72 protein-coding genes and 3 tRNA genes (1 of these 75 only partly in view) are annotated in these 53355 nt (G+C 59.6%); 14 read left to right on the top strand and 61 right to left on the bottom strand.

Going from position 1 to position 53355, the window contains the following annotated elements; genetic code table 11:
* Positions 1-279 precede the first annotated feature (279 nt).
* On the top strand, positions 280-1545 hold the full coding sequence (locus tag C7402_RS43645; protein ID WP_116614942.1) for a tyrosine-type recombinase/integrase: 1266 nt from the start codon (positions 280-282) through the stop codon (positions 1543-1545).
* 386 nt (positions 1546-1931) lie between these two features.
* Here C7402_RS43645 and C7402_RS43650 read toward each other — a convergent pair whose 3' ends face one another.
* The 39 genes from C7402_RS43650 to C7402_RS43835 form a co-directional block, all read right to left on the bottom strand.
* Positions 1932-2651, bottom strand: coding sequence for a hypothetical protein (locus tag C7402_RS43650; protein ID WP_116614943.1), 720 nt, complete (start codon positions 2649-2651; stop codon positions 1932-1934).
* Entirely contained in the window at positions 2651-3121 is a 471-nt protein-coding gene (locus C7402_RS43655; RefSeq protein ID WP_116614944.1) for a hypothetical protein, read from the bottom strand. Before C7402_RS43655 ends, C7402_RS43650 begins: the two co-directional genes overlap by 1 nt.
* Positions 3122-3135: 14 nt before the next feature.
* A complete protein-coding gene (locus C7402_RS43660; protein WP_116614945.1) occupies positions 3136-3441 on the bottom strand; it encodes a hypothetical protein in 306 nt (101 codons plus the stop codon).
* Entirely contained in the window at positions 3441-3707 is a 267-nt protein-coding gene (locus tag C7402_RS43665) for a hypothetical protein (protein ID WP_116614946.1), read from the bottom strand. The genes C7402_RS43660 and C7402_RS43665 overlap by 1 nt, the downstream gene beginning before the upstream one ends.
* Before the next feature lie 101 nt (positions 3708-3808).
* Positions 3809-4105, bottom strand: a complete 297-nt coding sequence (locus C7402_RS43670) for a hypothetical protein (protein ID WP_116614947.1) — start codon at positions 4103-4105, stop codon at positions 3809-3811.
* Positions 4106-4145: 40 nt separating this feature from the next.
* Positions 4146-4502, bottom strand: a complete 357-nt coding sequence (locus C7402_RS43675) for an HNH endonuclease (protein WP_116614948.1) — start codon at positions 4500-4502, stop codon at positions 4146-4148.
* A gap of 34 nt (positions 4503-4536) precedes the next feature.
* Positions 4537-5934, bottom strand: a complete 1398-nt coding sequence (locus tag C7402_RS43680) for an SGNH/GDSL hydrolase family protein (RefSeq protein WP_133254659.1) — start codon at positions 5932-5934, stop codon at positions 4537-4539.
* Between the two features lie 56 nt (positions 5935-5990).
* Positions 5991-6401 carry a hypothetical protein gene (locus C7402_RS43685; protein WP_133254660.1) on the bottom strand — a complete coding sequence of 137 codons (411 nt, stop codon included), beginning with the start codon at positions 6399-6401 and terminating at the stop codon, positions 5991-5993.
* 2 nt (positions 6402-6403) lie between these two features.
* The gene (locus tag C7402_RS43690; RefSeq protein WP_244315091.1) at positions 6404-7030 is read right to left on the bottom strand and encodes a hypothetical protein; all 627 of its coding nucleotides are present in this window, start codon (positions 7028-7030) and stop codon (positions 6404-6406) included.
* 64 nt (positions 7031-7094) lie between these two features.
* Positions 7095-7475, bottom strand: coding sequence for a ubiquitination-like system serine protease family protein (locus C7402_RS43695; protein ID WP_116614951.1), 381 nt, complete (start codon positions 7473-7475; stop codon positions 7095-7097).
* On the bottom strand, positions 7472-7957 hold the full coding sequence (locus C7402_RS43700) for a glycoside hydrolase family 24 protein (protein ID WP_116614952.1): 486 nt from the start codon (positions 7955-7957) through the stop codon (positions 7472-7474). Before C7402_RS43700 ends, C7402_RS43695 begins: the two co-directional genes overlap by 4 nt.
* Entirely contained in the window at positions 7957-8334 is a 378-nt protein-coding gene (locus C7402_RS43705) for a hypothetical protein (RefSeq protein ID WP_116614953.1), read from the bottom strand. The genes C7402_RS43700 and C7402_RS43705 overlap by 1 nt, the downstream gene beginning before the upstream one ends.
* 97 nt (positions 8335-8431) lie before the next feature.
* Positions 8432-9988, bottom strand: coding sequence for a hypothetical protein (locus tag C7402_RS43710; protein WP_116614954.1), 1557 nt, complete (start codon positions 9986-9988; stop codon positions 8432-8434).
* Between the two features lie 60 nt (positions 9989-10048).
* Positions 10049-11692 (bottom strand): C1q-like domain-containing protein, encoded by a 1644-nt coding sequence (locus C7402_RS43715; protein ID WP_116614955.1) that lies wholly within the window; start codon positions 11690-11692, stop codon positions 10049-10051.
* 7 nt (positions 11693-11699) lie between these two features.
* On the bottom strand, positions 11700-11909 hold the full coding sequence (locus tag C7402_RS47540) for a hypothetical protein (protein WP_133254661.1): 210 nt from the start codon (positions 11907-11909) through the stop codon (positions 11700-11702).
* Between the two features lie 3 nt (positions 11910-11912).
* Positions 11913-12938: a gp53-like domain-containing protein gene (locus C7402_RS46650; RefSeq protein WP_133254662.1), complete on the bottom strand. Its 1026-nt coding sequence runs from the start codon at positions 12936-12938 to the stop codon at positions 11913-11915.
* 12 nt (positions 12939-12950) lie between these two features.
* Entirely contained in the window at positions 12951-13796 is an 846-nt protein-coding gene (locus C7402_RS43725) for a DUF2612 domain-containing protein (RefSeq protein ID WP_116614957.1), read from the bottom strand.
* A gap of 1 nt (position 13797) precedes the next feature.
* On the bottom strand, positions 13798-15234 hold the full coding sequence (locus tag C7402_RS43730) for a baseplate J/gp47 family protein (protein WP_116614958.1): 1437 nt from the start codon (positions 15232-15234) through the stop codon (positions 13798-13800).
* 56 nt (positions 15235-15290) lie between these two features.
* Positions 15291-15641 carry a contractile injection system sheath initiator gene (locus C7402_RS43735; RefSeq protein WP_116614959.1) on the bottom strand — a complete coding sequence of 117 codons (351 nt, stop codon included), beginning with the start codon at positions 15639-15641 and terminating at the stop codon, positions 15291-15293.
* Positions 15641-16399, bottom strand: a complete 759-nt coding sequence (locus C7402_RS43740; protein WP_244315092.1) for a Gp138 family membrane-puncturing spike protein — start codon at positions 16397-16399, stop codon at positions 15641-15643. The genes C7402_RS43735 and C7402_RS43740 overlap by 1 nt, the downstream gene beginning before the upstream one ends.
* Positions 16392-17252, bottom strand: coding sequence for a baseplate hub protein (locus C7402_RS43745; RefSeq protein WP_116614961.1), 861 nt, complete (start codon positions 17250-17252; stop codon positions 16392-16394). Before C7402_RS43745 ends, C7402_RS43740 begins: the two co-directional genes overlap by 8 nt.
* Complete coding sequence (locus C7402_RS43750; RefSeq protein WP_116614962.1) at positions 17252-17581, bottom strand: phage baseplate plug family protein; 330 nt, start codon at positions 17579-17581, stop codon at positions 17252-17254. Before C7402_RS43750 ends, C7402_RS43745 begins: the two co-directional genes overlap by 1 nt.
* An 11-nt stretch (positions 17582-17592) precedes the next feature.
* Positions 17593-18192 (bottom strand): phage baseplate protein, encoded by a 600-nt coding sequence (locus C7402_RS43755; protein WP_116614963.1) that lies wholly within the window; start codon positions 18190-18192, stop codon positions 17593-17595.
* Positions 18192-20033 (bottom strand): phage tail tip lysozyme, encoded by a 1842-nt coding sequence (locus C7402_RS43760; RefSeq protein ID WP_116614964.1) that lies wholly within the window; start codon positions 20031-20033, stop codon positions 18192-18194. Before C7402_RS43760 ends, C7402_RS43755 begins: the two co-directional genes overlap by 1 nt.
* A 2-nt stretch (positions 20034-20035) precedes the next feature.
* Positions 20036-20188 carry a transcription elongation factor GreA gene (locus C7402_RS43765; protein ID WP_244315093.1) on the bottom strand — a complete coding sequence of 51 codons (153 nt, stop codon included), beginning with the start codon at positions 20186-20188 and terminating at the stop codon, positions 20036-20038.
* A 29-nt stretch (positions 20189-20217) separates the two neighbouring features.
* On the bottom strand, positions 20218-20658 hold the full coding sequence (locus tag C7402_RS43770) for a hypothetical protein (protein WP_116614965.1): 441 nt from the start codon (positions 20656-20658) through the stop codon (positions 20218-20220).
* A complete protein-coding gene (locus C7402_RS43775) occupies positions 20658-21089 on the bottom strand; it encodes a phage tail fiber protein (protein WP_116614966.1) in 432 nt (143 codons plus the stop codon). Before C7402_RS43775 ends, C7402_RS43770 begins: the two co-directional genes overlap by 1 nt.
* Complete coding sequence (locus C7402_RS43780) at positions 21089-22594, bottom strand: DUF3383 domain-containing protein (protein ID WP_116614967.1); 1506 nt, start codon at positions 22592-22594, stop codon at positions 21089-21091. Before C7402_RS43780 ends, C7402_RS43775 begins: the two co-directional genes overlap by 1 nt.
* Before the next feature lie 89 nt (positions 22595-22683).
* Positions 22684-23406 (bottom strand): phage neck terminator protein, encoded by a 723-nt coding sequence (locus tag C7402_RS43785; RefSeq protein WP_116614968.1) that lies wholly within the window; start codon positions 23404-23406, stop codon positions 22684-22686.
* On the bottom strand, positions 23407-23790 hold the full coding sequence (locus C7402_RS43790) for a hypothetical protein (protein ID WP_116614969.1): 384 nt from the start codon (positions 23788-23790) through the stop codon (positions 23407-23409). It abuts the gene before it with no gap.
* Between the two features lies 1 nt (position 23791).
* On the bottom strand, positions 23792-24424 hold the full coding sequence (locus tag C7402_RS43795) for a hypothetical protein (RefSeq protein WP_116614970.1): 633 nt from the start codon (positions 24422-24424) through the stop codon (positions 23792-23794).
* Between the two features lie 8 nt (positions 24425-24432).
* Positions 24433-25011, bottom strand: a complete 579-nt coding sequence (locus C7402_RS43800) for a hypothetical protein (RefSeq protein ID WP_116614971.1) — start codon at positions 25009-25011, stop codon at positions 24433-24435.
* Positions 25011-25475, bottom strand: coding sequence for a DUF4054 domain-containing protein (locus C7402_RS43805; protein WP_116614972.1), 465 nt, complete (start codon positions 25473-25475; stop codon positions 25011-25013). The genes C7402_RS43800 and C7402_RS43805 overlap by 1 nt, the downstream gene beginning before the upstream one ends.
* Positions 25472-25957 (bottom strand): hypothetical protein, encoded by a 486-nt coding sequence (locus tag C7402_RS43810; RefSeq protein WP_116614973.1) that lies wholly within the window; start codon positions 25955-25957, stop codon positions 25472-25474. Before C7402_RS43810 ends, C7402_RS43805 begins: the two co-directional genes overlap by 4 nt.
* Positions 25958-26059: 102 nt before the next feature.
* The gene (locus tag C7402_RS43815; RefSeq protein ID WP_208949097.1) at positions 26060-27163 is read right to left on the bottom strand and encodes a hypothetical protein; all 1104 of its coding nucleotides are present in this window, start codon (positions 27161-27163) and stop codon (positions 26060-26062) included.
* A 66-nt stretch (positions 27164-27229) separates the two neighbouring features.
* Positions 27230-28144: a gp53 minor capsid family protein gene (locus C7402_RS43820; protein ID WP_116614974.1), complete on the bottom strand. Its 915-nt coding sequence runs from the start codon at positions 28142-28144 to the stop codon at positions 27230-27232.
* 39 nt (positions 28145-28183) lie between these two features.
* Positions 28184-30178, bottom strand: a complete 1995-nt coding sequence (locus tag C7402_RS43825; RefSeq protein ID WP_116614975.1) for a DUF2213 domain-containing protein — start codon at positions 30176-30178, stop codon at positions 28184-28186.
* A gap of 1 nt (position 30179) precedes the next feature.
* Complete coding sequence (locus C7402_RS43830) at positions 30180-30479, bottom strand: hypothetical protein (protein ID WP_116614976.1); 300 nt, start codon at positions 30477-30479, stop codon at positions 30180-30182.
* A 1-nt stretch (position 30480) separates the two neighbouring features.
* On the bottom strand, positions 30481-31335 hold the full coding sequence (locus tag C7402_RS43835; RefSeq protein WP_208949098.1) for a phage head morphogenesis protein: 855 nt from the start codon (positions 31333-31335) through the stop codon (positions 30481-30483).
* On the opposite strand from C7402_RS43835, the gene C7402_RS43840 reads away from it, so the two are divergent.
* Entirely contained in the window at positions 31334-31582 is a 249-nt protein-coding gene (locus tag C7402_RS43840) for a hypothetical protein (protein WP_116614977.1), read from the top strand. The two genes, C7402_RS43835 and C7402_RS43840, sit on opposite strands and share 2 nt — an antisense overlap.
* Here C7402_RS43840 and C7402_RS43845 read toward each other — a convergent pair.
* The 22 genes from C7402_RS43845 to C7402_RS43935 form a co-directional block, all read right to left on the bottom strand.
* Complete coding sequence (locus C7402_RS43845; RefSeq protein WP_116614978.1) at positions 31579-33171, bottom strand: DUF1073 domain-containing protein; 1593 nt, start codon at positions 33169-33171, stop codon at positions 31579-31581. The two genes, C7402_RS43840 and C7402_RS43845, sit on opposite strands and share 4 nt — an antisense overlap.
* Positions 33168-34751, bottom strand: a complete 1584-nt coding sequence (gene terL / locus C7402_RS43850; RefSeq protein WP_116615014.1) for a phage terminase large subunit — start codon at positions 34749-34751, stop codon at positions 33168-33170. Before terL ends, C7402_RS43845 begins: the two co-directional genes overlap by 4 nt.
* Positions 34690-35202, bottom strand: coding sequence for a DUF2280 domain-containing protein (locus tag C7402_RS43855; protein WP_116614979.1), 513 nt, complete (start codon positions 35200-35202; stop codon positions 34690-34692). Before C7402_RS43855 ends, terL begins: the two co-directional genes overlap by 62 nt.
* Positions 35203-35231: 29 nt before the next feature.
* The gene (locus tag C7402_RS43860) at positions 35232-35891 is read right to left on the bottom strand and encodes a putative metallopeptidase (RefSeq protein WP_116614980.1); all 660 of its coding nucleotides are present in this window, start codon (positions 35889-35891) and stop codon (positions 35232-35234) included.
* Between the two features lie 305 nt (positions 35892-36196).
* Positions 36197-36286: transfer RNA gene (locus C7402_RS43865), tRNA-Ser, on the bottom strand.
* Positions 36287-36292: 6 nt separating this feature from the next.
* Positions 36293-36382, bottom strand: a tRNA-Ser gene (locus C7402_RS47275).
* 8 nt (positions 36383-36390) lie between these two features.
* Positions 36391-36474: transfer RNA gene (locus C7402_RS47280), tRNA-Tyr, on the bottom strand.
* Between the two features lie 65 nt (positions 36475-36539).
* Positions 36540-36917, bottom strand: a complete 378-nt coding sequence (locus tag C7402_RS43870) for a hypothetical protein (RefSeq protein ID WP_116614981.1) — start codon at positions 36915-36917, stop codon at positions 36540-36542.
* Positions 36918-37446: 529 nt separating this feature from the next.
* A complete protein-coding gene (locus C7402_RS43875) occupies positions 37447-37635 on the bottom strand; it encodes a hypothetical protein (RefSeq protein WP_116614982.1) in 189 nt (62 codons plus the stop codon).
* 199 nt (positions 37636-37834) lie between these two features.
* Positions 37835-38425 carry a DNA-binding protein gene (locus C7402_RS43880; protein WP_116614983.1) on the bottom strand — a complete coding sequence of 197 codons (591 nt, stop codon included), beginning with the start codon at positions 38423-38425 and terminating at the stop codon, positions 37835-37837.
* Between the two features lie 12 nt (positions 38426-38437).
* Positions 38438-38656, bottom strand: coding sequence for a hypothetical protein (locus tag C7402_RS43885; RefSeq protein WP_116614984.1), 219 nt, complete (start codon positions 38654-38656; stop codon positions 38438-38440).
* Positions 38653-39129, bottom strand: coding sequence for an XF1762 family protein (locus C7402_RS43890; protein ID WP_116614985.1), 477 nt, complete (start codon positions 39127-39129; stop codon positions 38653-38655). The genes C7402_RS43885 and C7402_RS43890 overlap by 4 nt, the downstream gene beginning before the upstream one ends.
* Positions 39126-39323, bottom strand: coding sequence for a hypothetical protein (locus C7402_RS43895; RefSeq protein WP_116614986.1), 198 nt, complete (start codon positions 39321-39323; stop codon positions 39126-39128). Before C7402_RS43895 ends, C7402_RS43890 begins: the two co-directional genes overlap by 4 nt.
* Complete coding sequence (locus tag C7402_RS43900) at positions 39320-39892, bottom strand: recombination protein NinG (protein ID WP_116614987.1); 573 nt, start codon at positions 39890-39892, stop codon at positions 39320-39322. Before C7402_RS43900 ends, C7402_RS43895 begins: the two co-directional genes overlap by 4 nt.
* Positions 39889-40035, bottom strand: a complete 147-nt coding sequence (locus C7402_RS47285) for a hypothetical protein (protein ID WP_165842130.1) — start codon at positions 40033-40035, stop codon at positions 39889-39891. The genes C7402_RS43900 and C7402_RS47285 overlap by 4 nt, the downstream gene beginning before the upstream one ends.
* Positions 40032-40553 carry a DUF1367 family protein gene (locus C7402_RS43905; protein WP_116614988.1) on the bottom strand — a complete coding sequence of 174 codons (522 nt, stop codon included), beginning with the start codon at positions 40551-40553 and terminating at the stop codon, positions 40032-40034. The genes C7402_RS47285 and C7402_RS43905 overlap by 4 nt, the downstream gene beginning before the upstream one ends.
* On the bottom strand, positions 40550-41080 hold the full coding sequence (locus C7402_RS43910; RefSeq protein WP_133254664.1) for a hypothetical protein: 531 nt from the start codon (positions 41078-41080) through the stop codon (positions 40550-40552). Before C7402_RS43910 ends, C7402_RS43905 begins: the two co-directional genes overlap by 4 nt.
* 14 nt (positions 41081-41094) lie before the next feature.
* The gene (locus C7402_RS43915; protein ID WP_116614990.1) at positions 41095-41754 is read right to left on the bottom strand and encodes a DUF6475 domain-containing protein; all 660 of its coding nucleotides are present in this window, start codon (positions 41752-41754) and stop codon (positions 41095-41097) included.
* Entirely contained in the window at positions 41751-42611 is an 861-nt protein-coding gene (locus tag C7402_RS43920; protein WP_116614991.1) for a hypothetical protein, read from the bottom strand. The genes C7402_RS43915 and C7402_RS43920 overlap by 4 nt, the downstream gene beginning before the upstream one ends.
* A 13-nt stretch (positions 42612-42624) precedes the next feature.
* Positions 42625-45123, bottom strand: a complete 2499-nt coding sequence (locus C7402_RS43925) for a DNA methyltransferase (protein ID WP_116614992.1) — start codon at positions 45121-45123, stop codon at positions 42625-42627.
* Entirely contained in the window at positions 45120-45548 is a 429-nt protein-coding gene (locus C7402_RS43930; RefSeq protein ID WP_133254665.1) for a hypothetical protein, read from the bottom strand. Before C7402_RS43930 ends, C7402_RS43925 begins: the two co-directional genes overlap by 4 nt.
* Before the next feature lie 66 nt (positions 45549-45614).
* Positions 45615-45947, bottom strand: coding sequence for a transcriptional regulator (locus tag C7402_RS43935; protein ID WP_116614994.1), 333 nt, complete (start codon positions 45945-45947; stop codon positions 45615-45617).
* A gap of 92 nt (positions 45948-46039) precedes the next feature.
* On the opposite strand from C7402_RS43935, the gene C7402_RS43940 reads away from it, so the two are divergent.
* The 12 genes from C7402_RS43940 to C7402_RS43990 form a co-directional block, all read left to right on the top strand.
* Entirely contained in the window at positions 46040-46846 is an 807-nt protein-coding gene (locus tag C7402_RS43940; RefSeq protein WP_116614995.1) for a S24 family peptidase, read from the top strand.
* Positions 46847-47517: 671 nt separating this feature from the next.
* The gene (locus tag C7402_RS48125; protein ID WP_279635612.1) at positions 47518-47649 is read left to right on the top strand and encodes a hypothetical protein; all 132 of its coding nucleotides are present in this window, start codon (positions 47518-47520) and stop codon (positions 47647-47649) included.
* Positions 47646-47891: an acyl carrier protein gene (gene acpP, locus C7402_RS43945; RefSeq protein ID WP_116614996.1), complete on the top strand. Its 246-nt coding sequence runs from the start codon at positions 47646-47648 to the stop codon at positions 47889-47891. The genes C7402_RS48125 and acpP overlap by 4 nt, the downstream gene beginning before the upstream one ends.
* Before the next feature lie 48 nt (positions 47892-47939).
* Positions 47940-48314: a DUF1566 domain-containing protein gene (locus C7402_RS43950; protein WP_116614997.1), complete on the top strand. Its 375-nt coding sequence runs from the start codon at positions 47940-47942 to the stop codon at positions 48312-48314.
* 400 nt (positions 48315-48714) lie between these two features.
* Positions 48715-48924: a hypothetical protein gene (locus C7402_RS43955; RefSeq protein WP_116614998.1), complete on the top strand. Its 210-nt coding sequence runs from the start codon at positions 48715-48717 to the stop codon at positions 48922-48924.
* A 1-nt stretch (position 48925) separates the two neighbouring features.
* On the top strand, positions 48926-49177 hold the full coding sequence (locus C7402_RS43960) for a hypothetical protein (RefSeq protein ID WP_116614999.1): 252 nt from the start codon (positions 48926-48928) through the stop codon (positions 49175-49177).
* A gap of 242 nt (positions 49178-49419) precedes the next feature.
* Positions 49420-49605, top strand: coding sequence for a hypothetical protein (locus C7402_RS46660; protein ID WP_133254666.1), 186 nt, complete (start codon positions 49420-49422; stop codon positions 49603-49605).
* Positions 49606-49762: 157 nt separating this feature from the next.
* Positions 49763-50041: a KTSC domain-containing protein gene (locus tag C7402_RS43970; protein ID WP_116615001.1), complete on the top strand. Its 279-nt coding sequence runs from the start codon at positions 49763-49765 to the stop codon at positions 50039-50041.
* Positions 50038-51108, top strand: a complete 1071-nt coding sequence (locus C7402_RS43975; protein WP_116615002.1) for a hypothetical protein — start codon at positions 50038-50040, stop codon at positions 51106-51108. Before C7402_RS43970 ends, C7402_RS43975 begins: the two co-directional genes overlap by 4 nt.
* Complete coding sequence (locus tag C7402_RS43980) at positions 51101-52768, top strand: YqaJ viral recombinase family protein (protein ID WP_116615003.1); 1668 nt, start codon at positions 51101-51103, stop codon at positions 52766-52768. The genes C7402_RS43975 and C7402_RS43980 overlap by 8 nt, the downstream gene beginning before the upstream one ends.
* Positions 52769-52866: 98 nt before the next feature.
* Complete coding sequence (locus tag C7402_RS43985; protein WP_116615004.1) at positions 52867-53145, top strand: hypothetical protein; 279 nt, start codon at positions 52867-52869, stop codon at positions 53143-53145.
* Positions 53146-53156: 11 nt separating this feature from the next.
* Positions 53157-53355: the start of a 1-pyrroline-5-carboxylate dehydrogenase gene (locus C7402_RS43990; protein WP_116615005.1), read on the top strand. The gene runs 470 nt beyond the window's last position; 199 of the gene's 669 nt are visible here — the first part of the coding sequence; the start codon lies at positions 53157-53159; its stop codon lies beyond the right edge, outside the window.

Raw genomic sequence — 53355 nt, forward strand, 5'->3', positions numbered from 1 at the left:
GCCAGCATGGTAGCTACGGCCAGTTCTGGACACTAAGACCGGGCTGAAAGCCTTATCCCATAAGCCCTTCCTAGGCGATTTGTCTTAGGGTTCTCTTAAGCTCGAATGTGTTTTGGCGTGGATCGCGGTGTTCTTGAATTCGGAAATACACCCATGAAATCAAGGGGATATTGGAGTGAGGTGGATGCGAGTGTTTAGGCGTGTCGCACGTTTTGTTGGTAGCTAGACTGGTAGCTTTGGCGCGCGAATAATCAGGGCTCACACTTAAGCGCAACCATCATGCCCCGTCTTTATCACGCCCTCGATGATCTTCAGCTACGCCGCTGGCTTGCCGCCAAAGAGCCGATTTCTCGGGCGGATGGTGATGGCCTCACGTTCACGCTTTCGGAGTTTGGAACGGCTTCGTGGATTCTGCGGTATAGCCGCGGTGCGCGTCGACGCGAGGTGACCCTTGGCAATTATCCAGACATGGGCTTGGCTGAAGCTCGAAAGCGTGCGCGCGCGTTACGGGTCCAGATCGACGACGGCGAGGATCCGGCCGCGAGCAAGAAGGTCGAGAAAGCGCGGGTGCGCAAGGCAATGTCGGTCGATCAGCTATGCGATGACCTCATCGCGAAACGATTCCCTGATCTTTCCAAGAACAGCGTGGAGCTGTATGGGGCTTTGATCGATGGCGTGATCCGCCCGAAGTTGGGCTCTCTCGATGTGGAGCAGGTCACGCCGGCGGACATCGTCTACTTGATCGAGCACTGTGGGCGCCCGTGGTCCGTGTGCGATGTATTGATGATCGTGCTTCGCAATCTGTTTGGACATGCCGTATCGCGTCGCCAGATAAATTTCAACCCGGCCGTCGGGATCAAGCTGAAATCCGTGCTGGGTAACGCGCCTCCGCGGCGCAAACGGATCATGCTGTCAGAAATGGAACTTCAGACGTTGCTCGTCGATATCGACGGACTGCTGGGCAGGACGAACGGCCTGATGTTCCGGATCCTGCTTGCGACGTGCGTGAGGTCGATCGAACTGATTACGGCGGAGAAGGAGTTGATCGATCTGGAGCGGGGTTCGTGGCGCATCAGGACTGAATCCACGAAGACCCGTCAAGAATTCTTGGTCCCGCTCGCGCCTTCCGTCGTTGAGTGGTTTCACGAGCTCATCGCGCTGTCAGGAGATTCGAAGTGGCTGTGCCCCGCCAGGCAGCGGCGTAGCAAGAATGGACATGTCAGCAGGGTGGTGCTCCAGGGGGCGATCAGGAGCGCGTTCAAAAACAAGGGGCTCGAGATCCGCAAATTCACGCCGCACGACACGCGCTCGACGGCCAAGGGGCACCTGCGCAACATGGGCTTCTCGCGCGAGATCAGCGAGATCGCCTTGAACCACAAGATCCCCGGCATCGAGGGCGTCTATGACGTGCGCGAGGAGATCCCGGAGCGCCGCGCCGCGATGGAGGCGTGGGCCCAGTTCATCCTGGAGTGCAGCGGCGGCAAGTCGCCCGATCAGGGGAATTCGACGAATGTGGTCCAGTTCCGGCCACGCCGGGCGGCGTAGGATCTGCGGCGAATATGCGCTCTATTCGCCGCGTGTTTTGCGGTGAATAAATGGCTAGAATTACTGTATATCCATACAGTATTCGGGGCGCGAAATGTACGACGACAAGCCATGCCAGAAGTGCGAGTACTACGGCGGCGTTGCCTGGAAAGGGCCACATACCTTCTGTCTCCACCCGGGCGTCGGGCGCATGGTCCAGGCTCGCCCTGAAACGGGTTGCGCGTTCTATGAGCGGAAGAGGAAGAAGGTCGCGGATTGCCGGGCCGCGGTGGGAATGGATCGATAGGAATGGTTGACGCGCAGCCGGTATCGGCTGGCTAGAGAGGGGTACGGTAGCCCAGAATACAGGCTACCGGTTGTAATGCGAAATTACAGTGTGTAGTTTGTTAAATCACAGGAGTCGCTTCACCGGCGGCGATCTTCTCGCACCTCGCCTGAACGAGATCGATGTCGTGGTCTGCGAAGCTTCCGAGACCAGGCCATTGGCTCGCTGGGATCGTCGCAAAGCCCGAACTCTTGAGCCATATGTGATCCTGCTGCGGGCGCGCTTGCCAGAGCGGATCGATCCACGGCCAGGCAGCCCATGAGTCCCGGCCGTTCAAGACACACACCATCCCGGCGAGCTCGGCCGCATACGTCGCGTAGTACTTCGCGTTCGCGAACTTCGGCGCCTCAAAACTCCAGAGGACTCCGATCTGTGCAGCCGGGATGAAGAGCGGCGTCAGGTGCGTACGGGCCGCGCCGAGGCTGTGACCGCATACATTGAATACAGCCCCCGATGGCGCGACTGACAGTGCCCAGTTCCACACTTCCTGCATCCCCGAAATCACACCGTCAGTGACACAGCCGCCGTTGACTGGATGCGGCACGAGCGAGACGTCATCGAAGATGTCCGCCAGTTTCAGGCTCGACGCACGCGTGCCGCTGATGCTGAGATGCGTGCGGCCTGCGGTGTCGACGGACATGACCGCCTGATTGTTTGAGTCGCTGTAGATCGAATTCCAAACATCGCCTAGTGCTTCGAACGCCGCCTTGGATTGCACTGGGTCGATGATGTAGGCGGCGTTGGCCCGCTTCGCCGCCAAGGCAATCGCGGACCAATCCATCACTGGCTCGCTGCGACAGGTGTGGAAGCGGCAGCGGTGCCAGAAGCGGCAGTAGCCGTCGCGGCCGGCGCGAGGCTGATCGCCACATTGAACGCGAGCACGCCTGAATCGATTGCCGCATCAGCCGCGTTCTTCTTGTCCTGCGACAGCGACGAAGCATCGATGAACGTCTTGACGAGCGGCAGCGTCACGTTGACGACGTTTTGCAGATTCGCGGTCGTGATCGTCGCGCCGGCCGCGCAGACTTTGTCGACTGCGGGCTGGACCGTCTTGGTAAGCGTGTCGGCCGCGCCGCCAGTGAAAACACCATCTCCTTTCAGGATAGCGATTTCGCCATTGGCAGCGCCGCAGGCGATAGCAACCTGTTGAGGAAAGGTCAGCGTGGGGACGGTCGGCGCCGAACCGCTACAACCAGCGAGGAGAGCGACAGACGCGACGGCGCTTGCCGCGAGAGCAGCATAGAAACGCATGAAGATTCCTTGGATTAGGGTGCTACCTTGATGACGGCGGCAGCAGTGTTGGAGACCGCACCAGCAACTGCGGCCACGGCAGCGGTATTGGCTTGGATGGGCGCGGTTGCGCCGACACCGTTCTCAGCGAAGTCCAGCGTGTAGCCGTCAGCGGTTTTCTGGACGTGCACCGTTACGGTCGAGATGTCTTTGCTGTTCTCGATCGTGGCGGCGCAGCACAGAACCTGCTTGGAGGCTTCGTCATAGAACGGGCGAATGTCGTAGGACGCCTGCCCGGCACATCCGCTAAGGCATAGAGCAAGCAGGGCGGCGCGGATCATTAGTTGACGATGGTGGTGGGCGCGGCTGCCGGTGCGCTCGGTTGCGTGGGTGCCTGCGAGTTCGTGCGCGATGACACGGCGACGTGAACAGTGCCCAGTGCCGTGATGGCTGCGACGACGATGCCAAGCAGATCACTCAGTTTCGAGATGAACGCGTTGATATCGGTCTTGCCGTGGTAGGCAAACACGCCCCATACGGCCAACAGCGCAGCCGCGAGGATCACCAGCGCGACGTAGGCCAAGAGCTTTTGAGTGTTTCCGTTCATTGACTACCTCATAATTCGAACGTGGAAAGCAACGGGCACGTCGACGAGAACTTTCCTGCGTCGGCGGCACCACCAAGGAAACCAGCGCCGCGCCCAGACCATTACGCGTTCACCGTGACGGTGATCACGTCGGGCACGTCGACCAGTACGGGTGCCGACACGGTGAATGCGGCCGACGTAGCGGGATCGCCGAGTGCGTTGCCGGATGCGTCGACGGCTTGCGCGATGGCGGTGTAGGTGCCCGGAGCGACATCTGCGAACGAGGCAGAGTAGGGCGCTGCGCCAACGGTCTGCGGCGCGATGCTGCCGTCCGACAGGCTGAACTTGATGCCGGCCGGAACGGTACCGGCGGGGAAGACTTGCTGCTTGGTCGAAAGCGTAACGATGACGGTGGACATAAGTACTCCGGAAAAAGTTGAGAAGGCCCCGAAGGTCTAGCTAGCTGTCCGAAAGCGGACGCCGCTTTATCTTTTCGCTCCACTGCGATGCATCGGCGCGAACGGTGGTGTTGAAGCTCTTGAATGATCCGAGGTGTCCAATGAAAAGATGGCAGTTGACGCCATCCTTCTTGGCCTCGCAGAGCGTGATCAGGTTCTTCGGATCAAGTTCGAGATCCGGATGCAGATGAAAAGGGCGGATGTGATGAACTTCAAGGTTCTCGGACCCACCACAGACTTCGCAGACCGGATGCAATTGGAGGTGGTCGGAGCGGACCTTCGGCCAGTGAGTCGAGCGCGCAGCGCTGACCGGATGCTTGCCTTTGGCAGCATCGATGAGATGGCGAACGATGGGCATAAAAAAGCCCGCTTTGCGCGGGCATAGTGGAGAATCAGGGGACTACGATCACACCGGTCGGAGGTACGTCAGCGTAGCCAACGGGCGTTTGATGAATGCCATCACCCGTGTATCCAGGTGCTTTCCAGATACCGGTGTTGTGCGCCGTTTCAAATACACTTGAAACGTCATACACATTGTCAAAGATGCCGTTGACGTTGCGTAGGTAGTTGTTGAGTTGACGGCGCGATGGTTCAACAAGCGTACTGGCAAGCGTCTGATTCTGTACAGTCGCCCATCCGTCCGTAGACGTCGTTTCCCCCATCATCGTGGTCTGGTTGAACCACTTGCCAGGGAACTGCCCTCGAATCTCCTGCATCCAGTTGAGGATCTGTTGAGGCGTCGAACCGCCGTTGAACAGATCGTTCACGCCATAGTTCTGGAAAATATGGCTGCAATACGCCTGAGCGATGGCGCGGCGCTGGACCATTCCGCCATTCGAGACCGATGCGATGGTTTCGAGCCCGCGCGCCAGGTTCGTGTATGCGCGCGTAGGTCCAATTGAACGTGCCGTTTCTCCCACATCCATCGATGTCGCGAATGCGTCGTACCAGCCTTCGTTGCGGCTATCACCAAAGATTGCGATGGTCGGCACAGCGACACCCGTGGCCCATACCGCAACCGGCGCGGTGAAGGCGAAGCTATCCGTGCTCGTGAACGTGCCAGGAGAGCCGGTCAGATCGGTGATGCCGCTGGTCCCGTACTGGAAGCATGTTCCGTTCGCGGTGTTTGCTCCGATCAGCGTACTGAACGACGAAAGAGGCATCGTCGTGCCCGTCGTCGTGCTGTACTCGCGGATGTAGAACAGCGCTCCGGACGGAATCGTCGTGCTCAGGGTGATTTCGTCACTTTCGAGCGACGAAAAATCGTAGACCGTGCCAGTCGGCTGACCACCGAACGTGATGTTCCCAACAATCGCGCCGTTGTATTCGACGGTGCACTTGGTCGTTCGGTCTGCGCCGATCGGAAAGTCCCCGCCGTTCGCGTACCACTGCGGAATCGTCACGCCCATGTGCGAAATGCTCTGACGCGCAACGACCGGATACCGCGACATAAACACCGTCGCGTTCATCGTGGTCGATGGCGATTTGCCTCGGGTCGCCACGAGTCCCTTGTACGTCATTCCGGAAACCCACTTCGCAGCCGCGCCCGGAACGCCTTGCGAGCCTTGAGGGCCCTTGTATGAAGTGCCCGCTGGCCATGCGTTGTTAGCCTTCGGCCCATACATCACAGAGTTCGTGACGTCATTGGCGAAGTCGCCATTGACACCGAGCGTGCTCGACGGGGCGCCAGTGGTGGGCCAGACGGTATTGCCGTTTGTTCCATTCGCACCAGTCGCGCCCGCAGTGCCAGGAATGCCCTGAGGGCCGGGAATGCCAACAACAAGTGTCATGTGCGCCTCAAATAGAAAAGGCCGCCCGGAGGCGGCCTAGCAGCAAGCGTGAAATTTCAAACGTCGAGATTGAGATAGAGCTTTCCGCTGCACTCGCGTACAACTGCGCCAGCGGCGTTCGTGACCTTCAGCGTGTAAATGCCCATCTGGAAAGATGTGCCAGCGGTCGAAAGCGGCTGCGGCAAACCGTTAGCAGTGAAGGTGGATGTCTGAGATGCGGGCATATTCCAGGAGACCGAACCAGCCGCCGCATCGATTACGAGCGTTTCGGAAGCAGTAGAAAGCTGGAAAATGATGGTCGGCGACCCGAGATAGGCCACGGCCGTCATGACGGCAGAGCAACCGCTCAAGTTGACCGCATTTGCTGGATTGGTCGGGTTGCTCGAATTAACAGGGTCGTTCTGGTCGAAGATGGTGCATTGCCAATTCGCGCCCTGGTAGATGATGAAATCGAGAACGTCATCCACGATCACACCTCGTCGTGGTGGATGGCTTCGGTCGGCGAGAACTGATATCCCTCGACCTCGTACTTCTGAGCGATCCAGTCCGGGAAGGGAATCGTGTGAATGCCTGAATCGGCCATGGTGTGGAACCGCTTGCCTATCAGCAGCCCGTTCACGGTCATGTCATCGACGAACAGATACGGATCGACAGGAATCAAGTAGTGCGTATCTGGATGCAGCGGCGTCTCGGCTGCGATGGTCATCTGCTTTGCACCTTCGAAGAAGCGATTCCAATCGAATGCCTGTGCATGCGGGCCCCAATGACCTGCCTTGCAGTCGTTCGCGAATCGACTCCAGTCGGTGCAATCTGCGAAGCACCGCTCTATCGGATGGTGATGGGCCTCAAGTGGAGCGCCGAGCTCTTCAGCCGTCATGCCGGAGATGAAACAACGGCCGCCTTCACGCTCTATCAGTTGCTTTCGCGAGTGCTCGAAGAGTGCGGTCGCCTTGCGCTCTTCGTGTTGCGGGATATTGACCTCGACGGTCAGGGTCTCTTTCTCGGTGTGCGCCTTCGTGATCTTTTGCAGGCCTTCGCTCGCGCACTTGCTGCATGGCTCCTCGAGCCGCGTCCCATGGCTACAGCGGGTCGTCATTGCGACCTCCAGAAATGAAAAAACCCGGCGCGCGGCCGGGTAGGGGATTGATTCGAGAGCGGTCTTAGAGATCAGGCAGATCTACTGTCTTATTGGCGAGCTCGTGAGTGCTATCGCCGAGGAATATGATCTGGCCCGGCGCCGCGCCATTGCATCCGACGAATGAGTGGCACACGTGCTTCTTCGCCGGGACGTCATCGCCTTGCCACTCGTCCCACGTGCTGAGAACGCTGGGCGTGAACGAAGGCTTCTCCATGTCGCCGTTAAAGCCCCAGTGAGGCTTGCCAGCAACGTGAGGCGATTCCTCCGTTTCTCCCGGAGGCAACCAGTTCACCGGCAGGATGTGCGCACCCGAGCCGCGCGTGTTGACATCGCAACCGGGGCACGTCCAGTGGATGCCGTAGAAGCGACCTTGCGTGTCGCGGACGATCTTCGCTTTCCTCATGCGAGAGTGCCTCCGGCTGCGGTGTAGTAGCTCTGAAGCAGCGCGATCGCATTCTGGTGCTGGCCATAGTCATTGCCTGGGAGGCTGGCCCAGATGCGCGAGCACAACGCGACGGCATGCGCGAAATTGCCTGCGTCGATGAACAGCAGCGCATTGCATTCGCGGATCTGCTGCAGTGCGATCTTGTCTTGCGAGAGAGGGCCGAAGTCGGGCAGGTTGAGCATCTTGCTGTAGCTCCCCCAATACCGGTACAAGAGCTGGTAGCGCCCGGCCGCAGTGGAGTTGAGCGCTTGATTCAGAATGTCGGGGTGCGTCGCGTAGCTCGAGAACGTCAACGGGTGTGCGGGCGTTGAACCCACGAGCACGTTGTAGCCGTTCTGGGTTTCTGCGAGGAGGGCCGGCCCAATTTCCGAGTTGGCGATCGCATCGAGGAAGGCGCAGCGATTCGCGCCACCTGCCTGCGCGGGTGTGATCGTCGGCATCAGAGCACCGCCAGTACGAGCTTGAGCGTGTCAGCGAGCCACGTTGGAAAGTGGCCTTGCTCGTGGTAGGAAATAAGGGCAATCAGGACCAGCACGGCGATCAGAAAGCTGGCCGCCGGAACCAGAACCTTTCTCAGCAGGAATGTCCACGCCTCGGCCATCCGGCAAAAGAAGCGCACGGCCTTCACGCCGCCGTTCCACATCGAGACGACGTCTTCGGTTCCCTGTGCAACCTTGTCGAGCTTCCCGACTATCCCGACCATCGTTTCGTCCTGCTGCTTGAGGTGCGCCGTGATGCCGGACAGAGCATTCGCGATTTCGGCGAAACGCTCGTCGCCGCGCTGTAGGCGTTCATTGATCACGTCGATCTCGCTCATCAATTCCCCGGAAATGAAAAAGCCGCCTCGAGGGCGGCTTGCGGTAGGTATAGGCGTAAAAAAACCGCCCGAAGGCGGTCTCGTGGGAATCTGTTTTTTATCGAATCGATCCGATCAAGCAGAATTTCCCACGCGAATACAGATAGACGGATGTCGGCTCACTTCCTGCGCGCGAGTAAGCCCACCACCCTCGTTCGTTATCTTTCGTGAGACCAGCGCTCACAAGATCGGGTCTCCAAGCGCCGACAAGACCAAGCCCAACCGTTTTCCCAGCGCCATCGACGAGCACAACCTTCTCGCCGTCGCCAAGTGCCCAACCGGAGACAAACGCACCGTCGCGGTGGTCGACGATGCCGTGACAAAGCGAGTCATCGCGCATCGAAACATCGAAGCGGATTTTCTCGTTGAGCCATGGCTTGTTGAAGATGCCCACCCGATGCTGTTGCGCCCAATCGAAGTTGATGCCATACCAGTAATGATCCGGATAGAGCACGCGACCATCGATCGACGGCTGGTCATATCCCTGTACCGTTTCGAGAAGCGCCAGCCGGCGCAGCAGGAGATCATCACGCTGCCCGAAGGCTGCCATCTGGTATGGAGCGATCGAGGCTATGACTGCGACTGCCATAACGCCCGCTACGCTCTTTGATAGCGGGACGGCATATGCGATGATCATCGACCACAGAATGAGCGCTGCGATCGAATAGCGGCTCGCGGTTGCGGCGTCCGCTCCATCGGCAGCGCGGCCGTGCGCTGCAGCAAACGCGGAGAGCAGCAGAAACACCAGCACGCCTGCAAAACGCTCGTCTCCGTAAGTCGCTGATATCAGCATGAAGTAGTAGCCCGCAGCAATCGCGAATGCTCCTAGCAGACCGCAGGCGAGAAAGCTTCCGGTAAGCGGATAGATGGGCTGGCCGAAGAACATGCATACGAACACCAGCAGTTTCCACGCGTTCGTCGTCGGCGAGTTATGCGCCATGAAATCATAGTGGTAGAAGTAGGCACCCCATGTCACCGCGCCGACTGCGACGATATATGCAGCATGCTTAGGCTGGCGCCGTATGACGGCTTGCACGAGGAGCGCTGGGAATACGAGAATGCCGTTCGCCATGGAAAGGCTGGCAACGATGGCGGCAGCGAGCGCACCGACGACCGATCTACGGTAGAGCATGAAGGCCAGCAGCGCGAAGAAGTAGACAAAACCAATCTGGACGGCGAAGCTCCACGTCAACATCTCCTGCTGGACCCACGAAAACATCAACGCTGATGCAAGTAGCATCACGACGGGCCCTTTCCTATGCGAAATGAGCCATACGATCCCGGCCTGCAAGGCGATCTGGCATGCCACGATGAAGATGTGAAGTCCGCCGAACATCTTCCAGTCAACGAGCGCAACTAACTTGGTCGTGACGATGCGGTGGTCTACGTGCTGAAGCCAGATCTGCGAGAGGGGGGCCCCACCGATGGTACGGAAAAGGCCAATGTACCCGTCCCACTCGTCAAGGTAAGGGACTGACGAAAAATGGTGCACTATCCCATAGAGCGTGGTTCCGACGAACCACGTTGCCAGCGCAACCGAAACCACAACGACGATTGCGCGGGCAACGCTTTCTGATAGCCTGCCCAGCCCCGAGGCTGTTACGTTGCTTGACATTCTTGTTCTCCTTTTGACGGCAAGATACCAAAAGGAGAATCGGACGTCTATCGATCGAGCTTACGGGATCCGCGTGATAGAAAGCGTATTGACGTTTGCCGTAGTTGACAAAGCGATAGCGCTACCTGACGCCTGATAAGCCTGGACTGTAATGGTCTGGCCCGACGTCATTGCCAGGACGGCTGTTGCGCGCACGACTCGGATCAAGGACGTTGCGGTTTCAGCGAAGTACTGCCCGTTCGCCGCCACGCTGCCGTTGTTCAGGATCGTCACGCTGTACTGATTGCCCGCGCCGGTCGCGGCGGCTGCGAAGGCGATCTGCACTGAAACAAGATAGTAGCCGGTCGCAGGCGCCGTGAATGTGCCAGTCGATGCGTTGAAATTGGTGTTGACGCGATCGTAGGTTTTCGTCCATCCCGTGACCGTGGTCGCACTGTTGTTTGCGATCGACTGCCCGCCCGTATTGGTATAGAGCAGTGCGTCATTTGCACTGGCATTGAGCGTTGTGAACGAGCCGGTCGTCGCAGTGAGAGCACCCGTTGAGAATGTCCCAGAATTCGTCAGATTGCCGTTGTCGCACAAGCTCAAGAGTTGTGTAGTCAGCGCGGCATTCTCGATGTAATAGCAGTTGCTCAAGACGCCTATCGTCTTGCTGCCGCCAACGCCGTCGAACATCTGCATCGACACAACATCGCTGGTACTGATCGGCATGTCGAAGCCGGTAAAGCCGCCACCGCCGAACTGAAGCAGATGCTGCCATTTGCCAGTTCCGCCACTCGTGTCGATATTGCTGGCGTAGTAAGCAACTCCGGAGCCAGATCCAACTACCTTAGATGCGACGTAACCATATTGATGCGACGTGCGCGTGTCGACAACGCCAGCCTGCGTATCAACCTGCTGGGTCACTACGCCACTTGTGAATCCAGTGGTGTTACCTTCCCACGCTGCATTGAAGCCTGTGCCGTAGTTCCCGACATCGAACAGAGCGCCGGTCGTGTCAGAATTCGATCCCCCATTGCGGGAAACAAAATATGCACCGTCTACTTCCCCGGCCGTTGGGGACGCAGAGAAGTTCTGTTTGAGAACACTGAACGTCGCTGCAAAGTCGGCGTTCAGTGGTCCGATAGCGCCGGTGCCGATCGGATTGCTCGAGAAGCTGTAGGCGGTATGCCCGATCCCTGCATGCGAGGTGGAATCCGTGACGGTCAATCCACCGCCTGCGACGTACTCCGAGCCGGCCGTTTCGCCGAACAATGAGACCGGAAGGGCGACGCCAGAAAGAGGATTGATGCCGGCGCCGTAGTTGATCACATTGGCAGGGTACGCCGACGTGCAACCGAAGCCGGACGCGCTCGTCCACCCGAGATAGGAGCCTGCCGCGCTGCAACTTGGCATCACGATGGCGGTCGGGCTAGCCGCCGAGGACGTGGCATTTGCCAGAATCGAATTCGCTGCCTGTGTCGAGATGTCGCTTGGCGTAACCAGGCCGGTTGCCGTGAAAGATCCGGTGATCGCAGGATTAGCGATCGTCGGCGAGCCGGAAAGCACGACCGAGCCCGATCCCGTGGACGAAGTCGCACCAGTGCCGCCGTTGGCCGCGGTGAGCGGATTTTGCAACGTGAGGCTGCTGAATGTCGGGGCCGGGAACGTCTGGGCGAGCGCCATCATCGGCGCAAAGAGCGCCGTCAAGAGAAGTTTCTTCATTTGATCTTTACGAAATGGAAACTACGCCAGCGTTGTTCCAGAGGACGCCTTTTTCGGAAGGCTCGGCGGTAGAGAGTGCGGTCAGACCAGCCAGGATGAACGTGACAAACTCAGACAGGGGCATTGAGCATTTAGCGAACTGGCCGTTCTGTTCCTGTTGAATTGTTACGATCTCATTGCCCGTTAGAGGTTGGGGAAGACCATATAGTTGTTCCACTGATCAGTTTCCTATTGCTCGCCAATGAATCCCTTGTGATCCGCCGGAAGAGTTCACCAGCGTGGCCGTGAAGGTTTGATTCGAGGTAATGTCCGCTCCGAGAGCGTACGTTTGTCCAGAGGTCAAGGACGCACCCAGACAAGCCTGGATATTCCAGAAGCTGGTGAAAGCGATGGGCATCGTTATCACCGTTGATGCATTGCCGGGAATGGTGATGCTTCCCCATTGCTCGATGAAATAGCCGGTTGGGCTGTTCGGATCGGGAATCTTCTTCCAGCCGTTGGAAGCGAGAAGACTCGGGAATTGCGCAACGCTGACGCCGCCAACGAGATACCACGCCGATACGCCGTTACCAAGGAAGGGCGTAACAGTATTGGTTAGCAGAGCGTATGTTGATGTCACTCCCGGCCAGAAGTTATCTGAGCCAGCCCTTTGCAGGGTTACGCTGTTCGAACTCGTGTCGACGCGAACGAATATGAACGGAAGTGTGACGCTGTTCTCAGATGCAACGGCGGGCATCGTGATCGTGATATTGCCCGACGCCGCATTGACAACAACGAGCCCCGCGTTGGCTGCGGTCAGCGTGGTCGTGGACGTGACCGTTTCAACATTGGCGCCGAACGTTGGAACTGGCATCCACCCGGTAGCGCCAACGGCTGGGGCGACGGTGTTATTGTCGACTATCGACATAAACGCGGGACCGGCGGCGCTGGACTGAATGACCGAACCTGCCGGATATCCGCCGATCGCAGTCTGGAAGGTCGAGTCATATACGATCGGCCCACCCGCCTGTTGCCATTGGTTCCACTGCGTAATCGGCTTGAGGATGCCGTTGAAATCCTGACCGAATGGAGGAGCGCCGCCTGCTGCAACCGCAACGAAGCAGTTCGGAGGAAATCCATCGGTGAAACTCGCGGCGCCGTTAGTCACGCCAATCTGACTGGCAACTGGGACTGTTCTGATATATCCAGCGCCCGCCGAATTAGCCCACGGGATGGAAAACTTTCCGGGCACATTAGAGGCTTGCATAGATTTTCGTCGTTACGCGACGCAGACGACGCCGCCGTTATTCCAGAGGATCCCGCTGCCAACTCCAGGGTTGGAAAGCGGAAGATTTGAGCCGGTGATGTAGAGCAGTGAAGAAGGAGTGACGCTCGAGAAGTACACCGGTGGCGCGGCAGGATTCGGCGTCGTATGCCCTGCTACGCAGACAACGCTCCCATTGCTCCACAGCGCTCCGTTCGCAAGGCCACTCGGCGAGGTCGGGTAACCAATGATTCCGGCGCTAAGTGCAAGTACGCCGCCGTCGTTGTACAGCCCGAGCTGGACGATATTGACTTCGACGCCTGATGGACGCGGCAGCACTCCTGATTGCGCGACGATCGCGTACTGAACGGGGCTTAGCGTAAATTCGAACGTGTACGTCATGGTCATGTTCTGACCGTCCGTACACCAGCACTCTCCAGAATCTCCGAACAACGTCATCAAAATCTGGTTAATGCTCGGTATCGATCCGTTCGTAATGTTCGCGTACGCTTTCGCAAGGATGAGCTGGCGAAACGCGTCGTCAGTCAGGGCATAGTTGGTCGTTGTCGCGGTGCCTGAATAGAACGGCGCCTGATTAAACGGCGTTTCGACCAGCGGATCATTCGATTCCTGAAAGCCGAGCCATGCACCGACTGACACCTGAAGAACGCGACTTACTCCGACAATGCGCCCCCATACATCAAGTCCGTATCCAACAGCCGAATCGATGTTCCAGACGTTGTCGTAGAAAACATCAATATTCGCTCTTGGGTCTACGCAGGCATTGAAGCTATCGATCAGGGAAAGGATGGCCGGGCTGTTGCCGAACTGACTCAGTATGGTCTGCTCATAGTTCTGCATGTCACACCAGAGTCAGAATTACGTTCGCCGCGGAGAAGGTCGGCTCCTGATTGATATTCATCGTGACGTCGTTCTGGTTCGGCACGACGCCATACATCGTTTCGCTTGCCACAGTTTGAGCAATGCTCACCGTCCAGCTTGTTCCGCTGCCGGCTGTAATCTGCGTACCGGATGCAACGATGCCGGTCGTATCGGAGATGAACTGACCGATCGCAATAGCGCCTGATGCAACGCTTGAGACGGTCAACGTGTTGCCAGAGATAGAGCCTGTAAATTGGGTCGTCGGCACGTTGACGCATCCGATCTGGAGCGTGATGATCTGGGCCCACGATCCCAGCGACGCGATATTCGAGTAGAAGCGGCTCGCGAATATCTCCGAGCCGATGCGCGGGACAATCCCATCGTCCGCGCCAGAGAATGCTTCATCAATTGCGCCCTGGATCAGGGTCAGCGCATTGGAGGGAACCATTGCGCTGTTCTTCAGTGTGATCGCGAAGAAGATCGGGATATTGACGGCCGTCTGAAACTTGACGGTATAGCTTGGTGGCGTCGAATAGATCGGATTCGGATCGGTTACAGTTTCCGAAGTGTTCCCGTTGTACGCGCACCCGGGTGGCTTCTTCGTGAAAATGGCCTGGGCGACAGTGAGAGGCGTAAAGCTACCGGCCACACACACATACAGGCTGTTTGCGCCGAGCGTCACGCCACCAATGGTTTCAGGAGCAGACGAGTAGTTGTCGATAACATACGCGTCGACCACGCCGGACACCGCGAGGACGGTACCGAGAATCGCATCATTCGTATTGACAGCGTTGGCTGCAACACTTTGCTGACGACGCAGCTCGAACGCCGCTCGCGTTTCAACGTTTCGGCCGATCACCCCGGAAACGCAGGTGACCGTATCCCAGCCAGAGATCGCACGATAGATAGAAATCCCGTTACTCGCAGGGACTGCAATCGGGCCGGTAGAAACGCATGCGAACGGTAGAGTGATCGTGCCGCTGACGGGAATGGTTCCCTGCGTGGTGCAGGCGTACACGTTGCCGCTGGAGTCCTGAATCTGGGATCCAACCAGAATGACTACTCCCTGAAGACCGCCGCATGCGACTTGCAGCGTGGTCGGCTGCGCAGCTAGGCGCGTCAGGAAATAGATGCGACCGATGCCATCCTGCATACGGCCAGAAGCGTAGGCTGGATCGACTCCGTTCGCGAGATACAGGAACTGATCATTGGCGTCACCGATGATTGCAGTATCGGACGTCGCAAGCTGACCTTGCGGAGTCGTCAGGGCGAGAGTTCCATCGGAATTGGTCTGCGTAAGATTGCCGCCAAATGCGCTATTGATGTCAGCCATGCGGCCGGCAAGAATCGCACTCTCAGCAGGCGCGACAAAACCAGTTGGCCCGAAGGTCGGGCTCGGAACATTCGTGCTTGCCATGGAGCGGCCAAAAAAAAGGCCACCCGAAGGTGGCCTGGTTGTCTATGTACTCGCGGCTAGAAGTTGGCCGCACTCACAGTTCCAGTTGAATCCGTGATCTGCAACTGCCCGGTAATTTGCCGGTTAGTGAATCCGGTTATGAAGACTTGCGCTGACACAACGCCAGAGACGGTTTCCGCCGCGGCCGCCATCTGCGATTTGACGTATTGAAGCGTCGGAAGATGGCCAAGGATCTGTTGAAAGTAGGGAATGCCAATGGTCGTGTCGTACCAGCACTCGCCCAGGAAGGTGCGGACCGCAGTAGCCGCGTTTTGCGCCAATGCATACGGGTCTTCGCAGACGGCGATATTGCCCGACGCATCGACGGCCAGATCCCACGTCGACGGATTGAGGTACAGGCTGTTCATCAGGTTCCTGCAATAGGCGGACTAGTCGGCGATCCCGGTGACGAGGATGTGTGTTCGTGGTTGATCAGGCTGATTCCACCGGCTACAACGTCATTCGTCACATCCAATGGGCCGGCCATCGAGGCATTCCCACCGTGAGGGCCTTCGCCTTGCGTCATCTGTCCATCGACTTCGACCTCAGGTGCCGAATTCGTGATCTGCGTGCCCGCGGTCAAACCAATAGCCTCGGTGGCCTGCAACACGATGTTCGGGGCAGCCATGCTTATCTGGGTCGGAGACACAATCGAAATGCCGCTGGATGAGAATGCAACGTACTGGTTCGGCGTACCGTTGAGAATGCCCCCGAAATAGACTGCATCCGCCATCGAGAACATGCGCTTGCTGCCCGGGTTTGCCTGCGCCTTGGTTGCCTTCACGCTCGAGATGTCGCGATCGGCGAATCCGGCCCAGCCGATATCGCCCACCTGCGGATCCAGAATGATCGCATTCGCTCCGCCCTGAAGCCGGAAGTAAGGGACATTGAATATCTCGCCATGCGGCACGGCGTTGTCATACCCATCTTGCTGGTTGACCATCGGCTTAAGGCTCAAGAATCCGACGGGCGATACGCCGCCGGCATTCGTCACACTCATCACCTTGCATACCTGCATCGTGCGCACCCGCGCGAGGATCGACCAGACGAGGAAGGTGTTGGCGTTGTAGTCCGAGCCGTTGTCGGTCGCTTCCGCGGTGCCACGGTAACCAACCTGATCAACCACTGTATGGCACTCCAAGGATATGCGTGAACCACTGGCCATCCGGCATCTCGCTCTCGAGCGAGTGAGCTATCTGCGTCACGATCCACTTCCCGGTGGCTGCGGTTATCGAACTCTGCACCTGTATCACGCCACCGATCACGACGGCCGGATTGAACACGGTCGTCAGCATCAGACCATTGCTGCAGAAGGCCGGATACCCGATCAGTCCGGATTGCGGCGAAATGGTCGGGATGTCCGCATTCCGCGCACTGCCTTTCGGCCAGATCTGCAGGACACCGTTCTCGATCGTGTAGTTGATATTGGCGGCCTGCGCGCATTCGCGGATCTGCGCGAGCGCGGTGCCCGGGAAATAAGGATTCGAGAGCTGGACGGAAACACCGTTATTGACGAATCCGACTTCGGCCAGAAACGCCAGCTGCTGCATGATCGTTCCGACGTCCGCACTGCCCGGAAAGCTGGTTGCGCCCACGGGTTTGAGCGAAGCGGCAAGACCACCCACAGCGGCTATGTTCAGGGCTGAATCGGGCGTCTGGTTGAAGTCGCCCCATGCCTGCCAGATCGTGCCATCGTAGATTGTCGTGAGTGCCGATCCTTCATCGCCTGCAGCGATGAGCACCGAGTTCTGATACATCACCGCGGAGTTGACGGGACCGATGGCAGTCAGCTGGTTGATCATCGACGCCGGCAGGCCATAGATCAGCAACTGGACCTGAGGCATCGCGTCGCCGCCGAACTGCTGGATCTCTGCACGGGTGCGAAGCCCCGTTAGCGTGACGGTGTTCGCTCCTGTATCGCCGAACTGGCCGGTGCCCAGGCTGATCGTCAGCTCGATTTTCTTTCGGGTAAATGCCATCAGTCGGCGAGATCAGTCGTGGTGAGATAGCAGAACAGAAAGCGTGTGCCAAGACCGGGCGAAGAAGGATCGATGCCGGTGCTTGGCGGCGTGAACGTCCCTTGCTGATCGACAAACATCAGATCGCCGATGAAACCGAGATATGCGTCACGAACGATCAGGTTCATGTTCCGGCAGATCACGCCGGTAATGATGGGCGAATTGTTGACGTAGACGTCGCAATACAGGTTGCTGTCGAGCTTCTGGTACAGATTGATCTGTGTGTTTTGCCCCCCGATCTGAACCGTCAAGCTCTGCGAGTAGACGTCCTGGATAGGGATGATCTGCATTTTCAAACCACTCAAGTAAATAGGCCTGCTGCTGCGTCCTGCGCTGTCGTCGGCGTCTGCGGTTGAACGCTGCCGGTACTTACCGGATCCGCGCCGCTCGGAGCCGCAGTGTTCGAAAATGATGCAGTCGCTGTTACCCGCACCTCTTCGAGCATCAGATCGATCGAAAGCAGCCCCACGCCATTCGTGGACGTCCGGTTGATCCCGTCGCTGACGATATTCACGTTCTGGATCAGCGCGCCCTCAGGCATAACAATGTTGTAGAGGTCGAGGGATGCGGCGATCGCTGATATCTGAAGCAGGAAGCTTTGCCGATCTGTAACCGTGCCGCCTTTTGTGATTCGTATGCGCGTAATGCTGGGCAGCGCAACCTTGTTATACGACTCGAAAGAACCTTGCTCGACGGGATAGTTGGGGATCTTCCAGTCGCGCCGGAAATCGAGGCTGACCATGGAATCGGGCTGGATCGCGATTGTTCCATCCTGATTGAAGATCCCCCACTGAGGCCCGGCGAACATGTTGAGCACATTCACCGCATCGGCCGCGAGCAGGCCGACGGTATTTACTACGTTCGCGACCTGCCCCCACAGTGCTGGAACGCCATTTGCCATTACGTCAGTCCTGTGTTCGCCTGCGGCACCGTGAAGCTGTATTTGCCGACGGCCTTTCCGAATTCACGCGCGATGCCCTGCGCGTCGGTGGCTTGCGTATGGATCGTGATCGGGCCGTTGATGTTCGTCTCGGCCGTCGAGGTCATGGTCGAGACTCGGGATGCATACGAACCGCCTCGGACACCCGATGACTGACCTGCAATTTGCGCTGCGTTCGCCTGTCCGATCGATGAGTAAATATCCCGCGCGTACGCCTGCCGGCGAGCGATGTTCGCTTCAGCTGCTCCAGGGCGCTCATAGAACTGGGAGTGCAGATAGGCGGCCTGTTCCGGCGTCGTGGCGTTCCGGATTCGCATGTCTGCATCCCGCTCGCTGGTCTTCAGTTCCTGAAGCATGAAATCGACCTGCTCGCCGAATGTCGACTGCGCGAGAGAATGACCAAACTGCTGCTGAAACGCCGCTGCGCGGGAGCCGAGCCATTGCCCGATGCCGGCCGCACCGCTCTTGGGATTCACTGCCGCGGGATTCAGGCCTTGAGCTTCCTGCATCAGGCTGCCAACGATCCCTGCCGCTTGAGCATCGGTATAGCCGGCAGCCTTGAGCCGGGCCATCAAGTAGTTCGCTCGATCGGATGTGCTGCCTGAATCCGCAGCCCGACGCGCATCGCCACCGGCGTCTCCAGTCCATGTTTGTCCAGGCTGCGCACCATGCAGCTGCAGATACGCATCTTCTCCAGAGTTTAGCCCTTCGCTATGCAGCGCCAGACCTGCGATCCCCAGCAGTCTTGCCAGTACCGGCAGAGCGGCCACGCCAGCGGTGGAGATGCCGCCAAGAGCGCCGCCAACCTGAATCAACGCGGCAGCGAGCGACAGGAGTCCAGATGACATCGACAGCACTTTCAGCGCGGCCAAGGCGATCAGAACGTTCTTCCAGCCGCCCACCGAATCCGCGGCCTTGTCGGCCCACTGAACGAACTGCTGGATTGCCTTAACTGCATCGTTGACCCATTGGACGATGTCGCCGCGATGGTCAGCCACCCAATCGGCCATCTTCTGCAGCTTTTGCAGCCACAGTTCGAACGTGGGCATCAGCTCGAGCAACACCGTCGTTCCGACGTAGACCAGACGGTCCCGCAGGTCGAGCCACGCATTCTGCAACTTGAGTGCGGCCGCAGCCTGCTTCTCGGTGATGGCTGCATTCTTTTCCTGCGCCGAGACCAGTGCGAGGATGGCTTGCGGGCCTTGCTTGATGAAGTTGAACTCTTCATCGCTGATGCCCATCTGCTGGGCGACGAAGCGCGCGCGGCCTGGGTCGACCTTGAACAGATCCTGAACGATCTTCGCGCGGGCGAGCAGATAGCTGTTGCCGTCCTTCAGGTCGCTCGTTTTGCCACCGAAGCGCAGAAACCACTGGATCGACTCGCTGACCTGGCCGAGGCGGAACTTCGCAATCTGCTGCTGTGAATCCTGCAGGGCGCTGGTGATTCCCTCGGCACTCCCGCCGGCGCGCTCCGCCGCGCGCTGCCATGAAGACAGCTCACGCGTGCTCATCTGCAGGTTCTTGGCCATGTAGCCGAGGTTGACTGCGGATCCGATCGTGTGCTCCGTGAAATCCTTGATGCCCATGCCGGCGGTGAATACTGCCAGTAGAGCCAGAACTTCATTGCGAACCTTCTTGAAGGACTCCGCAGCCTGCTTGTTACGTGCTTCGAGTTCCTTCTGGGCCTTCGCTTCCTCTGCAGATAGTTGCTTGGTCGCTTGTGCAGCCTTGCTCTTCCCCGAGATGAACCCGGAAATGTCGAGCCCCAGCGTCACAACGAGCGCGTCGATCACGGATGCCACAATTATTCCTTTCGTTCACTCATGATGCGATCGTTGTGCCCGTCGACAACAATGATCTCCAGCAGGTCGTAGAGATCTTCTGCGCCGTAGACGGTCTGCAGTTCGTGTGGCGTCGCGTACTTCTTCGAAACGACGAGACCGATCGACCGCGGCACGTTGGGGTAGTCGATCAGATCGTCGTCGCTTACTCCGCCGCCGCGTCTTTTGATCGGGCGGCGCTCAGAAAAAAATCCAGATGCAGATCGAGCACGGCCTTCTTGAGTTGCAGCCGCGTCGAAACTTCCTCGATGTCGTCCTCGATCATCGGCCCGATGCCGCCATAACCTCGCTTGACGAGCGGTTGCTTCGGATCCGGGACGATCGCGATGCAATCCATCATCTCGTCGAAGAGCGGCCTGGCGAGTTCGTAAGGGACTTTCGACAGCGATTTGACGCCAATCGCCGCAATGCCAGCAAGACCAGCGGAGAGCAGATCCTCGGGCACTTCGACACCGCAGTTCATCATGACGAAGAGCGCGCGCGTCGCCCATGCTTCGCTCTGCGAGGCCGGGAGCTCGGTAATGTGAAACATCTTGCCCTTGTCCCGGCCTTCCGTCGTGATGACGATGGTTTTCTCTTTGCGCATTACGTCGGAGCTCCGAGGGTGACCTGCCAGTGGATCTCGAACTTCCGCGGCGCCAGGGTCTTTTTGGCGCCAGCCATCGGCGTGTAGTTCTTCAGTACACCCTTGTTGAGCGTGTAGAGCCGGCTGACCGACGGCTGACGCACGGTACCGAACATGAAGAAGGGCGTTTGCGCTGCTTCCTCCGCGGCGTAGATCGTCTCGAAGAAGGTGTTGCTCGCGCTATCGGCCTGGAGCGTGACGCTCATCACCTTGATCTGCGGGATGTAGCCAGCGGACAGATTGCCGTCCGCACCCATCACCACTTCCTTGGTGTCGATGGCGCCCATTTCGTACATGTCGTCGGCCGAGAACCCTGCCAATTGCTGCGGCACGGTGAACAGGTTCGTCACGCCGAGCATGAGGACGCTGTTTGCAGAAGTGATGTCGGACATTATTGGACCTCGACGCTGCTAACGTTGATGGATTGCACCGAGCCGCCTTGCGTGTACCAGAGCGTGATCGGCGGCGACGCGCGATTGCCGCGCGTTTGGGCAGTCGCGGGCTGAATCTGGAGGTAGTAGCCTTGTGACTGCAGCGTGCTGGCTATCGCGATCCCCGCGGCGTTGTTGACCTCGGCAATCTGTGCTGCCGACAGCGTGACCCCCGTATCGATCAGGCCAAAGTTGAGAGCCGCGTTGATCGGATCGAGCATTGCGGCCCGGATCAGTTCGTAGCCTGCGACCGTGTACGGGATCGACTTGACGCTCGTCAGCAACACCATCAGCGCAAGTTGCAGCGCTGCGTTTAGCCAGATCTGGCCGACGTACGCGTCCACCCATTCGAACGGGCCCGAGATCGATCCGTTCTCCAGAAACTGGAAAGCCTGGTTGGCGGTTGCGTACGCGCCGTAGAAGTTGTAGCCATTCGCAAGCAGATTGGCTCGCACGGTCGCGTTCGTGACCGTCGGAACGATCCCGGATTGCGATTTGAAGTCCAACGTCGCGAAGCCGTTCGTCTCGTCGAAGTCGATCGACGCGACGGCGCCCGAGGAGAACGCAGCGAGTCCGTACGGGATGCTCGGCACCCAGAGGGGCGACGTGCCCGAGATTCCGGCCGCGATGATCTTCTGGCCGAGCGACGAGGCAGCGTTGGTCGACTGCGTCGGGGTGATGTCCGTGTCCTCGCAGAAGTACGCGAACTCATCGTTCGTCGTGCCGGCCCATGCCGCGAACGCATACTTGAGCGCGTTGCCGCTGCCCGCGTCCGGATCGAAGTCCGAGAAGAACGTCGCCCAGTTCGTCGTCTGCGCGACGATTGCAGCCATATAGGCTGCGGGAGCCGCTGCGACTGCAGAGCCCTGCGAAAGCGTGGCGCCCGTCGCGGCCGTCAGAAGCAGACCGGCGGCGAGCGTGCCAGTCGCGTAGGTGATCGTTGCAGTCGCGCCAGTCGCCGTGCTCGTGAACACGAAGGCGCCCGAGACGCTGTCGTATGTGACGGCGAAAGGTGGCGACGTGAAGCCGGCCTGGATGATCGTAGCCGCATTCGAGAAGCTGGTCGCCGCCGAGAGATTGATGCTCGACGAAGTGAGCGGGGTGCCTGCGAAGGTGATCGTCAGCGTTCCGCTGAGTGCCTGGAGCTGCGTCAGAGTGAGGCCCGAAATATTGCCGCCGCGCAGATAGCCAGATACCGCCGAAAGGTTGTACTGCGAAAACAGCATCGCGCCCGGCAGGACGTTCGAGCCCGTGAAGCCATTGAAATAGATCGTGGCTTGCGCAGCCTGCACCGACGTCGGTCCGAAGAACGACGATACAGCTGCCGCTGACGGGAACGAGAGAACCTGACCGGTCGGAACGCGTTGGCTGCTGGTCAGGCACAGGCCAATCAGATCAAGAGCGCTCCCGCCGGCCGAAAGGACTGAAGGAACGACCTGTACGATTGCACTGGCGGGAATGGTCATTTTGACTCCGCAAATGAAAAAGCCGCCATGAAGGCGGCCCGGAAACGAAAAACCCGGCGCGCGGCCGGGTTAAATGGGATGGTGGTTAGCTACTCAGTGGGATAGCTGGCGTCTACGTCTATCAATGCGGCATTGAGCTGCGCGGCGTACTGCTGCGGCACGCTGACGATCGGGTTTGTCTGCATCACGACTTCCACCACCCAGCGCTCCTCGATTTGCTGGTTCTCGTTGAGGAAGGGCATCTGTCTCGCCTCGTCCGCATAGAGTGGTGCGACATCGAAGCCAGAGGATGAGAACGAATCCACCGCATATTCGTCACGGAATGCTGTGGTGATGATCGCTGCGTTATCACCTGAACCAGGCCCGTGCACGTCCAGCTGCACAGTGACCTTCGTCGCCTGGAGCATGTTCTTGCTGCCGGCCGCCATGGTCTCGCTCGCGACAGTCTGTGCAGGACTGACCGTGTAGGACCCGATGCCGCCCGTTCCGGTGCCGGTCGCGGTGATGGTGGTGGCCGCCGCTATACCGGCGCCAAACAACGTCGCTCCGACTGCAACCGTGCCGATATTCATCGCCGTCACGGTAAGCGTCGCCCCCGAGATTGAGCCTGTGAATGCGCAATCCTGCGAACTGTCGACGTTTGTCGCGAGGCGATCTCGCAGAATCGGCGTCATCGTGATGAAGTCAGGCCCGACCGGCTCCGGCACCCGGTTGTCCAGGCCGCGCACGATCTCCATCCCTGCGGGCATGATCGCGAGCAGGAATGACCTGAGAGCTGTGAGCGTTTGCGCTTCGGTAAGGGAGAGAGCCATTTAGCTGCCGTTCTGCAAAGTGACGCAAAACTTGCTCCACTGCGAAGTTGAACTCCAGTCCTCGAACTGGAAGACGAGCAGCCACACAGAGCCATCAGGCAGCGTGACCAGATCGCCGCCTTCCTGCTGGGATCGAACCACCGCATCCCATTCGCCGTTGGCATACATCGCGCGACGTTTGCCGCCGATATTCAGCCCATCAATCTGCACGAGATCGCGGTACTGAAGTGGCTGCATCTGAACCTGCATGGGAATCGCGTCGCCATATGCCGGAGCACGCGATCCGTCGCCGTTCGTCGTATAGCCCTGTGACGGCTGGATTGATGCCGTGATCCACGGATTCACAGCCGCCACAATAGGACCGGCGATGTTGTGCAGATTCATGTCAGTTGTTGAACGCTACGTCGAACAGCTGGCCGAGCACGTCATTGGCTGCACCGGTCGTCGTGCTGGCGCCCGTCACAGTGATGTTGATCACATTGGACTCGTTCGCCGTGAGAAGCACGGGTGCGGCGGTGCCGAGATGCGTGGTTCCGGAGATCGCCTGCTGATTGGTGGCGATCTGGGTATTCGAGCCAGCCGCACCATATTTGGATACTTGAGCGCTGATCGACCAGCCACCGCCGTTGGTCGTCTGAACGCCAGAGTCAGCCATCAGCGTGCCGCCGGCAACAGCCGATCCGACGGTTTGCGTGGTGGTGCCCCACCACAACTTGAAGCGCTTGTTGTTCGCGGTCGAACCGAGCGTCCCGGCTGCGACCACTGTCACTTGACGCCCAGCAACATCCAATGCGCTGGCCGGGAGGGCATACGTGAACAGCACGGTGTCGGTCGTGGCGGCGGCATTGCCTTGACCAGCGGCGACCACTTGAACGCTGGCGTTGCCGCCAGTGCGCACGAAGCCGGGCGTCGTCGCCGATCCGCCCTGCACCGCCTGCGAGGAAAGTTGATTGCCGGCAGTGTCGAACTGCATCGTCACGTCGCCAACCTGCGAACTGAAAACAGAGAGCTTTGTCATGGATATTCCTATTCGTTCACTTCAAAGTCGGCGCTGTTCAGCATGTGCGAACTGTCGACGAGGGGATCGTTGAAACCTTTCTTGCGAACCGTTGATTTCGCGTTTTCGGGCTCGGAGAACTCCCGGATGGAATCCTGTAGCTGATCGCGAACCATTGAGCCGAGACGCCCAAGCGCGACGGCTGAGTCGTAATCGGCTGCCTTGATGATCGTTCCGAGAGCCGGTCCCCACTCGCCCTTGTTCTGCTGGACCATGCCGCGGAAATAGGGGCGTGCCGGGATGGTGACGGTGTATGACTCGACGTGATGCACCGTCTGGAAGTTCGCTTCCGATTCCTTCACAAACCGGCCATTTTTCGCGAACTCGCCATTGCTCTTGACCTTGCGGTTCACGGTGACGTCATGCTCGGGAACGGTAACCGTGCCGCCGTATTCGTTGATCGCGGCCACCTGTGCGACCGGCATGCCGTTCGGATAGGTCGCTCCCTCGAGGAAGCCAACGCGCACGGTCTTGGCCTTGGCTGCTTCCTCGGCGATCTCGCGGAGCTTCGCTTCAAGCTTGTCGCCGCCCGAGATCGTGATGCCCATCAATATCTCCGTCGAAACAGATTGAATGGGTTGGAAACCGGCACGGGCCCGCGCGTGTAGAGCATCGTGCGGTATTTCATCGTAGCGGCCCAGAATGCCGCGCCGTACTTGGTCTGCTGGTACCACTGCACCGTGCCGGGTGGGTAGTCGTTCTGGGACTGAACCGATACGCTGCCTTCCGATGCTCCGGATATCCGTCCGACCAACGGAGACGACGGCTGGCCATTCAGCGGTGCGTTCAGCGCAGCGATATGCGCCGTCATCATGTTCAGGAGCAGTTCGCGTTCGCCGCCCGGGCTGGTATCCCGGATGAGGCTGGTCGGCGTGTTGTCGCAATACAGCTGCGCTTCATTGAAGTACAACTGTGCGAGCGCCTCATAGATCGACGTCGCCAGCTCTGGATAGCGCGCGCTCCAGTCGCCCCATGAGAACGTGACAACACCACCCGTGCACGGCGTGCTCATGATGGCCGACGCATGTCAGTGGACTCCTGCAATCCGCGAGGCAGGTTGCTCGGGTCCAGGCGTTCCATGTTCGACCTGATTTCGGCCTGATCGGCCGCCTTCGAGGTGACGCTGGCCGCTTCCGTATGCGCGAAGATCATCTTGTTCTTCACGTAGTCGGCGTTCTCGTTCTGCTCAAGCCATTCATCCCAGAATGCCTTCGGGATGCCATGCGTAATCGCATAGCCACCGACGATCTGCTGGTGCGGGCCTTTGTTTTGCGGCCATGAATTGCCCTGGATCATGAACGTGGGCGCACCGACCCGCTCGCGAAACTGCTTGAACGTGCGGAAGCCGCCGCCGAGAACCGGCTCGTTCTGCTCAACGAGATCGTAGAGCTTCAAGGTGATATCGAACGGCGACTTGCTCGCCACCGTCACGGTCGCGTTCGAGGGGACGTCGTTGTTCTTCTTGAGGCTGAGAGTGCTTTCTTGCGTTGCCATGTGACCGCCTATAAAGGTGACCGGTGAAAAAGGACCGCGCGCCGGGCCGGTACGGTCAGGCCGGCCGGGAGTGCGACTCCTGGCGCGCGGGGTACTGCTCGGTTAGAAACCGATCATTTGCGCCATTGCGAACGGCTGGCGCAGGATGAAGCCCGACGAGCCCTGGCTCATCTTCTGCTTCCACGAGCTTTCGGCAGGCACGACCTTGCCGGCGCGGAGCTTCATGTTGAAGCTGCAGTAGCCAGAGTCCTGGCCGCCTGCGTCCGGGCAGTAGAGCTGCATCATTTCGCCGAGCGCATTGCCTTGCGGGTTCTGCGCCGTGAGCGCGCCGTACTGGACAGCGCTCTTGATTTCCATGCCCGGGAAGTTCTTCTTCAGCAGATCCGCCACGTTCACGTTGAACGAGTTGGTTGCAGTGAGCGCGCCTTCGCGCGCCGGCGAGAGCGCCAGCGTGAACTTCGACTTCAGGTTGATACGGCCGGACGACTGGTTGATGAGCTGAATCACCAGCGATTGGATGTCGGCGAAGATCTCGTTCGCCGTGGCAGCCACGATGGTGCCGTTCATCCATGCAGTGCCACCCCATGCCTTGGGCGCCGGAGTCAGCGCCGCGTAGAGCGACGGATCGTTGAGCGCGCCATAGTTCTGGAGGCCGGCCACGCCACGGAAATACGTCAGGTTCTGGAACTTGTTCAGACCGTCGATCGCAGCTTCCTTCTGCTCAGCAACGAAGCCGATCTTCGCGAGGCCGGCGCGCTCGATTTCCAGGTCGCCGTATTCGCAGATCGTCTGATACAGGTACGGCTGACGTTCCGGAAAGTTCGTGTTGATGCCGGCACGTCCGTTGTTGTTGTAGTCACCATACGAGCTGACTTCGTACGTGCGTTCGACCACCGGGAAGATCAGCGTGGTGCTGGTCCACTCGCCTTTCTGCTTCTCGCCGAAGATCTCGGCCGCCTCGTTCGGCGCGGTCAGGACGCGCAGAATGTCCGGGTCCGTGTAGAACGTGAGGTAGGCCGGGATGCCGGAGTTCGGCACCGTGACGAGGGCGGGCTGGGCGTCCATCGCCATTTCGATGTTCTGCTTCCATTCCGGGCGGCAGAAGGCCTGCGCTTCTGGAAAGTCGATCCCCCACACGCGGCGGTGAAAATCCATCGCCGCGCGCTGTTCCTGGGGCGACATGTCATATGCCAGTTTTTTGGCCATGGTGAATTCCTTGTGCAATAAAAAAGCCGCCCGAAGGCGGCTTGTTGCAAGAGAGTGTCAGCGGGATCAGTACGGCACGACGGGCCACGTGGTGATCTTCACGAGCTCACCCGGGGCGCCCACCGAAGCTGCATTCCAGTTCGGCATCTGGACGCCAGCGGCGACCGTGATCGTTTCGGAGGCAACCGTCTGGCCGATGCCCACAACGTACGTGCCCGTACCGCCGGTGCCCGTCCCGAGGGCGATGATCGAGTTGCCCGTGGTGACACCGCTGCCCGAGATCCCATCGCCGACCGCGAGCGTGCCGGATGCGACAGCCGTCACCGTCATCAGGCCATACGAGCCCGTGATGGTCGTGCTCGCAACCGTCTGCGCGGCGCTCAGTTGATACGTGCCGACGCCGCCGGCCGTACCGGTGAGCTGCGAGAGGATCTGCGTGCCGGACGTGACGCCCGTGCCACTGATCGTTTCGCCGACATTCAGCTGGCCGGTGGTGACTGCGGTGACCGTCAGGGTGGTGCCCGAGATCGAGCCGGTCACAACGTCCTGCGCGATCGAACCGGTGACGCTCGCACCCGTCCAGTTCGAGCCGAACTGAACCTGGCCGGTCGAGTTGTTCACGTATGCGGCCTGACCCTTCGCCGAGGTCGACGAGCCGTCGTTGCGCGCCCAGAAGCCGCCTGCATTGAACAGCGTGATGGGGAAACCGGGCGACATGGTGAGCGTGTCGTCGGCGAGATAGGCGGTGATGATCGCTTGCTGGTCGCGGTGGACGAAGCCATCCGGCAGGCCGGAGCCGTAGTTGTTCACCGAGCGGCCATCGGCCGGGTTGACCCAGGCGAAGAAGCCGACGCTCACGCCGTTCGGACCGGCCACGAGCGCGCCCTGGCCAGCATTGACCGTGGCGCGCGGGTTGGAATCGCAGAAGTCACCGAGAACTGCCGGTGCCGCCTGCACATTGACTTGACGGGGGAATCCCATGAAATGCTCCTGAATGTGAGAAGAGGCTTGCCGGCTGCCTTACTTGTTGATGCGATCGGAGCCCGGGAACGCATCGAGCACGGCGTCCGACTGCATCGATGCGCTGTCCTGCGCGAAGCGCGGCTTGGGCTGCTCACCCGGCTTCGGCTGGGCCATCAGGATCGCGCGATAGGCGCTCGGGTGAACATCCTTGACGTCGACCTTGAGAATCTCGAGGGCTGCCTTGTAGACGCCTTCGGCGCTGTCCTGCGCGACGAGCTTGCCGACGTACGGCTTGACTTCTTCTTCGGCGGCTTGAATGCCGCGGAAGCGCGCGATCGTCGACTGCTCGGCATCCTTGCGAGCGCCCTTGACCGCCGCAGCGATCGCGGCGTCCATCGCCGACTTCGAGATCGGAGCGGGCTCGTTGCCCTTGCCGCCGGGATTGGCGTTCGCGGCGCCAGCAGTCTGATCCGGATTGTCCTGCGCAACGGCGGCCACGCCGCCCGTCGCATCGGGATTGTCCGTGGCTTGACCTGCGGTCGCTGCCGGAGCCGCCGTCAGCTTCGCCTTGATCGCGTCGAGGTCTTCGTCGCTGATCTTGCCGCGCAGCATGCCGAGGATTTCCTCGCACTTCGGATCGACCGTGTCCTGGCCGATATCGTCGTTGTCCGGGTTCTCGCCATCGAGCTTGTCGAGCAGCTCGACAACATCGGCGAGATCCGCATCCTTCGCGAGCAGCGGGCGGATGGCCGAAACGATGTTGGGCTTCTTCTCCAGCCAGTTCTTGCGCTTCACGCCGGCCAGGATCGTATCGAGATCAAGCGCCGCGTCTGCCGCCAACTTCGGCGTCAGGACAGCCAGCAGCGCACCTTTTGCCATGACGGCTTTCTTGCTGAGCTTGCTCACAGGTTTTGCTCCATGTGGTTGATTTGAGGAATCTCCGACCATTACATCCGGCCCGGCTCTTCCTCGGGGAACCAAGGCCACATGATTGAATTTGATATTGCGCATGACGCCGTCGTAGGCGACACCTTCGTAGGTGCCCGGCGTCATGTCGGCGTCGTAGTAATACGCGCTCGAGAGTTCCTGCTCGGAGCCATCCTCGATCTTGTTGATCGAGTCCTGCACCGAAATAACCATCGAGTTGTCAACGTACGGCGCATTGAAAACTGCGTCCGTGCCCGTGTACCCAACGACGTTCTTTTGCTTCGGATCGATCGGGCTTACCGGAACGTGCTCATTGAGCACGGGAATCAGATTGGCCGTCGCGATGCCTTTCTGCAGTTCCTCTGGATCCCGAAGCAGCATGTAGATGCGGTTCGGTTCGAGGCCAAGCGTTTCAGCGTCGGGGATCTCGCTGCCCTTGTATGGGCACACGTTCGCCTTGCTGATATGGGTCAGCTTGACGTGCAGACGCCCGTCGTGGTCGTAGCTGCGAACGCTGCCTTTATCGAAGGCGAGGCGATCGCGCGCCGCGAGGGCGCTTTCCATTGCCTTGTCCATCGCCATGTCATTGGCCGTCGTCACGCCACGCAAGGCGTTGACCACTTGACGGACGCCCGGGTGCAGCGGCTCGGGAGGATTGTCGAGCTTGGCCCACACGTATTTCGTGTGCTCGGACTTGTCGATTTTCGGCGTGAAGCTGCGCGTGATGTTCATGCGGTACGTCAGGAAGTCGACGGTACCGCCGCTGTCGTCCTCACTGGACGTGTCCGCGATCGGATCGAGTTCGCCGTAGGGAAGGGCGCCGATCTCCTCGAACGTCTCGCGTTTCGCCGTCATCTCGGGCGTTTCATCGTCGTCCGCTTTGCCGCCGGGAAGATCCCATTCGTTCGGATGGTTGGCATCCGGCGAGCGCAGCAGGAACAGGCATTCACCTTGCGGCGTGATGAGTGCGATGCCAGCGCCCTTGATGTTCTCGTCCTTGGCCGTGGATTTACCGGCTTTGCTGTAGGCGATCGCTTCCGCCTGCTTTCGCGGATGACCGGCCTTCACGAGCTCAGCGATGTTCCGGCTGATGACGTCCTGGCTCGAACCACTCTCAAGCGGCATATCAGCTACCCACAGCGATGTTCAGATTTCCCACGCCGGCGAGAGATATGCCGGCGATCCAGGTGTTCGCGCCGAGCGTCAACGCAACGGGAGGGGCAGGGAATGGTGGGACGGCGATCGACGTAGTTGTCGATGCCGCGACAGTGTTCGACGTGCCCAACTGAACAAACGCGAGATGTTCGCCGGGATTCGTCACCAGCGCTGCCGTAGGCGAGCCGGTCGACGGCAACTGCACATTGGCCGAGGTCGTGCCAATGGCCAGATTGATTGTGGCCGTTGGCGCGAAGGATGCGATGGTCATTTCAGTCTTCCATGCCAGGAATGATGGATTGCGCGGTGCACCGGCAGTTGGGTAACTGTCCCGGCCAGATGTACTCGCCGTCGATCAGGCAGCCCTTTGCAATGTCGTAGACCTTCCCCTTGCCGCCATCCGACTGGCTTGCCTCGACATGCGATTTGCGCGGCTGCTTGCCACCGTGCGAGTGGCACCAGCGCGCCTGCGTGATGCCGAGCTCCTGCTGCCGGGCGCGATTGATGACGGACGTCATCTTGTTCGCCTGATCGCGCGCGATGAACGAAGCGCGCCGGCTCGTCAACTGGTACCGGTGCGTCAGCTCCTGCGTGAGCGTCGCCAGATCGCGGCCGTCCTGCATCGAACGCATCACGAGGCCTTCGACCTCGGTCAGGTGCTGGGAAGCGATCGACTTGATGAGTCCAACGTTCTCGCCGATGGCTGCTTGCATCGCATTGTTGACGTCGTACGTCGTACGAAACTCGACCGTGAATCCGGCCTTTTTCAGGATGTCCTTCAACTGGACGTCCGTCGCGCCGGCCGCGCGGTCGACAAAGTACTTCGCCAAATCCTCGGCGCCCTTGTCGAAGGCCTTCAGCCAGCGCCGTGACATGCGGTGCATCGCACGACGCATTGCGTTGGCCGGGCTGCCGTCGCGGAATGCCTCCCAGCCAGCGTCCTGCGCGAGGCTTGGTGGTGGGTTGGCCCGGTACTGGGCCTGGACAAAGTACAGGAGGGACCTGTGCATCATCTCGACCCAGCGCTGGAGCTGCTTGTTATAGGCCGCCTCGACGCCCGCATTGGCTCTGACCGGCCGGAGTAGAATGTCCCTTCCGGTCGGCGAAACAAGTCTGGGAGCAGCCATGAAGCAGGATGTCGAAGTGGATTACGTCGGCTACGACCACGAGGAGCCGCAGCGTGTGGTCGTCTACGTTGGCGAAGACGATGAACTGTCGGCACGGTTCAACCTGTCCGACCTGCTTGACACCGAACTGGACATGTTCGGGTTGAAGACCGGCCTGATCGACAGCGCCGGCAAGCCGCGGTTCGACGCTATGCGCCTCGAGCTCGCGGAGATGATCCGGCGCATCGACGCGATCAGGTACGGCTAGGCCGTCATCCCTTCTTCCTCTTCCTCGCCGGTCGGCTCCTGCATCCCGCTCAGCTTCTCGGCATGTCGAAGCGGCCCCGTCTCAGGCTCCGGAACTTCTGGTAACGGTGCGTTCACGTCGAGACCGTGGTAGGGCGAATCCTCCTCGCCAGCCAGCCGTGTGCGCGATTCGTCCGGCATGATCACGCCGGCACCAATCGCGGTCGCGTCGGTTTCCATGTTGGTCTTGCGGATCGTCGCGCGCTGCTCTTCGCTCATCGTGCGCATCGGCACCCATTCGAAACCGATCTCAGGATCGACCTCTCCGAAAAGGGACAACTGGGCGACGTTCAGCACTTTCGAAACGAAGGGCGTGTAGATTTCCTGATTCGCGGAAAGGGTGTCCTGAAACACCTCGATCTCGCCATCCGACGTCGCGTTCAGGCCGCTCGGCGTGATACCTGTCAAGTAGACAAGGGGCAAGCCCGAAGGCGAGCACATCTGTTCCTGACTTTGCGCCTGCAACTTGTCCAAGCCGCCCAGCGGGGCCGATACGTTGGTGAACTCTTCGCCGGTCGAGCTATCCACGGCATTGATCCCGTGGTTATCGCGCCCGAGGTTGAACAGCTGCATCCGGTAGAAGAATTCCTCCGCGCCGCCCTTGGCCAGCAGCTTCGTCAAGTCAGTCTTCAGCGTCCAGACCGTGAAAGCGTGGATCAGGTCCGAGACGGATTGCCGCGTGCGCAGCCAGTTGTCAGCATACGGCTTGATCATCTGCGACAGCGAGAGGCCTGCGAACGCGTATGCAGGCTTCAGGATATCGGGCACCTTGCGCGAGACGATCGTCATCAGGCGCGAAGAGTGAATCTCGTTGCCCATGACGAACCAGCTCGTCGGCTTATAGAAAGTCGGATCGAGCGGATTGTCCGCGTTGTACCGGTTCGGATAGCTCCAGATCGGTTCAACGACCGTCAGGCGTTTGAGCGAATTGAGACCGATCTTTGCGGACGACTCGGTCAGCTCGGTTTTGAGCTCGGCCGTGTCGATCTGGTCGGACTCAGCGCCCATGTCGAGGAAGATCTGGGCGCGGCCGAACAACCCATCCTTCTCGATCGCTTCGCGAAATACTGCCTGCACGTTCAGCCGGCGAAACTCGGCTTCAAGGCGTTTGACCTTTTCGACCTTCTTCTCTTCGCCGATCGCCTTGATCTTGATCCACTTGCGGGTCATCTCCCGCGCGTAGACCTCTGCAGGGCGCCGGAACTCAGGGATCTGCGCCCACTCAGCGAGGATCGTGAAGCCAGGGAACGCATAGCCCTCATCGAAGGCGGCGTTGATATTACCCAGCGCATCGAACGCATTGTTCTCGCTGAAGCCCGCATCCATGGCGAGCTTCGCGCCGGTCGTACCAGCGGGAAGGACACCCTTGGGCGGCTCATACGCGCGGAAGTGCTCGGGGGTGAGAGGCTTCTTCTTCGTCTCAGGCTTGGCGCGAAGAGCCAGCACATGGTCGAGCGTCACGCGAAGCGATTCCGCAGCCTGCGCCGGCGTCCGAATGGTCGGCTGTTGACGCGCCGCCATCTGTGCCTTTTTGCGTTGCCTACGGTTCATCGAGTGCGTCCCATGCGGGCGAGTGTCTTTAGATCGTCAGCGGTCACGACCAGCGGCCGCGCGCCCATCAACATGTCGGAGATTGCGTCGACCATCGGATCGATCTGGTCGTCGTGTGCGTGTGTGTCGTCAGCAGTGAACGAATCGCACTCGGCGATGAAGTCATTCACGAAGGGAGCATCTGCGGGGATGCAGACGTTTCCGACGTCGATATGGCTAACCACATCCATGACGCGCGTCAGCTTGTCCTTCGTGCGCTCGATACCCTCAATCGGAATGCCGCCGTCTTCCGACAGATCCTGAATGAGGCCGGTGCCGCTCGCCTTGTCTTCGACGAGCATCTTTCGCAGTACTGGCGCATCCGGGTTGCCTGCACCGATTGCCTTGTGCTTGCTCCAGAAGTCTTTCGCACGCCGCTTCAACTCCGGCGCAGGCCATTTGCCGCGGATCAGGTCGATCAGATAGACGCGGTTGTCGACACCGAGCCCCCAGCACTCGAACACACTGTAATCATTGCGCTCTGCTGTTTTCTGCGCCGTGTCAGCGTAGATCTTCCGATACTGCAGGTTCGGGAGCGCGCCATAGCGCACGAACTTGCCGCTCTGGATAATGCCGCCGCCAAGCGGGGCAGGCCGCTGCATGTATTGGCCGCTGAAGACGAAGCGATCTGCCTTCTCCGACGCCAGCAGGTCCTTCAGCGGCTCCTTGTATGGCCAGTAGCTGAACCGGCCATCTTCGTCGCGCTCCGAGCTATCCACCATCGGGCGGATGTGTTCGGGCAACTGTTCGACGTACTCATCGGTAATCAGCGCGGGAATCTCGATGAATTCCCATTCGCCAGGCACCTTGCCAGCCTTGATGAAGCCCGTCGGGTCTTCCTCGGCCAGCCGCTGCATGATCACGATGATCGGCGTGTCCGGATTGGCCTTCCGGCTCTTTACCGTCGAGATCAGGCGGCGATTCGCCTTGTCGCGGTTCGCCTTGCTGTATGCGTCCTCGACCTTTAGCGGGTCATCAATCAGGATGGCGCCCTGCCACCCTTCCGTCATGTGGCCGGCACGGAAGCCTGTGATCTGGCCGCCGAGCGATGTCGCGTAGACGCCACCGGCCTTGTGGCCTTCGTGCAGGACGTTCCAGCGCTTCTTCGAGTCCGCGTCGTCGGCGATCTCTCGCGTCCAGAGCTCCTGGTACTGCTCGCAGCGCACAACCTCACGTGCCGTGTCGGAATTCAGAAGGGCGAGGTCATCTGAATACGAGATGTGCAGGAATCTGGCGCGCGCATTCAACGCGAGCCCGCGGGCGATCAGATTGATCACCACCTCTTCGGTCTTGGAGGAGCCGGGAGAGACGTTGATGACAACGTTCTTCAGCTCGCCGCGGATCACGCGCTCGACCGTATCCGCGATCAGCACATGGTGCCAGTTGACGCGGAAGTCCAGCCCGTTGCGGACCTTGAAGAAGTACTTCGTGAACTCAAGGTGATCGGCTTCGAGCCGCTCGCGCAGGCGCCGGCGCTTCTCAGCCCGGATTTGCTCCAGGCTCGCGCTTAGCGGCGATGCGCTCAAGGACATCGAGTTCATCATCGGTCAAATCGCTCAGATCGACCGGTCCGGCCGCAGTCTTGATGGGGCCGCCATCCTTGCCGGTGTGCTCCAGCTTCTGTTTGTTCGTGAACGCACCACCGGCTTCTTTCGCAGCCTGCTCGAGCAACTGCGCCATCAACGGCAGGTTGCCGCGATCTTCGGCCAGCATCGCAGCGCGATCGAGCTTGCGGAGACGAACCGCGCGGTGGGCAATCCCGATTCGCGACGTGTCGGTGAGAAAGTTCGCGCGGGTCGACTCAAAGATCGCCCGATATTTCTTCCCGAGCCGCTCTCCAGAACGCTTGGTCGGGTCGTATGCCTCGCATTGCTGCGGCGTCACCACGAGCCCGAATTCCGCAAGGATGTCTTTCGACACCTGAGACGGCGTATCGAAGCAGGCAAGCGCCTGCGTGATGCGGGTTTTCACGGTATCGGACAGAACAGCCATTTTTTGAAACCTTTCCAGGCACTATCCAACTAGGCAGCGCGCAACAGGCAAGTGCCGCATGCGTGCGCAATCGACACATGCCCGAGTTCAGCCGGGCGGCTCGCAGCAGCAACGAGCTTGGCCGTATCGCCAGCAGCTGCTCCCACGCCATAGCGCCGCACGATGCCGACGAACTCTTCGACGTCGTGGCCGCGAATGCCAAGCTTCGGGAGCCCGTCTTTCGTGAAAGCAGGCTCGCCGAACTCATGCCGCTGGCCCACGTGGTAGAGCTCATGCTCCACCAGTGCGCACCATTCGAGGTCGCTGCATTCAAGCGCGTAGCGCGCGTCGAGCGTGATCAGGAACTTCGGCACGCGGCCGAACCATTCGTAGAACTGCTGTTCCTGCCGGGCTTTCTGCCAGCCGCCGGCGCGGATCGCAACCTCTTCGCACTGGCCAACGACGCGGCGCATGTGCTTCGAGTTCTCGACGGCCGCCCACAGATAGGCGATGTCGGCGAAGAACAGGTGCTTGTGCTCCTCGTTGAACAGCGGGGCACCTACGGATAGAAACGACTCCTGTACCCACTCTGAAATGCCATCAGCAGGCGCGATCGGACGAAACAATCGCGATTCTCCGAAAAGCGTTTCCGGAGGCAACGGGCGCTTTGTCGCAAGAGTCACCGCGTTTTCGGGTTTCTTCTTGCGCATTCATTTCTCTCAGGGGCGCGGCGACTGAGGAGAATTCACTCTCTCAAGCTGCACAGCTTCACCGTGCCAATGTTCGTAGGCGGCACGCAGGGAAAAGCTCAGATACAGATGACTCTTTCCCGGACGATGGGGCGGGGCCGTAAGACGCCACCATTTGCCATCAAAGCGAGCGCGGGGCTTGTCCTCGGTTCTCACAGTCGATGCCATCACGCTTACCTGGAATATGTGCCGCCAACTGCGGCGGCAGCACCCGGCATTGCACCGAGACGCGGGAAGTGCAGCGACGACGCGCCGCGGTGGGACACTGGCGGAAGGTGTGCGGATCGAACGCACGCGGCGCGTGAGCACCGGCTACGGCTTAGCAAGCCGACCCATTGCCTCTCTGGCAACCTTCCAGGGTCTGGCGGAAGCGGGGTAGAGTCGAACTCCCAAGGCCTTGCGGCTCGCACGGTTTTCAAGACCGGTCCCGTCGCCAATCGGGTAGCGCTTCCAAACAAACTGGTGGATCGCCTAGGTATCGAACCTAGCCAGCCGAAGCAACTGCTTTACAGGCAGCCCCGCGTCCTTAGCGGAATACCGATCCAGAAAACAAAGTGCCCGGCTCGAGGCCGGGCGAATCCACAACTCTCATCGTGGAGGAGACACGGTTCAGGCCGCGAGCGGCCGCAGGTATTCGACGCTCATGACGTCGGCAATACCGGAATCTGAGTAGTGCGGATCGTGAACGAGCGCGCCGTTGCTGTAGATGACGGCGTGGAGCACACCGCGCGCGGAGCGGCCGCACGCCAGATAGAACTCGGGCAATTCGCCTACCGGATGCCCATTCGCGCGCACGCGCTCCAGCTTGTGAGCCTTTGCGAGCCACTCGTCGATGCGTGCGTACCATTCGCCGCGGCCGAACATGTCCTCGAACGGTGGAACCATCCAGAGCGGCAGGTCGAGCAGAGAGGCATAGCAGGCGGCGAGACAGTTCCCGTTGTGGATGCCGTCGGGCGAGTAGAGCTTCGTTTGCTTGACGGGTGTCATTCTCGATCCCTGGTATAACCTTCACCGAAGCGCGCAACCCGTTGGTTCGCACGGAACCCGCTCAGCCAGCCACGCCGGCAGTCTCGCGCTTGGGTGAAGGAGAGTGGACTAGAATCCAGTGACTAACGAAGAAGTAGCCTTGAACGCATTCACCTTTCGGAGAGGCGTCACCGTGGCACACCGTATCGTTGCAAATCCTGTCGCTTTTCTTACACATGGCATTTCGCCAGTGCTTATGGTCGTGTTGGTGTTCGCGCTTGGGTATGCATTGGTAGGCATTCCCGCCCACTTTGCGCGCGGTCCAGATTCGCGAGACATCTTGGGCACCATCGCAGGCCTCTTCGTCGCGCTTGCCTATCTGACACTTCTCTTCAGCGTCTAGGCGGATCCATCGTCATGCACGAGAGCTCGGATCTACATCCCCCACAGCGCTAGAGCCATACTGTCGAACCACCGCGACCATAGCCAGTGGGCACGCGCCCACTCGTTGAACCAGAGGGCGGCTAGGTGGTTGGGGTTCATGGCATGCCTATTGGCGCGTGGCGAATAGCGCCTCGGCGCCCTCAGCAGGTGTCAGACCAGCTTCGAAGTAACCAGCGAGGGATTCGCGCATCGCGCGGCTCGGGCGCCACGGCGGCGTGATATAGCCTGCAGCGAGCACCTCATCGAAGACGGCGAGCGACCACTCTTCGAGCTTGACGCAGTCGATGTCGCCCACGGTCAGTCCTGTCGCAGGATTTCGCGCAGTGCGATCACGCCGAGTACCACCACGCAGACAATGATGCCAATCACGATATGAGGGATCGGCATGGCAATACTCCAATGCAAAAAGCCCGCGCCGGTGAGGGCTGCGGGCTTTAGAGGCAACTTCGACGTGTATCGAATTCCATAGATTATTGTGGGTGTTTACCACAGTGTCAAGCATTTTCTGCTGACTTTAGGATTCCCAGGCCATCAAGGCGTCGCTCAATCGCTGCCCACGCCAATTCACTCACGCCGGCATCGCCAGTTTTCTTGTTGCCTTCGAGCCAACGACGCACCGCCGTGCTGTGGTTGCTCACCGTGTTCTCGTGCGCGTCGTATTCCTTGGCGATATCGCTCAGGCTGCACTTCACGCCAAAGACACGCTCGATAATTGCGCGGCGCACCCGGTAGTGCGAGAAGCCAGAACACTGGGCGGCGGACGCGGCCGTCAGCCACGAAATCGCGCTCACCCATTCGACGTTGGGTACCTTCCCTGCGCAGCAAGCCGAGCCGCAAGAGCAGGGCACGTCGTGCGGCGCCGCGCGCGCGACGAGCACCGAGAGATGCAGCTCGGACAACTCCCACATCTCGCGGCGAATAAGGCCGGCCTGGCCGGCGCCAGTCAGCCCGATCAATCCCATCCCGGAGCCTCCCGACGGGCCGCGCATCTGCTTGGCCATCAGACTCTCGCCGTATTGCTGCGACGAGAAGGAAAGCGCGAACCGCACTGCATCAAAGGCCGATTTGAATTCGATCTCGTTCATGTCACTCCTTGGTCACGCTTTGAATGTTTGGGATTGCTTTTCCACGTACGCCTTGCAGCGCCGCATTTCCTGAATTTCCGTCGAGGCCTTCTGCTTGCCGCGGCGGCATACGAACTTCCTGACGCCCATGTATTTCTGCACGATCAGCGAATCACAGCCGGCGCATGTCTCTGCCTGCTTTCTCTGGAGCACGAGCATCGGATCGTCGGCGTCGGGCCAGTTGGCGCTCATACCGCTTCCCAGAGCAGTTTCTGGCCGCGGAGCGCTGCATCCGTATCGATGCGCGGGCGCGCCGGCGTATTCCAGTTACTTCCACCACGCTCGCCAAGGAGCTTCCAGCCAGCTGCGCGGAGACTTGCGCCGCCTTCCGTCGGCAGCGTATATGTGATGAGACGTCGGTAGCCCATTGCCTTCACAGCACGCCATGCAGCGCCATAGAGCATCGAGCAGGCATTCCGCGTGCCGTCCGTGCAGCAGCGGTTCACCTCGAGCGTCAGGCCATCATCGTTCCCGCGTGCTACGGGGCGCCCGATAATGGCAACCCCACAGACCTGAGATGCTTGAGCAGCGATCGAATCGATCGAGAACACGTCCACCACCGAGATGCTGAACTTGTGCCCAACCACGGGCTCGTGATGTCGGTGATGCTGAGCAACGAACGCGTTGGCCTCGGCGAGCGAAATCGGGAAGATATCGAGGCTCACGCTTCTTCTTCTCCAGTAACGCCGAGGAATCGGTATTCAATGCAGCCGGGCTCTGGCATGTCGCTCGCCAGCCGCTCAACCTCGCGCGACGGCTTAGCACGCGGCATCGGGGGCGGCTCGCAGCGCGCATCAGGCAGCGGCTGATAGCCGCGAATCTCGCGCTGTGAGAACAGCCGCTTCAGCCAGCGAATCATGCAGCCTCCTTTCTGAGCCGCCGAACCTCGGCCCGATAGAACGTCTTCATCTCTACAATCTCCGGAACGGTGAGCTTTAGCGGGAGGTGCGGCCCTTCGAGACGCTCTACAGCTTCCAGTCCAATCTTCCTCACCAGGCCGACGCGGTACGCGATGAGATTTCCTGAGAGATGCACGTTGCAGGGCCCGCATTGCTTGTTCACGTTGAACGGATCGAAACGGCTTGCTGGATTCGAACCGACGGAACGGTAGTGCCCGGCATCCCATTGACCTCGCCACGACGCTGCTCGCCCGCACGAGATGCAAGGCAGACCAGCGTCGCGTTGACGTATCCATGCGTTGAACGCAGTCTGCAACTCGCGCAGATGCATGCCACGCGTCTTCGCCTTCTCCAGCGCTTCGCGGAGCGACTTGCGCTCATCGCGCTTTGCCCGGGCTGCCTTCTGCGCAGCTACCTTGCGCGCCCATTCGAGCGAGCATGGCACCGAACAGACCTTTGACAAGCTGCTGATAGGCGTGAAAGTGCGCGCGCATATGCGGCATTTCTTCGGCTTGAGCGTGCGATTCATCGCGCGAGCCATCCAAGCCAGAACGCTGCCCAAGGAGCTGCCATCGCGGCGAGCAGCACAACCCCGCGCGATCGCCTGCTGAGATACAGCGGAAAGACAGCGCCGAAGAGCGCGAGATTGACCGCCCAGATCAAGGTTTTCATTCGCCGAAACTCCCCAAGATGATTTCCATTGCCGCATCCGCCGCTTCGGGTGACAGCGCGGGCCAGAGATAGCGCGTGGCATGCTCGCTGCGCAGGAAATCGATTGCGTCTTCGTGGAACTGGCGCATCGTGCCTTCGTCGCACTTGCGGTAGCTGATCGAGCGCGGCACCGGAACGACGCCGCCACGCGGGCCGGCCATCCAGTCCACGAAGCCTGCGCCCAGCTTCAGCCACAGTCGGAATTGCTCGAATGTCTTGATGCGCTCCTGCGATCGGAATACCGTCGACTCAAGCACCATGTGGCGCTTGTGGAACCCACCGTGCCGCGGCGCCCATGTCTCGATGCTGAAGATCTCGCCGGCACCCGCGCGCGTGATCCATTGCCAGAAGCGACGCCACGACTTCTGGTCGTTCTCTCCGAGGCCGTCGATCATCTCGAAGAGCGCGAGGCGCAACGTCGCGCGCTGCTCCTCGCTGAGCTGCAGATCGGTACGCTTGACCAAGGTGATGTCCGTCATGCGGCCTCCCGCGACTGATGCCATTCGTCGACATCCATCGATTGCACGAACACGCGGCCCGTCTCACCACTGGGGACAACCACCATGCCAGCCGCAGCGGCGAATGGATTCGCTCGCTTGTTTCCGCCAGTCTTCGTGCCCTTCGGCAGGAATGGCTTCGGCACATCAGGCATTCCATTCGCGAGTGCCCATTGCGCCGCCCATTTGCCTTTGTTCGGAGGCGGCAACCAGCCCACGATACGAAGATCGGCGCGATACTCGAGCGTGATGTTCTGGGCGCCCCGATAGGTGAGCCCGAGGCGCGCACCAATCTCATGCGCAGTCAGGTGACTCTCCTTCTTGAGAAGCTTCAGAAGGCGATCGCGGCCCGGGCGGAATTTCACGACACCGGAACGCGGTCGGGCCAATCCTTCGCTCTGTGCCATCCGACGCACAGAGTGGGGCGTGTGCCGCGGGAAGAGCGCCATCAGCTCTGCGCAAGACCGAGCGGTTGCGTACTTCTCGCGCAGGAGCGTGATTTCTGGCATCAGCCAATCGTTTCTCATATCGCACCTTTCGCGAGGCGGAGTTTCGTGGGTTTCGGTCCAACTGGGCCGGCCGGCGGCAGTTGCATGACGCCGAGCAAAGGTTTGTTCGATCCGCCGGCGAGAACTGCTTGGGCCGCTTTCGCGTCGCCGATCAGGGTGGGGCGCTCGCTCGTGAAGCCAACCTTGTTGTTCGCAGCTTCGGCGATGCCGACCAGGAGCGGCAAGTATTCGGGGATCTCGCTGCGCATGCGAAAGCCGCGGTAGCGGTTGACGAACTCGTTGCGCACGAACGGCCATTCGTCCTCTTCCTTCGCGCCGAACTGCACCCAGCCGCCCATGTCGGTGATGACGCGGTGGATCACCGGATCGTCGAACGCGACGCTACGGTACGTACCCACCTCGCGCACCGCGCGATCCACCTTCGACCAAGCGACAAGCGCGGCATCCACCGTCGAACCCGCGAGCATCTTCACGACGTCGGCAGGCTTCGGCAGGAACTGCCCGCTGTCCGGGTTCACGCAGTGGCGATTGAGAGCATCGGCGACAGCCGTGAAGTCGTAGGCGAGCATGGCTTCCCACCACACACGCCCAGCGAACTCCGAAAAATCGCTTTTGTAAAACGCGTAGACGTCGGCGATAAGGCCGAAAAATGCGGGTTTGTCCGAAACGTTCACGACCCCTCCTGAGCGAGGCGCTGGGCGATCTCGCGGTTCTTGGCTTCGAGCTGCTGCTGCTTGTTCGGACGCGTGCGCTCACCGGCAAGCGTCTGGCACGTGGCTTTCAGGAACGACGGGGCATCACCAGGGCGGGCGACAACGGCGGAGCGCACAGCTTCGATCACGATATGGTCGCCATAGTCCTTCACGAGCTTTCCAACGAAGCTGCCGCACTGCGGAGCCGGCATGCCACCCTGCATCAGGAGCGATTTGCCAGCGGACCAGAGCTCGTCTTTCGTCATCTGCTCAGCGGACTTCGCAGGGGACGGATTTCCAGACGCGTCAGCGTCAGTACCGTTAGGTACTGAATAACTGGTACTGGTACTGGTACTGGTGTCGTCACTCACGCTGGATTCCCCTGTATGTCCCACGTCTGTCCCGTGGGACATTCCTGGGACTACTACGTCTTTCCCAGTCTTTTCCGCCTCCTTCCGTTTTCTCCATTCGGCCTTCCGGTTCCGGTCCTTGTCACGAGACGCGAGCATTTCGGCGACTCGGCGCGTGATCGTGTCGTGATAGAGGCGTCCATCTTCGGCCTTCCAAAAGCCACGCAGCAGGACGCTTCGATTCTTGGCGAACAGGGCCGGCTCCATACCGATGCGAACTGCGATGAGTTCGTTGTCATCTGGAAGAGAACCGCATGGGGTTTGCTTCCATGCAGTTACCCAAATCATGAAAAGCCACGGCCGCAATTTCCCGGGCGTCAACACCCACGTGTCAGACTGTTCGATTTGCTCGGTATCGAGCTCAAATCTCCAGCCCTTCGATCGGATGTCAGCCGCATACGGCACGGGCCGAACGGTGACTTCAGTCATTACCGGAACTCCGTCATGCAGCCTCAACGGCATCGAACAGCGAAGGCATGGAGTACTCGCGCTCCGCAGCGCGGAGGTAGTGCACCTGATCCATGAAATACGTCGGGTTGAGTTCCGAGCCACCCCCGCGACGTCCCTTCAGGATCGCGCGATAGGGGACCGTGCCGAGGCCGCAGAATGGGTCATAGACCATTTCGTCCGGGTTGCTGTAGCGCTCGATCAGCCGATCAACGATGTCAAACTGCAGCGGGCAAACGTGCTTTTCGACAGCGCGCTTTGCCTGCTCGCCATTGAGCGTGAGCATTCGCGTGACGTCGTGCCAGATCTCGGGGTGGTGGGAGCCGGGCGCCAGACTCATGAATGTCGATGGCAGACGCCCTTGCGCAAGCAGTTCCTCGCCGATCTTGACGTGGAACTCGTAGTCGTAGACGTTCGCGAGCGAGTACTTCGTGAAGAGGCTGGCCAGCTGGTCTGGCCCGAGCGCGGCAAGTTCTTCGGCTGTCAAGAGGCGATCGCCGCTCGAGCGCCAGAACGCGTGGGCGTCAACCTGCCAGCGTGCGAGGCTGTAATCGGTCTTTGCCTTGCGGATCGGCAGATCGGCGTAGCCCTTCGAGCGGTCCGTCTGCGGCTTGTGGAAAAGAAGCACGTATTCCGGCGAACCGACTCCCATCTTCGAGCCGTCCTTGCACATTTCGGTGTAGCCGAGGCGGTAGGTCTGGTTGTTCTCGCGAACAACGTCAGTGTTGACCGTGACCATCCCCATATAGTCGAAGCCGTGCTTGCGCGCATGAAAGATAGCTTCGGCATGGAAAGGGCTGACGGTCGGAATGCCGGCGCCGGTGACGTTGCCGAACAAGATCCGGTCCTTCACGTGGCAGGCATAGATACGACCAGGCTTCAGGATCCTCAGAAGCTGCGGCGTCAGGAAGTCCATCTGCTGCCAGAAGTGATCGTTGTCCTCGGTGTGGCCGAAGTCGTTGTAGCTCGGCGAGTATTCGTAATGATTCGCGAACGGGATCGACGTGACGATCAGATCCTTGCTGTTCTCTTCCTGGAGCTTCGCCTCTTCGACGCAGTCGTTGTTCGCGACGGCGAAACGATCGCCGGTCACTTCGATGCGTTCCACACCGATTGAGCGCGCGAGCGTTTCCTGCATCGCGAGCTGATTCAGACCGTACTTGCGGATGATCTCGGTCATTTTCTGCACCATCTCCTCGTGCTGGGTCCACTTCTGCTGCAGCGTGCGCAGCACTTCGCGTTCGGCCTCGCTGTACACGATGTCGATGCGCACGCGGTGCGGCTGCTGGAAACGCTGGACGCGGTGAATTGCCTGGATGAAGTCGTTGAACTTGAAGCCAATGCCGGCGAAGATTTCGCGATGGCAATGACGCTGGAAGTTGCAGCCGGAACCCGCGATGACCGGCTTCGTGGAGAGCAGGCGATACGCGCCGCTGCCGAAATCGACAATGCGCTGTTCGCGCTCCTCGAGATCCTGCGTGCCCCATACGCTCACGGCGTCCGGTAGCGCTGCCTGGATCGCGTGCCGCTCCGTTTCGAGGTCGTGCCAGATGACGAAATGATCAGCTGGCGCGGCATCAACAATCTCGCGGACCTTCTCTACGCGCGCGGGCAGACTCTCGCGCTTCTCGGCTGCCGCGGCGCTGAGACCTAACGCCGGATCCTGAAACATCAGGACCTGACCGTCGCGGTCGGTACCGGCTTTTGCGTAGTCCGTAGGGACCTCGTGATAATGGACGTCAAGGTCGGGAAGAACGTAGCCCTCGTCGCTATAACCGAGGTCGCTCGGGAACTGGATGAAGATCGCCCAGCTCGACACCCACAACCAGAATTCCTCTTCCTTGTGCGGGTAAAGCGTCAGGTTGCCGGCCTTCTCGCTATCGCGCTGGAAGAAGCGCGTCAGCGCTTGGCCGCTATCCATCACGCCGAGGAACGCGGCGTAATGAATCAGTTCCTTGAAGCGATTGGGGCTCGGCGTAGCCGTGTTGACGAGCTTGAACGGGACGCCCTCGAAAAGGGGAAGGAACTCCTGATACGTCTTGCTGCCAAAGCTGCGCAGCACGCTCGCTTCATCTAGGCTGACGGCCGTGAAACGGCGCGGATCTAGTTTTCCGTCGCGAACGGTTTCGTAGTTCGTGACGTAGAAGTGATGTTCCGCCGACATCTCGTCGGCACCGCGAATGAAGCGCAGCTCAATGCCGAGCATGCGCGCGTCGCGGATCAGCTCCTGACGCACGCCAAGCGGGCACACGATCAGGCCATCGCCGCTGGTCGCAGTGATGATCTGGCGCAACCATTCGCATTGCATGACGGACTTGCCGAGACCAAACTTCGCGAAGATTGCGCGATTACCGCCGAGCACGGCCCAGCGAACGATGTCGCGCTGGTGGGGAAACAGGCACTCGTGCAGAGCGGCCAGCTCGATGCGAAAGCCGTCGAAGCGGGCCATCTTGATCTTCTTCCGCAGGAAGGCGGTGTAGTCGGGCGCGCTCATGCCGCCCTCGCAGTCTTGGCCTTGTACTTCGCCCGCAGTTCCGCGGCGCGCTGCTCGGCTTCGAACAGCTCGCGCATGTCGTCGTCGAGCAGCAGTTCACGCTGATACGTAATCCACTGTGTCATCAGGGTATGTCCGACTAAACACTCAAACGCCGCGACGGCGGTGATGGGCATGTGCCATACCTTGCCGGCGCCATCACGGCCGTTCTTGATCTTGGAAAATTGTGAAGCGGACAAACCCAGCGTCCCTGCATACGTTTTTTCCAGGAACTTGAACTTTGAGAGTTCAATCGATTTCCTGATCAGGCCCGACTCGCAAGTAATTGATTCGACTACAGATTGATCCACCGGCTGCGGTCGATTCATACGACACATGAGCGGCAATTCGAACTGAGTGGCATCAGTTGACACTGGAGTTGACACTTGATGCTCCGGGAAAATTAAAGCGCCTCGAGGACGCTAACGAATGAAATAAGGACTGCTATGTGCTTACAAAACGACTTTGGCTTGCTTCTCTGTACCGCTCGATCCGCCTACGGGCGGCTGGACGTCGTCGCTGGCATCGATGCGGTCCCGATCGGGGGCGCACAGAACAACTCTCAAGGTCGTCCAGTCTTCATGCGGATTGAGTTCTTCGCACCGCACACCTGTTGCGCGTTCAATCGCGGCGCACATACTGGCATCGCTTACAATTCCCTTCTTTTTCCAGTAGGCAACCATCTGCTGGCTTGCCCCAATGGCGACTGCAAGATTCGTTTGGCCCTCTGCTTGCGCAATGGCCTTTTCGATTCCAGTCTGCGGGGTGGGCGGTTTCTTTGGCATGTCAGTGAATGGTCTGTCTACAAGCGTATTTGTAGCACAGGGCGAATCACTCTACAAGCACTTTTGCAGCGTCTTAGTACAAAATCCTTTGTATGAAAAAGACGTTCGCCGAAAGACTTGAGTGGGCGATGGTATGCGCAGGGCTAAACCCCCGCACGGACCAGAGCGCGCTCGCGAGACAGGTGCCCTGCAAGCCGCAGGTCATCCAATACCTGCTTGATCACGATAAAAACGCGAAGGGCAGCAAATATACAATCCGCATAGCCGATGTCTTAAAATGTGACCCCAGATGGCTCGCTGATGGGTTGGGGAAGGCGCCCACACAGTCCGATCTTGTTGGTGACCACAAAACGTCACAATCTGATACGTCGATCAGCACCCCAGATAGCGATCTATTTGGTGAACGGTTGCTTAATAGCAGCGATACTCTAGTGGCAGGGGACCTTCCAAATCCTACAGCTGACGAGTTCGCTATCGTGCCGCAACTAGACATCGCCGCTGCTTGCGGCAATGGCCGCTTTGAAGACCACGTGGTCGTCAAGGGCGGCCTGGCATTTAAAAAAACATTCCTGCGAGAGTACGGCGTACCGGAGCACTCGGCTCGGATCATCTATGCCGAGGGCGCGAGCATGTACCCGAAGATTCAGGACGGGCGTGTCGTTCTATTGAATACGGCCCAGCGAGATCCCATTGAAGGGAAGATCTTTGCGGTGTGCATGCCCGACGGCGGATTGGTTCTCAAGCGTCTGGTGCGGGAGTACTACCCACCAGCTGGCTCTACTGTCTGGATCATGCGTAGCGACAATCCGGACAAGACGGAATTCCCCGACAAGATGCTTCCGCCAGATGACCGCACTCTAATCATCGGCCGAGCCGTCTGGACCGACAACATTCTGTAACGTCTACAAAGACGTCCAGATATGTAGCCCGCCTCGAGCGGGTTTTGTTTTGTCGTCTGCTACAAAAATAACTGTAGAAAGTTCTTGCGCCTACAAACACGCTTGTATAAGATGAAGTCCATAGCAGCAAGCAACACAGCGCAGCGGCGCGCCGATCCAGTGACAGTGGATCGGGATCTTTCAAAATTCGTGGATAAAAGGTGTCACGGCGAAAGCCCGAGCGCACACACGTCCGAATCCCACCGCGTGAGTAGCAGGAAGAGTGGAAATGGCCGAACCGTATCGACGGGGATGCTTCCTCGAAAGAGGCGCGCAACATCGCGTCGATCGCGTGGTAATCGACGCAACCGTGCGGGACCGGGAGCCGGCATAGCTGGAAGTAGTCCGGCCCGCACGTAAAGCAATGTCTGTCGCGGCAAGCGCATTCGATGAGTGCTCTTGCCGGGACTGGATGGCTTCCCACTTCAAGACGGTCCCCCTAAATGTCTACCAAGTGGAGAACTGGTGGCCACTTACCCGCTACCCGACTCGCCGCCGTAAGCGGCCTGAATTCCTCGCCCGGCGGATAAACGGGAATTTCCTGTAGCACGCTTTGTTGGGAATGCCGCCCGTTAGGCGGCTTTAGCAAGTTCTTTGCGTGTTCCAGTAAGTTAGGACAACTGGAGAGAATCATGTTCGCAACCTATGCAGCCATTGGCTTCTCGATATGGTTCATCCTGGTCCTGTTTGCATGTGCCTTCATCCGCGGCGCCAGTGAACGTCGCGAAGATCAACAGCGGTGGGAACCCAGGAGATATCAATGATTGAAGTAAAAAGCAACGTCGCCGAGAAGATCAGGGAGATCTTGGCGACGCAGTACTGCACGACGGTGGACGAGCTGCGTGACGATACACGCTTGGTCGAAGAACTCGGTGGCGATTCGCTGGATCGCATCGAACTGGTGATGGCAGTTGAGGATGAGTACGACATCGAGATCCCAGACGAAGATCTCGACAAGTTCACCACGGTTCAGTCGATCATCGAATACGTGCAATCGAAGGTCTAGCGCGACACACTGGAATTTCCCATCTTTCTTCCATTCTGTAGAGAACCCATGAACGCACAAACCACCGAAGTCGCGGCGATCGCGCTTCCCGAACTCGCCGAAGGCGAAATCTATGTCGGCTTGATCGGCGACGCAACCCGCAAAGCGCATCACGTGATCCTGCTTCCCGGCGACAACGACGGCGCCAGTTGGAACGACCAGATCGAGTGGGCAAAGTCGATCGGCGGTGACCTTCCGAACCGCATTGAGCAGGCCATGCTGTGGGCCAATCATCGCGACCAATTCAAGAAGGATTGGTACTGGAGCAATGAGGAAGAGTCAGCCGGCTGGGCCTGGTTTCAGCTCTTCAGCTATGGCACCCAGCACTACCTCGCTCACGACGGTGAGTTGCGCGCCCGCGCCGTCCGCAGATTGTTCATTTAGTCATTCGCCAATTTTCTTCGGCGTCTGATCTTGCAATACCCCGTGAGAGAAGGGGCGTAGTACGGCGTGGGTGTGGCTGGAGGTGGGCTGCGGGAAAGCCTCCACGAATTGCCTAAACGCAGCCGCCGGCCCCAAGTGCAGTAGCGAAGGTGAAAGCCGACCGAGATTAACCAGGCTTGACGGCCCCGAGAGTAGGGGCATCCTCAGCAGTGATCGGTTGGCGACACCGGCCGGGCCCCGGTGTAACGCTTCTCCGGACACGAAGAGCGCGGCGCAACGTTGCCTTATACGAGCGCTGACCGATCACTGCTGAGGATCGAAAGATCCCGCTATGAAGCCAGCCCGGCTCCAACAGGGTCACGCGGGTGGGAAGCCCGTCAAATAGATCAGGAGTACTGAAATGGGAAAGCATTTCAATGCCAATGTCTGGCGCGAATACGACAGCTGGCGCACGCGTGAGCCGGAAGAGGCAGAGCTGCTGACTGCGGAAGAGCGCGAGACGTTCGCCATCGTGGATGAGGACTATGCCCGCGATGCATCCGACGCTCAGGACGAAATGGGACCGCGTTTCCGCCCGGCATACCGTGTCCGCTTGATGGATGAGATGTGAGATGGCCGTCGACCTCTCATGGGTTTTCAAAAAATCGAAGCCCGAGCCGGTCTCTGGCTGGGAATCCGCGTTCGCTGATTCTCGCGCGCATGGCCACAACACGGACGCCTACACGTTCCAGATCGCGTGGGCGTACGCAGAGGATCACTTCAAGCGTCAGCCGCGCTTCAGCGAAACGTCGTGCTCGCAATGCGGCAAGGATCTCGGCCCTGGCGATGCGGGTGTGAGCAGCTGCAGTGAACACGGAGCGTGACATGAACCGCCTGCACCACTTCATTTTCATCGGCAGCAACGCGTACCTCGAATTCACTTTCGTACCGTGGCTGAACAAATCGGTGTATCGCCGGACTGTGGATCTCAAAAACGTATGTCTCCAATAAAGCCGATCGATGAGCATCAGGCACGGAGCCTCGATGTTCTGTATGTCCTGATGGCGAGCTTCGCGGCCGTGGGGGCGATGACCGTGGTGATTTTCATGTTCACGAGGAGTCTCACATGCTGCGGATGATTGATCTTCGCCACGTCGAAACCGGCCTGAGCGAACGCGAAAAGCGGGAGGCCGTCGAGGAATGTCAGCGGCTTCGCCAGCGCGAGCAACTCGGCACACGGCATTTGCTCCATCCAGCAAACGCTCCCCGGAAGGGCGTCTATAACCCGCTTACCGGAGCGCGCCTGTCGTGATCAGGGCTCTCGATCGCTTCCATGCGAAGCACCCACGGTTAGCTCTATCGCTGGCGATTCTGGTGGCCTTCATTTGTCTCTACATCGCCAACGAGATTGACAACGAAAACACGGCTGCTCTGCGTCTGCAGATGGCAACTACTTCAAAGGGAACGACATGACACGCATTATCGCTATGGACTCGGTCGAGTCCTCGCAGATCCACAGCATCGGCCACGATGCTGAAACGAGCACGCTCGCGATCCGGTTCAAGAACAATGCCGGCGAGCCGACGTCGCTGTACCACTACGCGAACGTCGATGTTGACACGTTCTCGGCATTCAAGGGCGCCGAGTCGATCGGTTCCCACTTCTACAAGAACATCAAGCCGTTCAAGGGCAAGTACCCGTACGAAAAGATCGAGTCCGCGCCGGCCGCCGCCCAGGAGCAGGCATGAACACGGCATTGAGCGTGCGCCAGGAATTTGGCGCACAGGAAACCACGACTGCGCTCGTGGAGACTGCATCGACCGCGATCGCCGCGAAGTCCAAAGCGATGGTCGAAGCCCGCTACATCATGGCGATGCAGCGTCCGCGCAACTGGGATCAGGTCCGTCAGGACTTGATCTCGGAATGTAAACGGCCGCTCTTCGCGAACAACAAGAGCGCGTATTACCGGAAGCCCATCGGCAACGGTGTGGAGGGTCTGGGTATTCGATTCGTCGAAGTCGCACTCCGATGCATGAAGAACGTGCTGGTCGAGACGACGATGACGTTCGAGGACGAGACGAAGGAGATTCATTGCGTAAGCGTGACCGATCTCGAATCGAACTTGACCTATCCGCTCGATGTTCGTGTGTCGAAGACGGTCGAACGGTCGAAGCCGATGGACGATGGCTCATACATCTCGGTTCGCAAGAACAGCTACGGAAAGATGACCTATACCGTGCCGGCGAACGACGATGACCTGTTAAACAAGCGTGCTGCTCTGATCTCCAAGGCCATCCGTACGCTGGGTCTGCGCGTCATCCCCGGTGACCTTCAGGACGAAGCCGAGGAAATCATTAAAGCTGTGCGGATGGACGAAGCCGCACGTGATCCTGGCGCCGAGCGCAAGCGCATCGCGGATGCTTTCGCTGAGATCGGAGTGAAGGCGGCAGACCTGACGGATTATCTCGGGCACTCCCTCGATACATGCTCGCCTCCCGAACTCGTCGACCTTCGCGGTATCTATGGCGCGATCAAGGACGGCGAGGCGACATGGAAATCTGTCATGGAGAACAAGGCCGAGCAGCAAGGTGGTGGAGAAGGCGGCTCGAACTCATCGGGCGACAGCGCATCGGCAGCCAAGGTGACACCGGTTTGCACCGCCGAAGAGTTCGAGAAGAAGAAGACCGACTGGCGTAAGCAGATCGTCGAGAAGACGAAGACCCCTTCGGAATTGGTCGCGATGATCGAAACGAAGAAGCGCCTCACCGAAGACCAAAAGATGACCATCGACAGCTGGAGCCACGAAAATGACTGAGCGCGTCATCCATAACCTCGCCCAGGGATCTGATGAGTGGGCCCAGTTCCGCCTGACTCGCTTCGGTGCGAGCGAAGCGGCCGCGATGCTCGGCATATCGACGAAGGTCAAGCGCACCGAACTGCTGCATATGAAGCACACCGGCACGCCGAAGGAGTTCAGCGACTGGGTGCAGAAGAACATCCTCGACTACGGCCACGAGGTAGAAGCGCTCGCGCGCCCACTCGTCGAGGAACTGATCGGCGACGATCTGTATCCGGTGACGTGTTCCCTCGGTCAACTCTCGGCGTCGTGCGACGGACTGACGATGTCGGAGGAGATAGCGTTCGAGCACAAGCAATGGAATACGAGTCTAGCCGATTCGGTGCGCGCTGGCGTGCTGCCAGAAGAATACTGGCCGCAGTGCCAACAGATCATGCTTGTGACCGGTGCGAAGAAGGTGATCTTCGTCGTGTCAGATGGAACATTCGATAACTTCGAACGCGTCGAGATTGAGCCTGACGAAGCATGGTTCGAGCGTCTGCGCACCGGCTGGGAGCAGTTTTCGAAGGATCTGGCCAGCTACGAGCCGCGCGATATCCCCGTGCCACCGAAGGCCGAAGCCATCATGGCGCTTCCGGCACTCGCCGTGCAGATCCGCGGCGAGGTCATCACGAGCAACCTGCCGGCGTTCCGTAGTGCCGCCGAGACGTTCATTGCGAGCATCAAGACGGAACTGAAGACCGACGAAGACTTCGTCCAGGCGGCTGCCACCGTCAACTTCTGTGACGACGCCGAGAAACGTCTCGCGGCAGCGCTGGACGGTGCGATCGCCCAGATGTCGACCGTCGATGAAGTGAAGCGCACTGTCGAGCATCTGATTGAGCAGTTCCGCACCAAGCGTCTCGCGCTCGACAAGCTGGTCGAAAAGCGTAAGAAAGAGATCAAGGAGAGCGCGGTCGAGGAACGCCGCCAGAAGTACTTCGACCACGTCGACGCACTGAACAACGCATTGGGCGACGTGAGCATTGTGGTTCCGACGCCGGATTTCGTCTCCGCAATCAAGGGGCTGAAGACGATCGCCAGTCTGTACGACAAGCTCGACACTGCACTCGCCAACGGCAAGATTGTCGCTGATACGGCAGCGAGGGATCTGCGCACCAAGCTGGACTGGTATGAGCCGCACGCCGAGGCGCATGGATTCCTGTTCCGCGACCTGCAGACGCTGATCCAGAAGCCGAGCGAAGACTTCCAACTCGCAGTGACGTCGCGCATTGCGGAGCACAAGCGTCAGGAAGACGAAAAGGAAGCGAAGCGCAAGATAGATGAGGCCGCCGCACAGGCGACCGCTCCGGGAAACGATGGTGGGGCGGCTATTCCTATCTCGTCCTCGACCGCCCCGGTTGTCGCTGCTGCAGACACTGGCAAGAGCGCCGCGGCACCTTGGTTTGCTCCCGCGCGAACGGTGCCGACCAGCTCGCCCACTTTGCGCCTCGGCCAGATCAATGAACGTCTTGCGCCGATCGCGCTGACGGCAGAAGGGTTGGCAACTCTGGGGTTCAAGCACGCCGCGACAGACAAGGCTGCGAAGCTGTACCACGAAGAAGCCTTCCCCCAGATCTGTGCGGCGTTGATCCGCCATATCGAAACGGCAGTTCAAGACCTCGAACACGCCGCGTAACCGAACCGCCTCACTCCAGCCACGATGAAGCGCAGCCGCCTCCCTGCGTACGGATCTCGGTAAGCGCTGCGAGTGAGGCGCCATATTCTGAGGATGACATGAACAAAGAGCAGATTTACGACGCGCAGATTTCGCCGTTAATGGGCAAGATCATCGAGATTTGCCGCCTCAACAAGATAGCTTTTGTTGCGTCGTTCGCGATCCCCAACGAAGAGGACAACAACTTGTGTTGTTCGTCCGCAATGCTGGGCGATGAGTTCGAGCCACCTGTGGAGTTCAAGCGAGCGTGGAACGAGATCAAGCCCGGTGGTAGCAGGCCGATGATGCTGCGCACTGAAGATGGTGATGGACGCGTCACTCTGACCGCGATTGTCTGAGGTATCGGGATATGAGAGACGATATCACCAAGTATCTGGGCACCGTACAGCAATCGACAGCCAAGACGATCGCTTCGCGGATTGGCATGGATCAGCTGGAGGTAGCGCGAGAACTCAACCACATGCTGGCTGACGGACTTGTCGAGCGCGAGAAAAAGCACGGCGCTGGCAATGAGTACTACTACTGGCTATCGCGTGCAGACCGCGCAC

The organism is Paraburkholderia unamae (assembly GCF_003096875.1).
GTDB lineage: Bacteria > Pseudomonadota > Gammaproteobacteria > Burkholderiales > Burkholderiaceae > Paraburkholderia > Paraburkholderia unamae.

What these genes read in the sequence shown, in the direction of transcription:
- C7402_RS43645 (WP_116614942.1), top strand. Translation starts at nt 280, where the DNA reads ATGCCCCGTCTTTATCACGCCCTCGATGATCTTCAGCTACGCCGCTGG.
- C7402_RS43650 (WP_116614943.1), bottom strand. Translation starts at nt 2,651, where the DNA reads ATGGATTGGTCCGCGATTGCCTTGGCGGCGAAGCGGGCCAACGCCGCC.
- C7402_RS43655 (WP_116614944.1), bottom strand. Translation starts at nt 3,121, where the DNA reads ATGCGTTTCTATGCTGCTCTCGCGGCAAGCGCCGTCGCGTCTGTCGCT.
- C7402_RS43660 (WP_116614945.1), bottom strand. Translation starts at nt 3,441, where the DNA reads ATGATCCGCGCCGCCCTGCTTGCTCTATGCCTTAGCGGATGTGCCGGG.
- C7402_RS43665 (WP_116614946.1), bottom strand. Translation starts at nt 3,707, where the DNA reads ATGAACGGAAACACTCAAAAGCTCTTGGCCTACGTCGCGCTGGTGATC.
- C7402_RS43670 (WP_116614947.1), bottom strand. Translation starts at nt 4,105, where the DNA reads ATGTCCACCGTCATCGTTACGCTTTCGACCAAGCAGCAAGTCTTCCCC.
- C7402_RS43675 (WP_116614948.1), bottom strand. Translation starts at nt 4,502, where the DNA reads ATGCCCATCGTTCGCCATCTCATCGATGCTGCCAAAGGCAAGCATCCG.
- C7402_RS43680 (WP_133254659.1), bottom strand. Translation starts at nt 5,934, where the DNA reads ATGACACTTGTTGTTGGCATTCCCGGCCCTCAGGGCATTCCTGGCACT.
- C7402_RS43690 (WP_244315091.1), bottom strand. Translation starts at nt 7,030, where the DNA reads ATGACGACCCGCTGTAGCCATGGGACGCGGCTCGAGGAGCCATGCAGC.
- C7402_RS43695 (WP_116614951.1), bottom strand. Translation starts at nt 7,475, where the DNA reads ATGAGGAAAGCGAAGATCGTCCGCGACACGCAAGGTCGCTTCTACGGC.
- C7402_RS43700 (WP_116614952.1), bottom strand. Translation starts at nt 7,957, where the DNA reads ATGCCGACGATCACACCCGCGCAGGCAGGTGGCGCGAATCGCTGCGCC.
- C7402_RS43705 (WP_116614953.1), bottom strand. Translation starts at nt 8,334, where the DNA reads ATGAGCGAGATCGACGTGATCAATGAACGCCTACAGCGCGGCGACGAG.
- C7402_RS43710 (WP_116614954.1), bottom strand. Translation starts at nt 9,988, where the DNA reads ATGTCAAGCAACGTAACAGCCTCGGGGCTGGGCAGGCTATCAGAAAGC.
- C7402_RS43715 (WP_116614955.1), bottom strand. Translation starts at nt 11,692, where the DNA reads ATGAAGAAACTTCTCTTGACGGCGCTCTTTGCGCCGATGATGGCGCTC.
- C7402_RS46650 (WP_133254662.1), bottom strand. Translation starts at nt 12,938, where the DNA reads ATGCAAGCCTCTAATGTGCCCGGAAAGTTTTCCATCCCGTGGGCTAAT.
- C7402_RS43725 (WP_116614957.1), bottom strand. Translation starts at nt 13,796, where the DNA reads ATGCAGAACTATGAGCAGACCATACTGAGTCAGTTCGGCAACAGCCCG.
- C7402_RS43730 (WP_116614958.1), bottom strand. Translation starts at nt 15,234, where the DNA reads ATGGCAAGCACGAATGTTCCGAGCCCGACCTTCGGGCCAACTGGTTTT.
- C7402_RS43735 (WP_116614959.1), bottom strand. Translation starts at nt 15,641, where the DNA reads ATGAACAGCCTGTACCTCAATCCGTCGACGTGGGATCTGGCCGTCGAT.
- C7402_RS43745 (WP_116614961.1), bottom strand. Translation starts at nt 17,252, where the DNA reads ATGGCATTTACCCGAAAGAAAATCGAGCTGACGATCAGCCTGGGCACC.
- C7402_RS43750 (WP_116614962.1), bottom strand. Translation starts at nt 17,581, where the DNA reads ATGCAGATCATCCCTATCCAGGACGTCTACTCGCAGAGCTTGACGGTT.
- C7402_RS43755 (WP_116614963.1), bottom strand. Translation starts at nt 18,192, where the DNA reads ATGGCAAATGGCGTTCCAGCACTGTGGGGGCAGGTCGCGAACGTAGTA.
- C7402_RS43770 (WP_116614965.1), bottom strand. Translation starts at nt 20,658, where the DNA reads ATGCGCAAAGAGAAAACCATCGTCATCACGACGGAAGGCCGGGACAAG.
- C7402_RS43775 (WP_116614966.1), bottom strand. Translation starts at nt 21,089, where the DNA reads ATGTCCGACATCACTTCTGCAAACAGCGTCCTCATGCTCGGCGTGACG.
- C7402_RS43780 (WP_116614967.1), bottom strand. Translation starts at nt 22,594, where the DNA reads ATGACCATTCCCGCCAGTGCAATCGTACAGGTCGTTCCTTCAGTCCTT.
- C7402_RS43785 (WP_116614968.1), bottom strand. Translation starts at nt 23,406, where the DNA reads ATGGCTCTCTCCCTTACCGAAGCGCAAACGCTCACAGCTCTCAGGTCA.
- C7402_RS43790 (WP_116614969.1), bottom strand. Translation starts at nt 23,790, where the DNA reads ATGAATCTGCACAACATCGCCGGTCCTATTGTGGCGGCTGTGAATCCG.
- C7402_RS43795 (WP_116614970.1), bottom strand. Translation starts at nt 24,424, where the DNA reads ATGACAAAGCTCTCTGTTTTCAGTTCGCAGGTTGGCGACGTGACGATG.
- C7402_RS43800 (WP_116614971.1), bottom strand. Translation starts at nt 25,011, where the DNA reads ATGGGCATCACGATCTCGGGCGGCGACAAGCTTGAAGCGAAGCTCCGC.
- C7402_RS43805 (WP_116614972.1), bottom strand. Translation starts at nt 25,475, where the DNA reads ATGAGCACGCCGTGCACGGGTGGTGTTGTCACGTTCTCATGGGGCGAC.
- C7402_RS43810 (WP_116614973.1), bottom strand. Translation starts at nt 25,957, where the DNA reads ATGGCAACGCAAGAAAGCACTCTCAGCCTCAAGAAGAACAACGACGTC.
- C7402_RS43815 (WP_208949097.1), bottom strand. Translation starts at nt 27,163, where the DNA reads ATGGCCAAAAAACTGGCATATGACATGTCGCCCCAGGAACAGCGCGCG.
- C7402_RS43820 (WP_116614974.1), bottom strand. Translation starts at nt 28,144, where the DNA reads ATGGGATTCCCCCGTCAAGTCAATGTGCAGGCGGCACCGGCAGTTCTC.
- C7402_RS43825 (WP_116614975.1), bottom strand. Translation starts at nt 30,178, where the DNA reads ATGCCGCTTGAGAGTGGTTCGAGCCAGGACGTCATCAGCCGGAACATC.
- C7402_RS43830 (WP_116614976.1), bottom strand. Translation starts at nt 30,479, where the DNA reads ATGACCATCGCATCCTTCGCGCCAACGGCCACAATCAATCTGGCCATT.
- C7402_RS43840 (WP_116614977.1), top strand. Translation starts at nt 31,334, where the DNA reads ATGAAGCAGGATGTCGAAGTGGATTACGTCGGCTACGACCACGAGGAG.
- C7402_RS43835 (WP_208949098.1), bottom strand. Translation starts at nt 31,335, where the DNA reads ATGGCTGCTCCCAGACTTGTTTCGCCGACCGGAAGGGACATTCTACTC.
- C7402_RS43845 (WP_116614978.1), bottom strand. Translation starts at nt 33,171, where the DNA reads ATGAACCGTAGGCAACGCAAAAAGGCACAGATGGCGGCGCGTCAACAG.
- terL (WP_116615014.1), bottom strand. Translation starts at nt 34,751, where the DNA reads ATGAACTCGATGTCCTTGAGCGCATCGCCGCTAAGCGCGAGCCTGGAG.
- C7402_RS43855 (WP_116614979.1), bottom strand. Translation starts at nt 35,202, where the DNA reads ATGGCTGTTCTGTCCGATACCGTGAAAACCCGCATCACGCAGGCGCTT.
- C7402_RS43860 (WP_116614980.1), bottom strand. Translation starts at nt 35,891, where the DNA reads ATGCGCAAGAAGAAACCCGAAAACGCGGTGACTCTTGCGACAAAGCGC.
- C7402_RS43870 (WP_116614981.1), bottom strand. Translation starts at nt 36,917, where the DNA reads ATGACACCCGTCAAGCAAACGAAGCTCTACTCGCCCGACGGCATCCAC.
- C7402_RS43880 (WP_116614983.1), bottom strand. Translation starts at nt 38,425, where the DNA reads ATGAACGAGATCGAATTCAAATCGGCCTTTGATGCAGTGCGGTTCGCG.
- C7402_RS43885 (WP_116614984.1), bottom strand. Translation starts at nt 38,656, where the DNA reads ATGAGCGCCAACTGGCCCGACGCCGACGATCCGATGCTCGTGCTCCAG.
- C7402_RS43895 (WP_116614986.1), bottom strand. Translation starts at nt 39,323, where the DNA reads ATGATTCGCTGGCTGAAGCGGCTGTTCTCACAGCGCGAGATTCGCGGC.
- C7402_RS43900 (WP_116614987.1), bottom strand. Translation starts at nt 39,892, where the DNA reads ATGAATCGCACGCTCAAGCCGAAGAAATGCCGCATATGCGCGCGCACT.
- C7402_RS47285 (WP_165842130.1), bottom strand. Translation starts at nt 40,035, where the DNA reads ATGAAAACCTTGATCTGGGCGGTCAATCTCGCGCTCTTCGGCGCTGTC.
- C7402_RS43905 (WP_116614988.1), bottom strand. Translation starts at nt 40,553, where the DNA reads ATGACGGACATCACCTTGGTCAAGCGTACCGATCTGCAGCTCAGCGAG.
- C7402_RS43910 (WP_133254664.1), bottom strand. Translation starts at nt 41,080, where the DNA reads ATGCCAGAAATCACGCTCCTGCGCGAGAAGTACGCAACCGCTCGGTCT.
- C7402_RS43920 (WP_116614991.1), bottom strand. Translation starts at nt 42,611, where the DNA reads ATGACTGAAGTCACCGTTCGGCCCGTGCCGTATGCGGCTGACATCCGA.
- C7402_RS43925 (WP_116614992.1), bottom strand. Translation starts at nt 45,123, where the DNA reads ATGAGCGCGCCCGACTACACCGCCTTCCTGCGGAAGAAGATCAAGATG.
- C7402_RS43935 (WP_116614994.1), bottom strand. Translation starts at nt 45,947, where the DNA reads ATGCCAAAGAAACCGCCCACCCCGCAGACTGGAATCGAAAAGGCCATT.
- C7402_RS43940 (WP_116614995.1), top strand. Translation starts at nt 46,040, where the DNA reads ATGAAAAAGACGTTCGCCGAAAGACTTGAGTGGGCGATGGTATGCGCA.
- C7402_RS48125 (WP_279635612.1), top strand. Translation starts at nt 47,518, where the DNA reads ATGTTCGCAACCTATGCAGCCATTGGCTTCTCGATATGGTTCATCCTG.
- acpP (WP_116614996.1), top strand. Translation starts at nt 47,646, where the DNA reads ATGATTGAAGTAAAAAGCAACGTCGCCGAGAAGATCAGGGAGATCTTG.
- C7402_RS43950 (WP_116614997.1), top strand. Translation starts at nt 47,940, where the DNA reads ATGAACGCACAAACCACCGAAGTCGCGGCGATCGCGCTTCCCGAACTC.
- C7402_RS43955 (WP_116614998.1), top strand. Translation starts at nt 48,715, where the DNA reads ATGGGAAAGCATTTCAATGCCAATGTCTGGCGCGAATACGACAGCTGG.
- C7402_RS43960 (WP_116614999.1), top strand. Translation starts at nt 48,926, where the DNA reads ATGGCCGTCGACCTCTCATGGGTTTTCAAAAAATCGAAGCCCGAGCCG.
- C7402_RS46660 (WP_133254666.1), top strand. Translation starts at nt 49,420, where the DNA reads ATGCTGCGGATGATTGATCTTCGCCACGTCGAAACCGGCCTGAGCGAA.
- C7402_RS43970 (WP_116615001.1), top strand. Translation starts at nt 49,763, where the DNA reads ATGACACGCATTATCGCTATGGACTCGGTCGAGTCCTCGCAGATCCAC.
- C7402_RS43975 (WP_116615002.1), top strand. Translation starts at nt 50,038, where the DNA reads ATGAACACGGCATTGAGCGTGCGCCAGGAATTTGGCGCACAGGAAACC.
- C7402_RS43980 (WP_116615003.1), top strand. Translation starts at nt 51,101, where the DNA reads ATGACTGAGCGCGTCATCCATAACCTCGCCCAGGGATCTGATGAGTGG.
- C7402_RS43985 (WP_116615004.1), top strand. Translation starts at nt 52,867, where the DNA reads ATGAACAAAGAGCAGATTTACGACGCGCAGATTTCGCCGTTAATGGGC.